Raw genomic sequence first — 57,671 nt, 5'->3', positions numbered from 1 at the left:
GACCCCGCCCACCAGGACACCCACGACCTCCGCGCCCTCCTCGCCACCCCGGCGGCCGGACACCTCTCCGTCCGCGCCGTCACCACGGCGGTCAACAGCGTCCGCAACAACGGGCCCGAACTCCTCGAAAGCGCCGCCTGACGTCGAAATCCGGATGCCGGGCCCACGTACCGCCGTGTTGGATCCGTCCATGCACACCTCGAAGCACGGCTCGAACGCGGCGCCGGTTCGCCTCCGGCCCTGGGTCGGACGCGGACCTCTGGCTGCTCCGCCGCCGCAACACCCCGGAGATGACGGCCCATCTAGGCGGCCCCGACTCGGACGACTGCCTCCTCGCCCGCCACCGCCGCTGGACCGCCCTGAGCGCGAACGCTCCGCACGAGGGCCGGGTCTTCCGCGTGGAATCCCCGATGGGGGTCATCGTCGGCTCGGTCTCCTTCACCCCCAGGGAACACCGCGGAGAGTCGATCTTCGAAGCGGGATGGGGCGTCCTGCCGGAGCACCAGCGCCAAGGGTGGGCCACCGCCTCCGTACGCGCCCTCCTCGCCCACCTGGTCACCCTGCCGCCCGCGCACCGCCGCCGGGCCGTCCACGCCTTCCCCCGGGTGCCCCACACGGCATCGAACGCGGTCTGCCGCGCGGCGGGCTTCGACCTCGTCGGCGAAACGGCGCACGAGTACCCGCCGGGCGAACACCACCCGAGCAACGACTGTCGCCACCCCCTCGTATGACGCCGGCCGGGCCGACCCTTGCCGCCCGGCGCACCGTTCGTCCTCCTGTCCACCGACCCCGGCTAACCGCCCGTGTCCGTGTCCGTGCCCGCGCCGGAGACCCGGTGCAGGCGGAGGGCGAGTTGGAGTTCCAGCGCGCGCTCCGGATCCTGCCAGGTCGGGCCCAGGAGGCGACCGATGCGGTCCAAGCGCTGCACCACGGTGTTCACGTGCAGGTGCAGCGCGTCCTTGGCGCGCGTGCGGCTCATGCCCGTCGCGAAGTACACCTCCAGGGTGTGGACGAGGTCGCTGCCGCGCTCGGCGTCGTACTCCATGAGCGGGCCCAGCGTGGCCCGGACGTACGCCGGCAGGTCGGGCCGATCGCCCAGCAGCACGCCGAGGAAGCCGAGTTCGGCCGATGTGCCGCCCTCCCCGGTCCGTCCCAGCGCACGCAGGGTGGACAGGCAGCGCAGGGCCTCGGCATGGGCCGCCACCAGGTCGTTCGGCGCGCCCGCCCCCGCCGCGCCGACGGTGACCGGCGCCCCCGCTGCCCGGCCCAGCGCCGCCGCGAGCCCCCGGGCGTCGGCGCTGGGAGAACCGGACGGGGCCAGCAGAACGGCGTGGTCGTGATGGACCCCGGCCAGCCCGCCGCGCTCGCGGGCCTGGTGCGCGGCGGCCGTGAGCAGCCGGGGCCGGGGGACGGCGTCGCCGTGCAGGACGAACAGCGCGTGCGGGCGGTCCAGGTCCACCCCGAGCCGCCGGGCCCGTACGGCCAGCCCCGCCGGATCGGCGGCGCGGCTGAGCAGGTCGCCGAGCAGCTCACCCCGGATCCGGTCCTCGGTCTCGGCCACCGAACGCCGAAGGAGCAACAGCAGGGCCGTCACGGTCGCGGCGCGCTCGAACAGGCGCCGGGCCGGGGCGTCGAGCCCGGGCCGCCCGGTCAGGGTCACGCTGCCCAGCAGTTCCGGTCCGGCGAGCACGGCGCACACCCAGGTCCGGCCGTGCGGGACGGCCCGCCCGCCGCCGCGCGAGGCGTTCACCGCCCGGTCGGGAGGGGGCAGGGGGGCGCCGGGGTGCGAACGGGCCAACTCCATGCCGTCGGCGTCGTGGACAAGCGTGCCGCCGCCCAGGAGGGTGCCGATGGCCGCCGCCACCTCGGCCACGTCACCGCCGCGCAGGACGAGCCCGGTCAGCCGGTCGTGCGCCTCCTCGGCCCGGCGCAGGGCCTCGCTGTTCTCCTGGATGGTCCGGGAGGCGGCGTTGAGTTCGGCCAGGGCCCTGCGGGTCTCCTCCAGCAGGCGGGCCCCGTCGATGGCGATGGCGGCGTGGTCGGCGAGGGAGGAGAGCAGCGCCACCTCGCGCGGGGCGAACTCGCGCGGGCTGCGGTCGGCCGCGAAGAGCACCCCGATCACCTTCGGGCCGAGGCGCAGGGGTACTCCGAGGATGGCCCGCAGCTCCTCCTCGGCGACGGCGGCGTCGATGGGCCCGGTGTGCCGGAAGCGGGGGTCGCGCTGGTAGTCGCCGGTGGCGTAGGGGCGGGCGGACTGGGCGACGAGCCCGCCCAGCCCCTCGCCCATGCCGAGCCGCAACTGCTGGAAGGCGGCCGACACCGATCCGTCCGTCACCCGCATGAAGGTGTCGCCCGCCCTCTCGTCGTTGAGGGAGAGGTAGGTGACGTCGGTGTGCAGGAGCTGCTTGGCGCGGTGGGTGATGGCCCGCAGTACGGAGTCCAGGTCGCGCAGCGCCGCGAGGTCGCCCGCCGTGTCGAACAGCGCGGTCAACTCGGCCTCGCGGGTGCGGTGATGGGCCAGGGTGCGGTGGATCTCCAGTGCGGTACGGGTCGCCTCGTCGAGGGCGGCCACCTCCCCGGCGGGCGCCCGGGCCGCGCGGGCTGCCGCCGCCGGGGCGGCGAACGCCTCGACGGGGGCGCCCTGGGCCAGCAGCGCCAGCAACTCCTGAGCGCCTGCCGGAGTCTTGTCGTCGCCGGGGTCCGTCACGGTCGCGAGCATACGGGTACGGTCCCGGCCCCGGGTGGCGCTCCGCGGCTCCGTCAGCGGGCGACGGGGGAGCGGACGGGGTCGGCCGCCTTGGGCCCGGTGAGACTGCGGCCCCGGGTCTCCCGGGCCAGCAGCACGGTGACGGTGGTGACCAGCGCCGCCGCGCACAGGTAGAGGGAGATGGGGAGGGAGGAGTCGTAGTCCTTGAGGAGTTCGACCGCGATGATCGGGGCCAGCGCGCCGCCCACGAGGGAGGCCAGCTGGGAGCCCATGGAGGCGCCGGAGTAGCGCACGCGGGTGTCGAACATCTCCGAGATGAAGGCGGCCTGGGGTCCGTACATCGCCCCGTGCAGCAGCAGGCCGGCGGTGACGGCGGCGGCGATGACGGGGAAGGAGCGGGAGTCCAACAGGGCGAAGAAGGCGAAGGCCCAACCGGCCATGCCCACCGAGCCGATGAGGGTGACCGCGCGCCGGCCGATCCGGTCCGACAGCGCGCCCCAGAGCGGGATGGTGACGAAGTGCACGGCCGAGCCGATCAGCACGGCGTTGAGGGCGTCGCTCTTGGGCAGGTGCAGGTGGACGGTCAGGTACACCAGGAGGAAGGCCGTGAGGATGTAGTAGGAGACGTTCTCCCCGAGGCGGACCCCGACGGCGGTGAGGACGCCGCGCCAACTCGTGCGGAACACCTCGATGACGGGGGCCTGTTGCCGCTCACCCGCGGCCTCGCGGGCCTCGGCCCGGGCACGGGCCTCCAGGAAGGCCGGCGACTCCGAGACCGAGACCCGGATCCACAGCCCGACCACCACCAGTACCCCGGAGAGCAGGAACGGGATTCGCCACCCCCAGGCCAGGAACGCCTCGTCGGACTGGACGGCGGCCAGCAGCGCCAACACCCCGGTCGCCAGGAGGTTCCCGCCGGGCGCGCCGGCCTGCGGCCAGGAGGCCCAGAACCCGCGACGGCGGTCGTCCCCGTGCTCCGCGACGAGCAGCACCGCTCCGCCCCACTCCCCGCCGAGCGCGAAGCCCTGGACCAGCCGCAGCACGGTGAGCAGTACGGGCGCGCCGACTCCGATGCTCGCGTGGGTCGGCAACAGCCCGATCGCGAAGGTGGCCCCGCCCATCAGCAACAGGCTGAGCACCAACAACCTCTTGCGCCCGATCCGGTCCCCGTAGTGACCGAACACCACCCCGCCCAGCGGCCGGGCGGCGAAGCCGACCGCGTAGGTGAGGAAGGCGAGGAGGGTGCCGACGAGGGGATCGCTGGAGGGGAAGAACAGCTTGTTGAAGACGAGAGCGGCGGCGGACCCGTAGAGGAAGAAGTCGTACCACTCCACGGTCGTCCCGATGAGACTTGCGGCGACGACGCGCTTGATGGAGCCGGGGGCTGGGGGCGGTGTGGCAGAGGCGGCCATGAGTACCACTTCCGGGCTGGTTGCGGGGACGTTTCCGTGTCGCCACACCGTAGGAAGGCCCAGGTCGGACAGCTATGTGGGCGACCACCACAGTTGCCCGCCGAACTGTGTGCGCACCCCGGATCCGCCCGGCAAGATCCGAACGGGACAGCCCTTAGGGACGGCTCGTCAGGTAGCCGCCCATGGCGGTGAAGTACTCGGTCGCGGGCAACTCCCGGCCGTCCTCGGTCCGTACGCGGGTGATGGCCAGACCGTGGTTGCGGCCCGTGCGGGCATCGGCTCCGGCGACGATCACCACGCCCTCGCCCTCGCGGTAGAAGACGCGCCCCGGGGTGCCGCCGTAGCGGCCCTCCGACACGACCGCGGTCAGCACCTCCAGGCGCTTGCCCTTGTGGAAGGTGAAGGCGCTCGGGTACGGGGCCGACTGGGCGCGGACCAGGCGTTCCAGGACCTCGGCCGGCCAGTCCCAGTTCATGCGGATGTCCTCTTCGGCCCGCTTGTGGAAGAAGCTGGCCGCGGAGCGGTCCTGCTTGGTGAACTCGGTCTCTCCGGCGGCGATCCGCGCCAGGGCGCCCACCGTGACCGGGGCGATCAGGTCGACCGTCTTGTGGAACAGGTCGGTGGTCGTGTCGGTGGGCCCGACCGCCACCGCGCGCTGGTCCACGATGTCGCCGGCGTCGAGGACCTCGTCCATCATGTGCGCCGTGACGCCGACTTCCGGTTCGCCGTTGATGACGGCCCAGATCAGCGGGGAGAAGCCGGCGTACTTGGGGAGCAGGGAGTCATGGATGTTGAGGGTGCCGTGGCGGGGGAGGTCGTAGATGCGCGGCGGGATCCAGGTGCGCCAGTTGTTGGCCACGATGATGTCCGGGTCGGCTTCCTTGAGGCGCGCGAACAGCTCTTCGTCGTCGGGCCGGTTGCGGATGACCACCGGGACGCCGTGCTCCTCGGCCAGATCGGCGACCGAGTCGCTCCAGATCTTCTCGTAGGCGTGCTCGCTCTTGGGGTGCGTCACGACCAGCACCACGTCGTGCTCGGAGTCCAGGAGCGCTTGGAGGGTGCGATGGCCCCAGGTCTGATAACCGAACATGACGACCCGCATGGGGTTCCTCCTCAGAAGAGCGAATGACCGGCATAAGTAAAGCAAGCCTTACCTAACGGTGCAACGTGCCCTATTTCTGACCCAGATTGACCTATCGACGAACTGTTTGACCGTTTTGCCACGTCGACAGGCTGGCTGGATCAGGTTAGCTTTACCTAAGTTCCACTTGGCTGCCGGGGTCACCGGTGCGCTTGGACTCCCCCTTTTCCCCACCCCGACAGGGCGCCTGGCAGGCGGCTGTCCCGCACGAATGGGAGTGACATGTCACAGGCTCTTCCTGGCGACGCACCACTGATCCACGATCTGATCGGTATCGGCTTCGGGCCGTCGAACGTCGCCATGGCGATCGCGCTCACCGAGCACAACGCGGGCGTCGGAAGGCAGGAGGCGGTCACCGCCCACTTCTTCGAGCAGCAGCCCAGCTTCGGCTGGCACCGCGGCATGCTCATCGACGACGCGACGATGCAGGTGTCCTTCCTGAAGGACCTGGTGACGCTCCGGAACCCGTCCAGCGAGTACAGCTTCCTGCGGTACCTGCAGAGCAAGGGCCGCCTGATCGACTTCGTCAACCACAAGAACCTGTTCCCGCTCCGGGTCGAATTCCACGACTACTTCGAGTGGGCCGCCGCCAAGGTCGACGACATGGTCTCGTACGGCCACCAGGTCATCGCCGTCGAGCCCGTGGTCCGTGACGGCGTGGTGGAGTACCTCGACGTGACGGCCCGCTCCGGCGACGAGACCGTCGTCCACCGCGCCCGCAACCTCGTCATCGGCACCGGGCTGCGCCCCGTCATGCCGGAGGGCGTCGAGCGCACCGACCACGTCTGGCACAACTCCGACCTGTTGCGGAAGGTCGACGCCTTGGAGGGCACCGAGCCCACCCGCTTCGTCGTCGTCGGGGCGGGCCAGAGCGCCGCCGAGAACGTCGCCTACCTGCACCGCCGCTTCCCCAAGGCCGAGGTCTGCGCCGTCTTCTCCCGCTACGGCTACAGCCCGGCGGACGACAGCGCCTTCGCCAACCGGATCTTCGACCCCCAGGCGGTCGACGAGTACTACACCGCGCCGGAGGACATCAAGGCCAAGTTGATGGGCTACCACGGCAACACCAACTACTCCGTGGTGGACATCGACCTCATCGACGACCTGTACCGGCAGTCGTACCAGGAGAAGGTGCTGGGCACCGAGCGCCTGCGCTTCCTGAACGTCTCGCGGCTCACCGGCGTCGAGGAGACGGCCGACGGGGTCCGCGCCACCGTCAAGTCGCTCGTCACCGGCGAGGACAGCCTGCTCGACGCCGACGTCGTCGTGTGCGCCACCGGGTACATGCAGGCCGACGGCCTGGGTCTGCTCGGCGATGTCGCCGGCCGGTGCCACCGGGACGAGCAGGGCCGCGTCCGCGTCGAGCGCGACTACCGCGTGGCGACCGACGCCGATCTGCGCTGCGGCATCTACCTCCAGGGTGGCACCGAGCACACCCACGGCATCACCTCCTCCCTGCTGTCCAACACCGCGATACGCGTGGGCGAGATCCTGGACTCGATCCTCGACCGGGACCTCAAGGCCGCGCCCGCCGAGACCGTACCCGCCGAGGCCGTACCGGTCGCCGGGGGAGCGGTCGCGGGCGCCCGCCAGACGGCCGGCTGACCGGTCCGCGGGTCCACTCGCCGTGTCTGCGGTGCGTTCGCGCACGGCAGGCACGGCGGCATGGTGCACGCGGCAGATCCACGAGAAGGACAGTCCTTGCCCCCCGGTTTCCGCCGCCGCCGACGCGGACGGTGCGCCCGCCCACCGGCGGCGACGGAAGCCGAGGGGCCCGGCGACCGCGAGGGATGACGTACGGAGACATGGTCACAACAACACTTCAACGCCCGGCGCCGTCCCGGGTCGCGTCGGCCCGGCGGCGACGCGTCCTCGGTCTGGGCGTCATCGTGGCGCTCCTCGTGGCCGCCGCGGTCCTCTCCCTCGCCGTCGGCGCGCGCGCGTTGAGTCCCACCGAGGTGTGGCACGGGCTGTTCGGCGCGCCGGACCCCGACCAGAAGCTCACGGACATCCGGCTCATCGTGCAGACCGTACGGCTGCCCCGGACGGTGCTCGCGATCGTGGCCGGCATCGCCCTGGGCGTCGGCGGTGCGCTGATCCAGGGATACACGCGCAACCCCATCGCGGACACCGGCCTGTTGGGGGTGAACACCGGCGCCTCGTTCGCCGTCGTGGCGGCGATCGCCGTGTTCGGGCTCACCGACCCGTTCCAGTACGTCTGGTTCGCCTTCCTGGGCGCCGCGATCGCCGGCGTGGTCGTGTTCGGGCTCGCGAGCATGGGCCGGGGCGCCGGCAACCCCCTGACGCTGGCTCTGGCCGGGCAGGGGGTGGCGGTGTTCCTCGCGGCGATGACGACGGCCGTCGCGCTCTCGAACAAGGCGGCGCTGAACGCCCTGCGGTTCTGGAACGTCGGCTCGGTGGCCGGCGTCCGGTTCGACGTCATCTGGCCGGTGTCCCTCTTCATCGTGGTCGGGCTGGTGCTGGCCCTGGCCACGCTGCCCTCCGTGAACCTGCTGAACCTGGGTGACGACGTGGCGCGCGGACTGGGCGTGAACATCACGCTGGTCCGGACCGTCGGCATCATCGCCATCACCCTGCTGGCGGGCGCGGCGACCGCGGCGTGCGGTCCCATCGCGTTCCTCGGACTCATGGTGGCCCACGTGGCCCGGTACCTGGCCGGGCCCGACTACCGTTGGCTGGTGCCGTACGCGGGCCTGCTCGGCGCGGTCGTCCTTCTGGTCTGCGACATCGTGGGGCGCGTGGTGGTGCGGCCGGGAGAGCTGGACGCGGGCGTCCTCGTGGCCCTCCTCGGCGCACCGTTCTTCGCGGCCATGGTGTGGCGGGGAAAGTTCAAGAGCGCATGAACGTGATGACGGAGAAGCACCCCGTGACACCCGGCCTGAGACTCGGTCGGGTGTCGTTCGTATGGCGCCCCAGGATGGTGTGCGTCACGCTGCTGCTGGCGGCGGCCTCTTTCCTGCTCTTCTGCCTGTCCATCGCCGTGGGGGATTTCCCCCTCGGCCTGTCGCGGGTGATCGCCACGGTCTTCGGCATGGGGGAGCGGGTCGACGAGTTCGTCGTCATGGACCTGCGCATGCCGCGCGCCCTGGCCGGTCTCGTCGTGGGGATCGCGCTGGGTTTGTCCGGCGCGATCACGCAGTCCATCGCACGCAATCCGCTGGCCAGTCCGGACATCCTGGGGATCACCGGAGGCGCCGGCGCCGTCGCGGTCTTCCTGGTGACGGTGTCGGGCGGGACCGCCACGGCACTCGTCACGTCCGTGGGCCTGCCCGCGGCGGCGCTCGCGGGCGGTCTCGGCACGGGGCTGCTGGTGTACTTCCTGGCATGGCGGCGCGGCGTCGACGGATTCCGGCTCATCCTCATCGGCATCGCGGTGAGCGCGGCCATGGAGGCGATCACGTCCTGGCTGCTGGTCTCCGCGGACATCAGGGACGTGGCCCGGGCCCAGGCGTGGCTGGTCGGCTCTCTGGACGGCCGGTCCTGGCACGAGGTGTCGGTGGCCCTGTGGGGCACCCTCGTCCTGATCGCCGTCGTGGCGGGCGCCGCCTTCCAGTTCAAGCCGATGCACTTCGGCGACGACGTCGCCGCGGGCCTGGGCGTGCGGTACTCGATGGTGCGGGCGGTCATGCTGCTGTGCGCGGTGCTGCTCGCCGGTCTGGCGGTCAGCGCGGCCGGCCCGGTCCCGTTCGTCGCCATGGTGGCGCCGCAGGTGGCGATGCGTCTGACGAAGTCGCCGACGCCGCCGCTGGCGGCCTCCGCCGCGGTGGGGGCGCTGCTGTTGATCGGCTCGGACCTGGTGGCCCGTACGGCACTGCCGATCACCCTGCCGGTCGGTGTGGTCACCGCCGCGATCGGCGGACCCTTCCTCATCTACCTCCTGGTGCGGGCGAACCGCCGCTAGTTCGAAAGGTCAGGCACGTGAACGAAAAACAGGGGACCTTGGTCGCTCAGCACACCACCGAGATCGAGTCCGGGGTCGGTGACGTTCCGCGGCTGGCCGCCAGGGGCGTCACCGTCGGGTACGGCGACCGGACGGTGATCGAAGCGCTGGACGTGGCGATCCCGCAGGGCGTGGTGACCACGATCATCGGCCCCAACGGCTGTGGGAAGTCCACCCTGTTGCGCACCCTGTCGCGGCTCCTGAAACCGACTTCGGGATCCGTCGTGCTGGACGGTGAGGACATCGTCAGGCTCAAGACCAGGGATGTGGCGAAGAAGCTCGGCCTGCTGCCGCAGTCGCCGGTCGCTCCGGAAGGCCTGACCGTGGCCGACCTGGTCGCCAGGGGCCGGCACCCGCACCAGAGTTGGCTGCGCCAGTGGTCCTCGGACGACGCCTCCGTGGTGGAGCGCGCGCTGGCCATGACCGGGGTGTCCGATCTGGCCGACCGCCCGGTCGACACCCTCTCCGGTGGCCAGCGTCAACGCGTGTGGATCTCGATGACCCTCGCCCAGGGCACGGATCTGTTGTTGCTCGACGAGCCCACCACGTACCTGGACCTGGCGCACGCCATCGACGTGCTCGACCTGGTCGACGACCTGCACGAGTCGGGACGCACCGTGGTCATGGTCCTGCACGACCTCAACCTGGCCGCGCGCTACAGCGACAACCTGATCGTCATGAAGGCGGGTGCGGTCCTGGCACAGGGCCATCCGCGCGACGTGGTGACGGCCGAGCTGCTGGACGAGGCGTTCGGCCTGCGCGCCGTGGTGATCGACGATCCGGTGGGCGACCGTCCGCTGATCGTGCCGATCGGCCGGACGCACGTGGGGAGTTCCGGCAGTGCGCAGGTCCGAAGTGCGGGCAGCCGAAACGCGAGCCCTTCAACTTAGGCTAGGCTTACCTCATCGCCCCAAGGTAAGGTTCGCCTGCCCTTATGTGGGCCCGCAGTGCTTGGCACGAAAGCAAGGGATTCCGAATGCTCCTCGATCGAACTACACACAAGAAGACCTGGCGTCGGCTGGCGGGGACCATGTCCGCCGCAGCCCTCGGCGTGGGCCTCCTCGCGGGGTGCGGTTCCGGTTCGGCGGACAAGGACGACAAGGCCGACAGCGCCAACGCCCCGGCCGCCGCCGGTGCGTTCCCGGTCAAGGTCGAGCACGCGTTCGGATCCACCACCGTCGACAAGGCCCCCAAGCGGGTCGTGTCCGTGGGCTACACCGACGACCAGTCCATCCTGGCCTTCGGCATCAAGCCGGTCGGCATGGTCGACCAGTACCCGAACCCGGCGGGCCAGAGCCCCGACATCAACACCCAGTGGCCTTGGGTGAAGGACAAGTGGGGCGGCACCAAGCCCGAGGTCATCATGAACAACGGTGACAGCGGCCCCAACTACGAGAAGATCGCGGCCCTGCGGCCCGACCTGATCATCGCGGTCTACTCCGAGATCGACCAGGCCGCCTACGACAAGCTCTCGAAGATCGCGCCGACGGTGGGCCGCACCAAGGCCGAGAAGGAGCCGTTCAGCGCTCCGTGGCAGGACAACGCCCTCCACATCGCCAAGGCGCTCGGCAAGGCCGACGAGGGCCAGAAGATGGTCCAGGGCATCAACGACAAGCTCGCCGCGGCCAAGAAGGCGCACCCGGAGTTCGCCAACCAGACCGCCGTCGCGCTGTCCTGGTACAAGGACTCGGTCACGCCCTTCACCACCACCGACGTGCGCGGGCAGCTCCTGACGGGCATGGGCTTCAAGGGCCAGACCGAGATCGACAAGATCGCGGCCGGAACGTTCTCCACGCAGCTCTCCCCGGAGCGCATGGACCTCGTCGACGTGGACCGCGTGTTCGTCATCAACGACAAGGCCGACACCGACGCGCTGAAGAAGTTCGACCTCTTCGCGAACCTCAAGGTCGCCAAGAACGGCAAGGTCTCATACCTCCTCGACAGTGAGGGTCCGGCGGCCGGCGCGGCCATCTCGCAGGCCACCCTGCTCTCCATGCCGTACGCGATCGACGAGCTCGTCAAGTCGGTCGGCTAGGTGTGAGCACCACGGACACGCGTGTCGCCCCGACGACCCTGCGCACGACGACCGGACGCGAGGCGGCCCGATGGGTCGCGGCCAACTGCCGCACGATGCCTTGGCTGACGTCCGCCGCCGTGTTCAGCACGGTCGCCGGGGCGGCGCTCCAAATGCTCCCGGTCCTCCTGCTCAGCCGGGTGGTCGACGGGGTGACCGGGGGCGGACCGCGTTCCGCGCTGGTCCCCATCGGGGTCCTCATGGTGGCCGCCGCGCTTCTCGGCGCGGCGGCCACCGCCGTGTCGACCTACCTGATCGGGCGGCTCGGCGCCGACCTGCTCGCGCAGCTGCGCGAAGGCGCCGTCCGGGCCGTACTGGGCATGCCCAGCGCCCGGGTCGAACAGGTGGGCCGGGGCGATGTGCTCTCGCGGGTCGGTGACGACGTCGCCGTCCTGTCCAAGGGCATCCGTTCCGCCGTTCCCACCGTGTTCTCCGCGGGGGTGCTGGTGGCCATCGCCACGATCGGCATGTTCGGACTCGACTGGCGGCTCGGTCTGGCGGGTTCCTGCGCGCTGCCCGCCTACTGGCTGGCCCTGCGCTGGTACCTCCCCCGGTCCGCCCCGCTCTACCAGAAGCAGCGGGTCGCCCAGGCCGATCGCGCGCAGGCGCTGATCAGCGGCCTGGACGGCATCGACACCGTACGGGCCTACCGCCTGGAGGGCGCCTTCCGCGAGAAGGTCTCCGACGACTCCCGGCGGGTGCGGGACCTCGGCATCGACGTGTTCCGGTTCTTCGGCCGGTTCGTCGGCCGGGAGAACCGGGCGGAGTTCATCGGCCTGGTCCTGATCCTCGTGGTGGGCTACGTCCTGCTGGAGACCGGTTCCGCCACCCTCGGCGAGGTGTCGGCGGCCCCGCTGGTCTTCCACCGCCTGTTCACCCCGCTGGGCGCCATCATGTTCACCTTCGACGAGGCGCAGAAGTCGGGCGCGAGCCTGACCCGGCTCGTCGGGGTCCTGTCGGAGTCCACGCAGGAACGTCTGGTGGGCGACTCGACCGCCGCGGCGGTCGACGGCGCGGCGTGCCCGGTGACGGTGGAAAAGCTGACGTTCGCGTACCCCGGCGCCGAGGAGCCGGTCCTGCGGGACGTCAGCCTGACGATTCCGGCGGGCGGTTCACTGGCCCTGGTGGGTGCCACGGGGGCGGGCAAATCGACCCTCGCGGCCCTCATCGCCGGCATCGGGACCCCGCAGTCCGGATCGGTGCGCATCGGGTCGACCGATCTCGCCGACCTGGACGAGGCCGCGGCGAGGGCGTCGGTGAGCATCCTGACCCAGGAGACGCACGTCTTCTCCGGTCCGCTCGCCGACGACCTGAGGCTGGCGGCGCCCGAGGCGACCGACGAGCGGCTGATGGACGCGCTGCGCACCGTGGGCGCCCATGAGTGGGTCGAGGCGCTGCCGGACGGGCTGTACACCGCCGTGGGCGAGGGCGGCGAGCGTCTTGACGGCGCCAAGGTCGCCCATGTCGCTCTGGCCCGACTGGTGTTGGGGCGGGCCCCGGTGGTGGTGCTCGACGAGTCCACCGCGGAGGCGGGCAGCGAGGGCGCGGCCGATCTGGAACGGGCCGTACTGGCCGCCTGCGCCGGCCGGACCACGTTGTTCGTAGCGCACCGGCTGACCCAGGCGGTGGCGGCCGACCGGATCGTCGTGCTGGACGCGGGCCGCGTCGCGGAACAGGGCACGCACGAGGAGCTGGTGGCCCTGGGCGGCCGTTACGCGCGACTCTGGCGGGCTTGGCGAGATGGTAATTAGGTAAACCTAACTTAAGTTAGGCTGACCTTAGTACCTTGGAAGGGTGTTGAGTCTTCAATGATGGAACCGAGCGCTCGTCTCGTGCTGATCTCTCCTTCGCGTCTGGCCGACGTGCGCCGGCGCACCGGCGACCACTCCGACCGGACCATCGCCGAGGCGTGTGCCATCGGTCTGTCGTACTGGGCGACGGGCCAAGGCCCCGAGGGCCTGGACCCGACCCCCGGCACGCTGTTCGCGGACGTCCTCGGATGGACCGCCAACGGCGGCACGACGCCCGCCGGTTGGGAGGTCGGCGACGCCGGCCCGGACGGAATGGGCATCACCGTTCCCGAAGGAGTCCTGCCGTCCGACGCGCAGCGCGCGCTCGACGACCTGGCGGACTTCCCGGACCGCCCGCTCGGCACCATCACCCCGTCCGGCCCGGCGGAGCGACTCACGGCCCTGGCCCGGTGGAACGACACCGGGGCCGACCGGGTCCGGCCGACGATCGTGCAACTGTTCCTGGAGCAGGCGCGCGTCAGGCCGGACGCGGTCGCCATCGTGGACGAACACCGGTCGCTGACCTACCGCCAGGCGGCGGAGCTGTCGGCCCAGCTGGCCCACGACCTGATCGGACGCGGACTCACGGCCGAGCAGGTCGTCGGCATCTCGCTCGGCCGCTCCGCCGACATGGTGATCGGCCTGCTCGGCGTGCTCCGCGCCGGTTGCGCGTTCGTACCGCTCGACCCGCAGTGGCCCGCCGCGCGCCGGGCCGTCGTCATCGACGACGCACGGGTCGTCGTACAGCTCAACGACTCCGGTGAGCACGACCCCGCGGAACCGGCCGCCATCGCCGTCGACATCGACGACTGGGCCCACACGGCGCGGCCCGTCGAGGACACCGGGATCCACGTCCCCGGCGACGCCCTGGCCTACGTGATCTTCACCTCCGGTTCGACCGGCCGCCCCAAGGGCGCGATGATCCGGCACGAGGCGATCAGCGAGCGCCTGCTGTGGCAGGTCAACGACATCCTCGGCTTCGGCCACGACGACGCGTCGCTGTTCAAGGCGCCGTTGTCCTTCGACATATCCATCAACGAGGTCTTCCTGCCCCTGGTGTGCGGCGGCCGGCTGGTCGTCCTGCGGCCCGGCGGCGAGCGCGACCCGCACCACCTGCTGAGCGTCATCGCCGAGCAGCGCGTCACCTTCACCTACCTCGTGTCGTCCATGCTGGACGTCCTGCTGGAGATGGCCGGCGACTCCGGACGCCTCGACAGCCTCCGCCACGTGTGGTGCGGCGGCGAGGTGCTCACCCCGGAGCTGTACGAGCGGTACCGCACCAAGCTCGACATCCCCATGTACCACGGCTACGGACCGGCCGAGACCACCATCGGCGTCTCCCACGTCATCTACCGGGGCGCGGCGGAACGCCTGTCGACCTCGATCGGCAAGGCCAACCCCAACACCCAGCTGTACGTGCTGGACGACGAGCTGCGCCCGGTCCCGGTCGGGGTCGGCGGCGAGCTGTACGTCGGCGGGTTCCTCCTGGGACGCGGATACGCGGGAGCCCCGGCACTGACCGCGTCCCGGTTCGTGGCCAACCCCTTCGCCCGCGACGGGTCCCGGCTCTACCGGACCGGCGACCTCGCGCGGTTCGCCCCGGACGGGTCCCTGGACTTCCTCGGCCGTGCCGACAACCAGGTGAAGATCCGCGGCATGCGGCTCGAACTGGAGGACGTCGAGGCCGGTCTCGCCGAACACCCCGCGGTACGACACACCTGCGTCGTCGTGAAGAAGAACAGCGCGGGCGGCAACTATCTCGTGGGTTACGTGATCCCGGCCGCCGGAAGTGAGGAGCTGCGGGCGGACGAGGTCAAGGAGTGGGCCACCGGGCACATGGTGGAGTACATGGTGCCGACCCACGTCGTCGTGATGCGCGCGTTCCCGCTCACCGCGAACGGCAAGTTGGACCGGCGTGCGCTACCCGAGCCCGAGCTCGCGACCGGCTCGTTCCTGCGCCCCTCCACCGACAACGAGCGCGCGGTGTGCGCCGCCGTCGCGTCCGTGCTGCGCCTGGAGGAGGTCGGCGTCGACCAGGACTTCTTCCAGCTCGGCGGGGACAGCATCCTCGCGATCTCGCTGCTGAGCGCGCTGCGCGACGCCGGCCTCTACGTCACCGCCGGGCAGATCTTCACCAACAGCCTCCTGGGCGCACTCGCGGCGGTGGCGAGCCGCGACGACGTGGCCCGGGTGGACCACGGCGACATCGCGACCGGCCCCGTCACGGGATCGCCCGTCGTCCAGTGGCTGGGCGAGGTCACGGACGCGATCGACGGCTTCGTGCAGTCGGTCGTGCTGAACACCCCGGCCGACCTCACCGCCGACACCCTCGACACCGTCCTCACCTCCGTCGTGGCCCGCCACGACATGCTGCGCGCCCGGCTCGTGCGCGGCGACCGCTGGAGCTTCGACATCCCGGAGTCCGACACGGCCGTGGCCGGCTGGCAGGAGAGCGACCTGTCGCTCGACGCGTGCACGGCCCTCGCCACCGAAGGCCTGGACCCGGACAACGGCGTGATGCTGCGAGCCGTCTGGCGCCGCGAGGCACGCCAACTGGTCGTCGTCGTCCACCACGTGGTGATCGACGGAGTGTCCTGGCGCGTGCTGCTGGAGGACCTCGCCACGGCATGGCGCCAGTGCTCCGCGGGCGAACCGGTCGAACTGCCCACCGTGGGAACGTCGTTCCGCCGCTGGACCCAGCAGCTGGAGAGCGCCGCCTTCGACCAGGACCGCGCCTACTTCGAACGCCCCCTGCCGGGCCCGGACGCACCGCTGGGCACGCGCCCGCTGTCCGAAGCCGACACGGTCGACCGGGAAAGGCACCTGAGCGTCACGGTCGGCCCCGAGACCACCGCCGCGCTGCTCGGCGACGTCCCGGCGAAGTTCCACGCGCGCGTCAACGACGTCCTGCTGACCGGGCTCGCCCTCGCCCTAGCCCGGTGGCGCCGCGGCCGCGGCCAGGACCAGACCTTCGCGCACATCGAGCTGGAGGGCCACGGACGCGAAGGGCGCCACGTCGCGGGCGCCTCCGGCGTCGAACCGGAGCTGTCGCGGACGGTCGGCTGGTTCACGACGCTGTTCCCCGTGACCGTCGACCCCGGCACGGCGGAGGACCTCACCGCCCCCGCGTACCTGGCCGCCGCCCTCAAGGCCGTCAAGGAAGACCTGGCCCGCCTGCCCGGCAACGGTGTCTCGTACGGAGCCCTGCGCTACCTGTCCGACGCGACCTTCACCGCCCCCGCACCCCAGGTCCTGTTCAACTACCTCGGACGTTTCGACGCGGGCGCCTCCGGCGACTGGCAGCTCTGCGGAACCACCGGACAGCTGGGCGAGAAGCGCGACCCGAGGATGCGCCTCCAGCGCGCCCTGGAGTTCAACGCGATCGCCGAGCCCGACGCCAACGGCGAGTTCGAGCTGGTCACCACCATCTCCTGGCCCGAGGGGATGTTCACCGACGCCGACATCGAAACCATCGGCGGACACTTCCGGGACGCCCTCGCCGGACTGGCCGCGCTCGACGAGGGCGGCCACACACCGAGCGACTTCCCGCTGGTGGAGCTGACCCAGGCGGACATCGACGCCCTGGACGGGCCCACGCTGCGCGCCGTCCTGCCCCTGACCCCGCTGCAAGAGGGCCTGTACTTCCACTCGGTCTTCGACGACGACTCCGCGGGCAGCTACGTCGAACAGCAGCTGCTGACGCTGGAGGGCGCGCTCGACGCCGACCGGCTCGCCGACGCGGCCACCCGGCTGCTCGCCCTGTATCCGAACCTGGCCGCACGGTTCACCGCCCTCGCCGACGGCCGTGTCGTCTCCGTGCTCGACGGCGGCGCCGAGGCGCCCTTCACCACGCTGGAGCGGCCCGGCATCACCGCCGAGGAGATCCGTGCGTACGCCGAGCGGGACCGCCGCGCCGGCTTCGACCTCGCCACCGGCCCGCTGATGCGTTTCACCCTGATCCACGACCCGGAATCCGGCCGCGACGTCCTGGTGCAGACCGTGCACCACATCATCGCCGACGGCTGGTCGGTGCCGCCCATGCTGCGCGCGCTGCTCGCCGAGTACCACGCCCCGGGGTCCGTGTACCCCCTGGGTGGCTTCCCCGACTACGTCGGCTGGCTCGCCGGACGGGACTCCGACGAGAGCGACCGGGTGTGGTCCGCCGAGTTCGCCGAGCTGTCCGGCCCCTCGCTGGTGGCCGAGGAGCACACCCCCTCCGACCGGTTCGCCGACACCTCCGCGGAACCGGACTACGACGTGGACGCGGCCGTCCGGTCGGCCGGCGTGACCCTGAGCGTGGCCGTGCACAGCGCCTGGGCGGTGACGCTCGGCGGCATCCTGCACTCCGGCGACGTGGTGTTCGGCTCCACCGTCTCCGGCCGCGACGCCGACGTGCCCGGCATCGGGGACATGGTCGGCCTGTTCATCAACACCATCCCGCTGCGCGCGCGGTGGGCCGGCGGCACGACGGCGCGCGAGCTGCTCGCCTCGGTGCGCGAACATCAGGGCGCCGTACTGCCCCACCAGCACGTCTCGCTGGCCCGGATCGGCCGCCAGGCCGGCGTCGGGCCCCTCTTCGACACCCTCGTGGTGTTCGACGTGGCGACCGACGTGGCCGCCCTGCGCCGCCCCGGCGACACCCTGTCCATCACGGGCCTCGTCAACGAGGGCGCGCCGCACTACCCGCTCACCCTGGTGGTCGAGCGGTCCCTCGACGGGCGCGTGCGCTTCAACCTGATCTACGACGGCGCACTGCTCCGGGAGAGCAGCGCCCAGGACATCCTGCGTGGGTTCACGCACACCCTGGGCGCCCTGCTCACCCGGCCGGACGCCTTGGTCGCCGGCCTGGAGCCGGAAGCGACGCGGAGCCCGGTGCCGACCGACGGGGCGACCCTCGGCAGCCTGTTCGACGCCGCCGTGGGGCGGAACCCGGGGGCCACCGCCGTCACCCAGTGCGCACTCGACGGCGCCACCCGTTCGCTGACCTACGCCGAACTGGCCGAAGCGAAGGACGGGCTGGCCGCCACCCTGCGCGCGGCCGGGGTCCGGCCCGGTCAGCGTGTGGCCGTCGCCGTCCCGCGCTCCGTCGAGCAGGTCGTCGCCCTGGTCGCGATCGTCAGCGCGGGCGGTGCCTACGTACCGCTGGACATGGCGTACCCGGACGACCGCCTGGAGTACGTCCTCGCGGACGCCGCGCCACAGGCCGTCCTCGTCTCGCCCGAACAGCGGGAGCGTTTCACGGCGCTGCTCGACCGGGCCGGCGTCGCCGCCCGCGTACTGGTGCAGGGCGACGAGCCGGCGCAGGACACCGCGGAGGCCGTGGCGGAGGAGGTGGGCGGACACGACCCCGCCTACGTGATCTACACCTCCGGGTCGACCGGCCGGCCCAAGGGCGTCGTCGTCCCGCACTCCAGCGTGGTGTCGCTGCTCGCCAACACCCGGCCCGACATGGACTTCGGCCCGGCCGACGTGTGGGTCCAGTTCCACTCCTACTCCTTCGACTTCGCGGTCTGGGAGCTGTGGGGCGCGCTGGTGCACGGCGGCGAGCTGCTGGTCCCCGACTACGGTCTGACCCGTTCCCCCGTCGACTTCCACCGGCTGGTCCGTGAGCGCGGGGTGACGGTGCTCAACCAGACGCCCTCGGCCTTCTACCAGTTCATCGAGGCCGACCGGCACGCCGGTGAACCGCTCACGGCCCTGCGCCGGGTCATCTTCGGCGGCGAGGCGCTGGACCTCGGACGGCTGCGCGGCTGGGTCGAGCGGCACGGGACCTCCTCGACCGAACTCGTCAACATGTACGGCATCACCGAAACGACCGTCCACGTGACCCACCGGGTGCTGACCGACGAGGACTTCGGCCCCGGCGACGACGTCAGCCCCATCGGCGGTCCCATCCCCGGCCTGATCACCCACCTGCTCGACGACCGGCTCAGGCCGGTGCCGCCGGGCCGGGTGGGCGCCATCTACGTGGCCGGCGACCAGGTGGCGCTGGGCTACCTGGGCCGGCCGGGCCTCACCGCCGGCCGGTTCGTGGCGAACCCGTTCGCGAACGACGGCTCCCGCATGTACCACACCGGCGACCTCGCCCGCCGTACCCTCGACGGCGAGCTGGAGTTCGCCGGCCGCGCCGACGACCAGGTGCAGCTCAAGGGCTTCCGCATCGAGCTCGGCGAGGTCGAGGCCGCGATCCGGGAACTCGACGGCGTGGTCGACGTGGCCGTCACCGTCGCGGACAGCGGGGACCACCTGGTCGCGCACCTCGTGGGCCGCGTGCAGGGCGACCTGTCCGTCCTCCTCACCACGAAGCTGCCCGTCCACATGCTGCCGGGCCGGGTCCTGTCGGTGGACGCCCTGCCGCTGACCGTCAACGGCAAGCTGGACCGCAAGGCACTGGCCGCGCGGGCCGCGCGGGACGACACCCCGGTGGCCGTCACCGGCTCCGGCTCCGACGATTCCGCGCTCGCCTCCCTGGTCGCCGTCTTCGCCGACACGCTCTCCCACCCGTCGGCCGACGCCGACACCGACTTCTTCGGCGCCGGCGGCGACAGCATCACCGCCATCACCGTGGTCAACCGGGCCAGGGCGCTCGGTCTGCCGATCGCCCCGCGCGACGTGTTCCTCATGAAGACCCCCAGGGCCCTCGCCGAGACCCTGGCCGCGCGCGCTCCCCAGACCCGGGAAACCGCTGCGACGACCGCCCCCGCGCGGCGTGCCGACGGCCCGGTGGCGCCGACGCCGATCATCCTGCGCCAGCGGGAACTGGGCGGCTCCCTCGCCCGGTTCGTCCAGGCGAGGTCGCTGGAGGTGGCCGAGGGGACCGGGCTCGCCGACATCGAGCGCGCCGCGAACGCCGTGGTGGCCGCCCACCCGGCCCTGCGCATGCGGCTGCACGCCGAGCACGGGGTGTGGAGCCTGCGCACCGAACCCGCCGACGGGGCCACCGTGGTCCGCGCGGACACGGCCGACGCCCGGACCGCCGCCAACGGGGCCGCCGCACTGCTCGACCCCGAAAACGGCGACGTCATCGCGTTCACCTGGCTCGCGGCGACCCACACCCTGGTGATCACCGTCCACCACCTCGCGGTCGACTCGGTGTCGTGGCTGATCCTGCTGGACGACATGGAGGCCGCACTGCGCGGCGAGCCCCTCGCCCCCGCGACCACCTCCTACGCCGAGTACGCCGAGACACTGACCCTGCGGGCCGCCGACGACGTCGCCGACCTCGGGCACTGGATCGACACCCTCCGGGCGCCCGCGCTGCTTCCCGCGGTCGGCGCCCTGCGCGACACCACCGTCGTGCTCGACCCCGAGGTCAGCGCCCGGGTGACGCGTACCGCGCCCGCCGCTCTCGGCGTCGCGCTCACCGAGCTGCTGTGCGGCGCGCTGCGCACCGCGCTGACTCACGTCCAGTCCTCGCCCGCGGATCTCGCGATCGAGCTGGAGCGCCACGGCCGGGTTCCGGCGGCGGAACACCACGACTACACGCGCACCGTCGGCTGGTTCACCGCCATCGCGCCCGTACGGCTCACCGCGCGGATCGACCCGGTCGCGGCGGCCCGAGAGCTCGCCGAACGACAGCCGGACGAGGCCGGGCACACCGCCTACGGCCTCCTGCGGTACCTGAACCCGCAGACGGCGCCGCTGCTGACCGCCCGCCCGCAGGTGCTGTTCAACTACCTCGGCCGGGGCAGCGAGTCCCAGGCGCTGCACATCACGGGCGGCGACCAGGGAAGCCCGTACGCCGTGGAGGTCAACGCCTGGACCGACGCGGCCACCGGCAGCCTGCACGCGACCTTCACCCTCGCCGAGGAGATCCCCGACGAGATCACCGGGCACTGGCTGGACGCCCTGGAGGCCGTCGCGGACGCCTCCGTGACGGCCGAGCGCACGGCGCCGGTCACTCCGCTCCAGCGGGGCCTGTACTTCCAGGCCCAGATGGCCGGCTCGGCCGGACACTACGTCGCGCAGAGCTACTTCGCCTTCGACCGGCGCCTGGACACCGACGCGCTGGCCGAGGCCATGGCCCGGGTAATCGCCCGACACCCGGTCGTCGGCGCGGGCTTCACCACCGACGAGGACGGCCACCCGGTGCAGGTCCTCAAGGCGGGCCGCCGCGTCGACGTCCACACCGTCGAGCTGTCGAGCGACGCGGAAGTCGAAGCCTTCCGCGTCCGGGACCGCAACACCGGATTCGATCCGGCCGAACCGCCCCTGGTCCGGCTGACCGTGGTCCGGCTGCCCGACGGCCGCGACGGCCTGCTCCTCAGCTACCACCTGCTGCTGTGGGACGGATGGTCCCGCGCGATCGTGCTCCGGGACCTGTTCGAGGCCTACCGGTCCGTGCTCGCCGGCGAGCAGCCGGCCGCGATCCCGGCCACGCCGGGCTTCGAGGACCACGCCCGGGTGATCGCGGCGAAGGACCCGGCCGAGTCGGAGCGCTTCTGGGCGCGGCACCTGGCCGGGCTCCCCGGCCCGACGCTGCTCGCCGGACCGGCGCCGACCCTGACGGAGGACCTGCCGCCCGCGCTCGTCCACGTACTGTCCGTCGAGCAGTCGGACCTGCTGCGGCAGACCGCCAAGACGCACGGGGTCACGCTGAACTCGGTCCTCACCGGCGCGTTCGGCCTGCTCCTCGGCGCCCACACGGGCCGCGGTGACGCCGTGTTCGGCGTGACCGTGTCCGGCCGCGAGGGCGAGGGGCTGTCCGAGGTCGTCGGAGTGCTGCTCAACACCGTGCCGATGTGGACGCGGGCCCGGCCGGACGACACGGTCCGGGACTACCTGACGGCCGTGCAGGCCGCCCGGGTCGAGGGCATGGAGCACGAGCACCTGGGTCTCGGCGAGATCCAGCGGGCCGGCGGACACGACGCCCTCTTCGACAACCTGTTCGTGCTCCAGAACTTCCTGGACATGGACGCCTTCGCCGAGATGAACGCCCGCCACGGCATCACCGCGGTGAAGTCGGACGACTCCACCCACTACCCGTTCACCTGGGTCGTCACCCCCGGCGACCGGCTCACGGTCAAGCTGGAGCACCGCCACGGCGACTGCGACGACGCCCGCCGGCTCCTCGACGACTACGTGGGCGTGCTGGAGGACCTGTCCCGCGCCACCGGGCCGGTGGGCGCGCTGCGGGGCCTCGGGCCCGTGCCGCGACCCGGCGTCCGTACCGACATCGGCACCGACACCGTCGTCGACCGGTTCGACCTCGCGGCGGACCGCGCCCCGGAGCGGATCGCGCTCGTCTCGCACGGCCGGAGCATGACCTTCGCGGAACTCCGCGATCGCAGCCGTGAGCTGGCCGGTGTGCTCGCCGCACGGGGCACCGGCCCCGAGCGGACCGTGGGTCTCGCGATCCCGCGCTCCCTCGACTGGATCGTGGCGCTGTTCGCGGTGCTCCGCACCGGAGCCGCCTACGTGCCGCTGGAGCTGGACCACCCGGACGAGCGGATCGCCGCGATCGTCGCGGACGCCCGCCCAGAGGTGATCCTCACCGTCAGCGGCGTGTCGTCGCGGCTGACCGGTGACCTGATCGAGCTGGACCGGCCCCTCCCGGAGGCCGAGCCGTTCGTGACGTTCGCGCCGGACGACCCGCAGCGGTTGCGGCACCCGGCGTACACGATCTACACCTCGGGTTCCACCGGCAAGCCCAAGGGCGTGGTGACCGAGTACGCGGGTCTCACCAACATGCTGATCAACCACCAGCGCCGCATCTTCGAGCCGGTGCTGGCGGAACACGGGAACCGGATCTTCAAGATCGCCCACACCGTGTCGTTCGCCTTCGACATGTCGTGGGAGGAACTGCTCTGGCTCGCCGACGGCCACGAGGTGCACATCTGCGACGAGGAACTGCGCCGCGACGCGCCCGCACTGGTCGAGTACTGCGGTGAGCACGGGATCGACGTCGTCAACGTGACCCCCACCTACGCCGGGCAACTGGCGGGCGAGGGCCTGTTGGACGATCCGGCCCGGCGCCCCGCGCTGGTCCTACTGGGCGGTGAGGCGGTCACCCCGACCCTGTGGCAGCGGCTCGCCGAGACCGAGGGGACGGTCGGCTACAACCTGTACGGACCCACCGAATACACCATCAACACCCTGGGAGTCGGCACCTTCGAGTGCCAGGACCCGGTGGTGGGCGTGGCGATCGACAACACCGACGTGTTCGTGCTCGACCCGTGGCTCCGGCCGCTGCCGGACGGGGTTCCCGGCGAGCTGTACGTCTCGGGCGTCGGCATCGCCCGCGGCTACCTGGGCATGCCGGGTCAGACCGCGCACCGGTTCGTCGCGTCCCCGTTCGGTGCGCCCGGCGAGCGCATGTACCGCACCGGCGACCTGGTGATCCGGCGTCCCGACGGGAACCTGATGTACCTCGGTCGCACCGACCAGCAGGTCAAGATCCGCGGGCACAGGGTCGAGCTGGGTGAGGTCGAGGCGGCCTTCGCGGCGCATCCGGCGGTACGGTATACCGCCGCCGTCGCCCAGCCGGATCCGCAGGTCGACGGCGCGTACCGGCTGGCCGCGTACCTCGTGCTGGACGGTTCCGACCTGGCGGCGGTCGCCGCCGAGGTGGGCGCCGCACTCCCCGACTTCCTGCGCCCGACGCACTACGCGCAGGTCGCCGGCATCCCGCTCACGGTGAACGGGAAGGCTGACATCAAGGCTCTGCCGGAGCCCAAGCCCCTGGGCGCGCTGACCACTTCGGTCGAGCGCGGCCCCGAGACCGAGACCGAGGCCTTGGTGTGCGAGTACTTCGCCGAGGCCCTGGACCTGGACGACGACGAGGTGAGTGCCGTGAGCGACTTCGTCTCCCTCGGGGGACACTCCATGCTGGCCGTACGTCTGGTCGGACTCCTGCGCCGTGAATTCGGCCCCGTCATCACGATCCGTGATCTGTTCACCCTGCGAACCCCGGAAGCGATTGCCCACCACCTCGATGACAACTCCTGACGCCCAGCGATCCCACCGCGCGGGATCCGACATCCTCCGGACCGCCATACGCCGCAACGTCGGCGCCATGGTCTGGGGCACCGTCCTCATGGGCCTGTACCAAGCGGGCGAGACAGCCTTTCCGATCGCGCTCGGACTCATCGTCGAGCACACGATGCAGGACCGGAGCCCGGGGTCACTCGCGCTGTCGGTCGCCGCACTGGCCGTGATCATCACCGTCGTATCGCTGTCGTGGCGGTTCGGCATGCGCATCCTGCAGAAGGCCAACACGACCGAGGCGCACCGCTGGAGGGTGCGGGTCGCGGCCTGCGGCCTCCAGCCGGTGGCCCGGGACGTCGACCTCAAGTCCGGCGAGGTGCTCACCATCGCCACCGAGGACGCCGACCAGACGGCCGACATCGTCGAGGTGGTGCCGATGCTGATCAGTTCCATGGTCTCGGTGCTGATCGCGGCGGTCGCGCTGAGCATGGCGAGCGTCCGGCTCGGCGTGCTGGTCATGGTCGGCACGGTCGCGATCCTGTCGATCCTCAGCGTCATGTCCAAGCGGATCGGCAGCAGCACCAAGGAGCAACAGGCCCGGGTGGCGCGGGCGGGTGCGAAGGTCGCCGACCTGATCACCGGTCTGCGCCCGCTGCACGGCTTCGGCGGCAACCAGGCGGCGTTCCTGTCGTACCGGAAGGTCAGCACGGAGGCGAGGCAGCAGTCGGTCACCGTCGCCCGGGTGAACGGCGCCTACGCGGGCACCGCGCTGGCCCTCAACTCGGTCCTCGCGGCCTCGGTGACGCTGACGGCCGGCTGGCTCGCCTACGACGGGCAGATCGGCATCGGGGAACTCGTCATGGCCGTGGGCCTGGCGCAGTTCATCATGGAGCCGCTCCGACTGTTCTCGGACATGCCGAAGTACGTGATGATGGCGCGCGCGTCGGCGGAGCGGATGGCCCTGGTGCTGTCCGCCCCGCCGGCGGCGGCCCCGGGGACGGAGCGTCCGGCCCCGGGCGGGGACCTGGAGATCGACTGCGTCCGCTACGGGTCCCTGCAGGGCGTGAAGTTCCGCGTTCCGGCGGGCGAGTTCACGGCGATCGCGGCCTACCGGCCGCGGACGGCCGCCGACCTCACCTCGGTCCTGGCCGTGAACGTCCCGCCGGACGGCTACGAGGGAGTGGTCCGGCTCGGCGGCCGGGAGCTCGCGGAGCTGTCGGTCGAGGCGGTCCGCGAACGCGTCCTGGTGAACCCGTACAACGCGGAGATCTTCGCCGGCACGCTCCGCTCCAACATCGACCCCTCGGGGTCGAGCCGGATGATCCCCGAGGCGGTGGAGGCGTCCATGTTGACCGATGTCGTCGCGCTGCACCGGCAGGGACTGGACTACGAGGTCCGTGACCGCGGTTCGAACCTGTCCGGGGGCCAGCGCCAGCGGTTGTCGCTGGCCCGAGCCCTGGCGGCCGACAGCGACGTGCTCGTCCTGCACGATCCGACGACGGCCGTCGACGCGGTGACCGAGCAACTCGTCGCGCGCAACCTCGCGGAGCTGCGGCGGGGCCGCACCACCCTCGTGATCACCAGCAGTCCGGCCTTGTTGGACGTCGCGGACCGGGTCCTCGTGCTGGACGACGGAGTCGTCGCGGCCGAAGGAACCCACCGCGCGCTGCTGGCCGGTGACGAGGCGTACCGCCTGGCCGTCACCCGGTGAACGTCTCGCGGTGACCCCTCTCGTGGTGGATCCTCACGCGGTGGATCCTCACGCGGTGCACCGGTGACCATCGGCCCGGGCGCCCGGCCATGTGCCGGGCGCCCGGGCCGGTGTCGGTCAGGCCAGTGCCCAGGCGACGTCCCTGAGCAGGGCCTCGCGCCAGCCCGCCCGGTCGTGGTCCGAAGCCGACCTGCTGACCCGTACGGTCGCGCCGGCCCGGGTGGTCAGTGCCTCGACCAGTTCGCAGTGCGGCCGCATCCTCGTCTCGTGCTCCCCGAGATCGAAGGCGATCCTCAGCCCGGCCGGGGCGGGGCGCTCCCGCAGACGTGCGGCGATGGCGCCGCCGACCGGTCCACCCAGGGGGTCGGGCAGCTCCGCGGCGCCGGGCGTCCACCAGAACGACCCCGATTGGCAGGCGACGCGGGACACCAGGTCCGGGAACTCCATCGCCGCGTACATCGCGCTCAGTCCGCCGAGGCTCTGCCCGGCGACCACCAGACGGTCCGGGTTAGCCGGCACACCGCAGTCGGCCACCAACGGCAGCAGTTCGTCCCGTATCGCCTCCCACAGCTCCGGCCGGCACCCGAATTCGGCCTGCCGGTCCTTGGCCGGTACGAAGACCAGGGTGACCGGGGGCATGTCCCCGGCGGCGACGGCCGCGTCGAACGCGGTCATGGCGGGGTGCAGGTGCAGCCAGTCGTCCCCGTCGAGCAGCAGGACCAACGGCCCGCCGCCGCCCGCCGGGTGGACCCGTACGGTCCGCCGGCCGCCGAGCCGCTCGCTCGCCCAGCGGATCCTCACGGCCGGCAGCGGCAGCACGTCGTCGGCGCCGAGGGCGGGCCAGTGCGGTTGCGGGGGAGCGTCGGGCGTGGCGGCGACGGACCGGTCCCCGCCGGCGCCGACCGGGTTGTACGGATCGGCGTGCGAGGCCTCGTCCGTGACGAACCGGTAGGTCACGCGGAGCCGCGCGGGCATGCGCACTTCGGCGTACCAGCAGTCCGTCTCGCGCCAGCGGGTGAGCGGCACCGGATCCGACCAGCTCTCGAACTCGACGAGGACCGGGGCGCCGCGCCACAGGAACAGAGCGACCCAACCGCCGTCGCCGGAAGGCGCGTACGCCGGCCCCGCCGCCGCCCAGAACTCCTCGGTGCCGGGCGCACCGGGCAGGCCGAAGGCGGCGAAGGGGCTCTCGGAGCCGGCCGGGGAGCCGGAGGGGGACCCGGTCACGACCGGACCCGTTCGAGTACACGCATCTGCGCTCCTTGTGAGGGGGAAGGGGAAACGTTAATATTTATGATTAGGCGAGCCTAACCTAAGTGTGAGACCCTCTCGTTCCACGCTTCATCCACGATCGATCTGCCGTGCGGGCCCGGCGCCCGCTCGCGGACCGCGGGTCCGTCCGTCCGACGCAACCCGCCGGTCCCGTCCGGCTCCAGGAGGAACCCCAGCATGAGCACCAACCCGTTCGACGACGCAGACGGCCGTTTCCTGGTCCTGGTGAACGAAGAGGGCCAGCACTCCCTGTGGCCGTCCTTCGCCGAGGTGCCCGGGGGATGGACGGTCGTCCTGGAGGCGACCGGCCGCGACGCGTGCCTGGAGTACATCGAGTCCCACTGGACCGATCTGCGCCCCCGCTCCCTCGCCGCGGCCACCGGCGCCTGACGCGTCCGGCTCCTCGCCGGCCGGCCGAGCGGACCGGCCGGACCTCGACCACAGGACCCGGCGCCGAACGGACTGCCCATGCTGTGCACCAGGCTGACGAACGCGAACATCCTCACCATGGACCCGGACCACCCGGTCGCCCACGACCTGGGCATCTGGCGGGGCCGGATCGTGGGGCTGGACGAGGCCGTCACCTCCCTCCCGGCCCGCGAGGTGGTCGACCTGGGGGGCGCCACCGTCCTGCCCGGTTTCATCGACAGCCACGTCCACCTGGCGTGGACCGGCTTCAAGCAGCGGGTCCCGAGCGTCGCCCCGTGCGAGCGGGTCGAGGACGTGTTGGCGGTCGTCGCCGAGGCCACCTCCCGTACGGGCGCGCCCGGCGACTGGGTGGACGTGATGGGCTACGACCAACGGGCCCTGGGCCGCCACCTGACCGCCGCCGAACTGGACACGGTCTGCCACGGGCGCAAGGTGCTCCTGATGCACGACTCGGGCCACGGATGCGTCGTCAACAGCGCGGTCCTGGCCCTGCTGCCCGCCGACGTCCCGCACCTGGAAGGCTTCCTGGCCGAGAGCGCCATGGCCGCGGCGCGGCGGCTCCGGCTGCCCTACGCCCAGTCCGAGATCGCCGACGCCGTCGAGCGGGCCGCCCGTACCTGCCTCGCCGAAGGCGTGACCGCGGTCGCCGAGGCGGGCATCGGAGGTGGCCTGCTCGGCAACAGCCCGGTGGAACTGGGCGCCTACCAATTGCTGCGGGACCAGTCGAGACTGCCCCTGCGCGTCCAGCTCATGGCGGCCGGTGACACGCTGGGTCCGCGCGCCGCGCACCGGGAGGACGGCTTCACCCGGGCCCTGGACCTGGGCGTGCGCACGGGGTTCGGTGACGACTGGCTGTCGCTGGGCGCGCTCAAGATCTACACCGACGGCGGCATGATGGCCCGTACGGCCGCGCTCACCGCCCCGTACGAGGGGACGGACGACGCCGGTCAGTTGCAGGACGATCCCAAGCGCCTCACCCGGCTCATCGTGGACGGCCACCTCGCGGGCTGGCAGCTCGCCTTCCACGCCATCGGCGACCGCGCCGCCGATCTCGCGCTCGACGCGTTGGAGCGGGCGCAGCGCCTGCGGCCCCGGCCGGACGCGCGGCACAGGATCGAGCACGCCGGGCTGATCCGCCCCGACCAACTGCCGCGCTTCGCAGGGCTGGGCGTCAGCGCGGTCGTCCAGCCGACCTTCCTGTACTCCTTCGGGGACGACTACGCGCGGGTGATGGGCGAGGAGCGGGCGTCCTGGATGTACCGGGGTCGGGGATTCCTGGACCACGGAGTGACGCTCGTCGGAAGTTCGGACCGGCCCGTCACGGACGGGGCGCCGCTGCGGGGCGTCCAGTTCATGGTCGAGCGGGCATCCGCCTCCGGACGGCCGGTCGGACCGCGAGAGGCGATCACCGTCGAAGAGGCGCTGCACGCCTACACGGTGGCGGGCGCGTACGCCTGCCGGTGGGAGGACAGCGCCGGCAGCCTCACCCCCGGAAAGCGCGCCGACCTGGTCGTCCTGGGGGACGATCCGCGGCGGGTCGATCGCTCCCGGATCGGCGGCATCGAGGTCGTGGCGACGTACGTGGACGGACACGAGGCAACGGAAGCGGGAAAGCTGTGATTGGTGTGAGTCATGTGACTGCTGTGAGTGGTGCGACTGCTGCGAGTGATGCGACTGTCGTGAACGGTGTGCCTGTGATGAGTGGTGTGCCCGGTGTGCGTGGCCGGATGAACATCCTGGAAGGGCTCTCCCCGCTGTGGGAGGCGCCGGCCACCCCGCCGCGTTGGGTGATCTGGCACGCGGGCCCGGACGATCCGCTCGTCTTCGACCGGGAGTTCAACATCCCGTGCGACGTGGACGACGCGGTCCTGCCGGAGGTCCTGCACCGGATGCGCGAGGCGGGCGCCCCGGAGGGCGACAGCTACCCCGGCCGCGCCTGCGGATAGCGAACGCGCCGGACTCACCGGTGGGACGCGCCGCGCCCGGCGCCCACCGCCGGCCGGGACGGACCCACCCCGCGGGCGTACGCGTGCGGGGCCGTCGCCCTACGCGGCGTTGAGGACCGCCGGCAGCGCCGCGACCAAGGCGTCGACCTGCCCTTGCGGCACCGTGAGGGCGGGGGCCGGCCGTACGACGTCCGGACCCCCCGCGTTCACCAGGAACCCGGCGTCCTGCGCCGCCCGTTGGACCCGCGCGGCCACCGGCTCGCCCAGGACGACGCCCACGAGCAGCCCCGCGCCCCGGACCTCGCGCACCAGGGGGTGTCCGAGTGCCGCGATGTCGCGCCGCAGCCGCGCGCCCACCCGGGTGACGTGGTCGAGCAGCCCCTCCTTCTCGATGGTCTCCAGGACGGCGAGCCCGGCCGCGCACGCGACCGGATTGCCGCCGAAGGTGGAACCGTGCTGACCGGGCGTCAGCAGCTTCGCCGCGTCCCCGAAGGCGATCGTGGCGCCGATCGGCAGACCACCGCCCAGGCCCTTGGCCAGGGTGATCACATCGGGCTCCACGCCCTGCTCCGCCTGGTGCGCGAACCAGTGGCCGGTGCGACCGATCCCGGTCTGCACCTCGTCCAGGACCAGCAGACTGCCCGTGGCCAGGGTGATCTCGCGGGCGGCGCGCAGGTAGCCTTCGGGCGCCGGGATGACACCCGCCTCGCCTTGGACCGGCTCCAGGAAGACCGCCGCGGTGCGCTCGGTCACGGCCGCGCGCAACGCCGCCGCGTCGCCGTAGGGGACGTGCGTCACCTCCGTCGGCAGCGGCAGGAAGGGGGCGAGCTTGGCCGGCTGTCCGGTGAGGGCCGGCGCCCCCATGGTGCGCCCGTGGAACCCGCCTTCGGTCGCCACGAGGTGCGGGCGTCCGGTCCGGTGGGCGATCTTGAAGGCCGCCTCGACCGCCTCGGCGCCGGAGTTCGAGATGAACACCCGCCCCGGCCGGCCCAGCAGGGCAGGCAGCAGTTCCGCGGGCGCCACGGGCGGCTCCGAGACGAACAGGTTCGACACGTGGCCGAGCCGGGCGACCTGGTCCCGTACCGCCGAGACCAGGGCCGGGTGGGCGTGCCCGAGGGTGTTGACGGCGATCCCGCTGGTGAAGTCCGCGTACGCGCGGCCGTCCTCGTCCCACACCGTGCTGCCCTCGCCCCTGACGAGGGCCGGCGGGGGAGTGCCGTACGTGTCCATCATCACCGCGCGCCAACGGTCGGCCGGCGGGGTCGTACCTTCCGCGAGCCGGGTCGTACCGTCGTCGATCACGCCTCGTCCTCCTTGCCGCCGGGCCCCTCCGGGCCGGGCGTCGCGTCCGGCACCACCGTGGTGCCGGGTCCCTCCTCGGCGAACACTCCGCTCAGCAGCGCGTGCGGCACCCGGCCGTCGATGACCCGGGCCCGGCCGACGCCGGCCCGGACGGCCCGCAGGCAGCCCTCCATCTTGGGGAGCATGCCGCTCGCGAGCCCGGGCAGCAGCGCGTCCAACTCGCCGACGGTCAGCCGCTCGATGACCTCGGTGCTGTGCGGCCAGTCCGCGTACAGACCCTCGACATCGGTCATGACCACCAGCCGGTCCGCCCCGAGGGCCACGGCCAGTGCCGACGCCGCGAGATCGGCGTTGACGTTGTACACCTGACCGTCCTCGCCCCGCGCGACGGGCGAGACGACGGGGATGTGGCCCTGTTCCAGCAGCGTGCGGATGGTGGCGGTCTCCACGGCCACGATGTCGCCGACCAGACCGATGTCCACCGGGCGGCCGTCCACCCAGGCCGGGCGCCGTACGGCGGTCATGGTGTGCGCGTCCTCGCCCGACAGCCCCACGGCGAGGGGCCCGTGGGCGTTGATGGCCCCCACCAGCTCGCGCTGGACCTGACCGGTGAGCACCATGCGCACGACGTCCATCGTCTCCGGCGTGGTCACCCGCAGGCCGGCCTCGAAGCGGACCTCCAGGCCGAGCCGGTCGAGCAGCGCGCTGATCTGGGGCCCGCCGCCGTGCACGACGACGGGCCGCAGGCCCGCCTGCCAGAGCTCCACCACGTCCTGGGCGAAGGTCCGGTGCAGCGACGGGTCCACCATGGCGTTGCCGCCGAACTTGACGACGACTGTGCGGCCTTGGAGCTCCGCCGGCCAGGGCAGGTCCCGGGCGTTCGGCGCGGTGGTCACACTCACGGGGTCAGTCCATTCGTGGGCAGGCCCGACCGTTCCGGCAGGCCGAGGGCGATGTTCATGCTCTGCACCGCGCCACCCGCGGTGCCCTTGGTCAGGTTGTCGATGGCGCTCACGCAGACGAGCCTGCGGGCGTCCGGGTCCACGGCGATCTGCACCTGCGCGGTGTTCGATCCGAGGACGGCCGCGGTGGCGGGCCACCGGCCGGGGGGCAGCAGCCGGACGAACGGCTCGTCGGCGTACGCGGCCTCGTACACGGCGCGCGCCTCGCGCTCCGCCGCCGTCAACGAGGCCCCCGGGCGCAGCCGGGCGGAACAGGTCGCGAGGATGCCCCGGGGCATGGGCGCCAGGGTCGGCGTGAAGGAGACCGTGACGTGCTCGCCGGCGGCCCGGGACAGGTTCTGGACCAGCTCCGGGGTGTGCCGGTGGCCGCCTCCCACCCCGTACGGGCTCATGGAGCCCATCACTTCGGCGCCCAGGAGGTGCGGTTTGGGCGACCGCCCGGCGCCGGAGGTCCCGGAGGCGGCGACGACCACCGCCTCGGGTTCGACGAGGCCGGCCGCGAAGGCGGGGAACAGCGCCAGGGTGACGGCGGTGGGGTAGCACCCGGGGACGGCGATCCGGGTGGCGCCCTTCAACGCCGTCCGGGCCCCGGGCAGTTCCGGCAGGCCGTACGGCCAGGTCCCGGCGTGGGCGGAGCCGTAGTAGCGCTCCCATGCTGCCGGGTCCCGCAGTCGGAAGTCGGCGCCGCAGTCCACGACCAGCGTGTCCGTCTCGAACTCCTGCGCCAGCGCTGCAGATTGCCCGTGGGGAAGGGCGAGGAACACCACGTCGTGGCCGCGCAGGGCGTCGGCGGAGGTGTCCAGGAGGATCCGGTCGGCCAGCTCCGGAAGCTGAGGTTGCACGGATCCCAGCCGGCGGCCCGCGCTGGTGTGTCCGGTCACCGCGCCGATCTCCACGCCGGGATGTGAGGTCAGCAGGCGGAGCAGTTCCCCGCCGGCGTAGCCGCTGGCACCGGCCACCGCGACCCGTGTAGTCATGTTCTTCCGTTCTCTCTGTCCGTAGGGCGCCGAGGGCGTCGGCACAGACTGGCGCCGCGGTATGGCCGGCAGCGGGCCGCGCTCACCCCTGCCGCGCGAACACCGCGTGACACCCTGCCGTCCGACAGGTCGCGCGGCGGGGGAGCGGCGATCGCCGCGGCGGACCCGTGTCGTGGAAGGGCGCCGCGCCGCGGCAGGGGCCGAGGACCAGAGGAGCGCGCGGGCGGGGCGGGGCGGAGAAGCCGGGGACGGGGCGGGAACCGATGGCCGGCAGGCCCATGGGTGTCCATCCTCCCTGCCGTCACGCGAACCCGCGCCCCTCCGCACAGCCCGTCTGTGTTTAGCTTAGCCTAACCTAATTTAACGCGATCTCGGCCGAATCTGCCGGACCGTCAGCAGGGCGGGTCCCGGTCGGCGGAAGGCTGTCGTCGGGGGCCGCGCCGTGTTGGGGCGTCGAGGTTCCCGCGTGCGTGCCGACGCGCTGACGAGCCGAAGAGCGGCCCGGACCATGTGGAGGGCCCCGGAAGGGGCGCTGCTAGCCTGCTTCGCATGATCGGGAAGGGGGGCGGGCGGCGGATGCCCGGCTTGTCGGCGGCAGACCGTCCGCAGCGGGCCCTCATCCTCGCGAGCTTCGTCAGTCGGGTGGGCAACGGGCTGTTCAACACCGCTGCGGTGCTCTACTTCACGCTGGTCGTGCACCTGCCCGCCGCCCAGGTCGGGGTCGGCCTCACGATCGCCGGGCTGACCGGGTTGTCGGCCGGGATCCCGGCGGGGAACCTGGCCGACCGGTACGGGCCGCGCACGGTCTGGTTGACGTCCCTGGTGATGCAAGCCGTGACGATGGCCGCCTTCGTCCTCATCCACAGCTGGCTCACGTTCACGCTCATCGCCACCCTGGACCGGCTGGCGGCGACGGCGAGCGGGGCGGCGGGCGGTGCGCTCATCGCCCGAGCCGGCGGCGAACGTCCGGCCGCGTTCAGGGCGAGACTGCGTACGTTCGTCAACCTCGGCGTGGTCCTGGGCACCCTCGGCGCCGGCTTCGCCGTATCGGTCGACACCCGACCCGCCTACACGGCGCTCATCCTCGCCAACGCCGCGAGCTTCGCCTGCGCCGCCTTGGTCGGCCTGATCGGCGTCCCGAACTACTGGCCCCTGCCCCGGCCCCAGGAGCACCGCGGCTGGGCGGTCCTCGCCGACCGGCCGTTCGTGTCCTTCGTCGCGCTCTACGGAGCCATGGGACTGCAGTACCAGACCGTCTCCCTGCTGCTGCCGATCTGGCTCTCCGCGCACACCGACGCGCCCCGTTGGACGGTGGCGGCGGTCTACGCGGTCAACAGCGGGGTGTGCGTGCTCCTCCAGAGCAGGATCGGCTCCCGGGTGGAAACACCGCGCCAGGGCGGCCGGGCGTTCCGCCTCGCCGGGTTGTTCTTCCTGGTCAGCTGCCCCCTGATGGCCCTGACCGCAGACGTGCCGGCCTGGATCGCACCAGGCCTCGCCGTCCTCGCCGTCTGCGTGCACAGCCTCGGGGAGGTGTGGGAGTCCTCGGGCGGCTTCGCACTCGGTTTCGGTCTCGCCCCCGACCACGCCCAAGGGCAGTACCAGGGCCTCTTCGGCATCGGCTTCGACGCCGGACAGGCCTTGGCCCCGGTGATCCTCACCGCGGCCGTCCTCGGACTCGGACACACGGGCTGGCTGCTGCTCGGCGTGTTCTTCGCGGCTCTGGGGGCGGCAGGCCCTCCGGTGGCCGCGTGGGCGGAACGGACGCGTCCCGCGAACCGGGACACGCTCCGCGCCCCGCACGGCCGACCGAGCGAAGCCCACCTGCCCGCCGCCGACTAGGACCGGGGCGCGATGTCGATGCCTTTGACGGGTCTGCTCCTCCTCGTGAGCGGGGCGGCCGCGCCGGCGTGCATCCTGGTGCTCGTTCTCATGCTGCGGAACCCGCCCCGTTCACGGCCCAGGATCTGCGCGGTTCTCGCCCTGATCTCCGCATTCTCGGCTACCGCCGTGTACTGCTACGGATGGTTCACGGTCGCTCTGGGAGGACCGTTCCCGGCGCTGTGCGAGGACCGGAACGCGTCCGGCGCACAGTTGGCGAGGCTGAACCAGGACCACTGGCCCCTTCGCAACGCCTGCGTCTACTCCGACGGCTCGACGGTGGAGCACGTGCCCATGTCGATCAACGTGCTCGTCCAGGTGCCGGCCGGTCTTGCCGTCGTCCTCACCTGTGTCGCCGCCTTCCTGTACCGGCGGGCCCGCGCCCTCTGAAGCGGTGGGGCTGCCGCTACGCGCGGGCCGCGCCCGTCAGGTGGGGTTGGTCGCCGCGCCAGGTGGGCCAACCGAGCAGGCGGGGGCGTTCGGTGACCCATGCGCGGTCGTCCAACGGCATGCGCCGGCCGCCGCCCGTCTCCCACGGAGCGGCCTTTCGCTCCCTCCCCTCCCCGATGGGCTACGGGAGCCCGTCAGAGGTTGTGGACCGCGCCCGAGACGGTGAGGGTGAGGGTCTGTTCGGCGGTGGTGCGCGCACCACCGACCGGGGAGCCGGTGGTGTCGGTCCAGGCGCGCACGGGCGTGGTCTCGGCGCGCCGGCCCTGGGCGGCGGACAGGCCGAGGGCGAGGCCGCTGTAGCGGTTCACCAGCCGGTGGGTGCCGGTGGGCTTGCCGTCGGCCGTGGTGTTGGGGATGACGAACCACTGCTGACCGACCGTCGGCCCGTTGGTGGGTGCGTCGGTCGCGGTGGGTTTGGCCGCCCACGCCCGTCCGGCGTCGTTCTTCGCGTTGACGCCCAGCAACTGGTGGGTGGAGGCGTTGGCGATGCGGTAGGAGCCGTCGCCGTTGGGCGTGAAGACCCACGTGGCCAGGGAGGAGCCGCCCGAGGTCTGGGACGTGGTGGTCGTGCTCCCGGAGACCTGGGCCAAGACGCGGCCCGCGCCACTGGCGATCGAGTAGGACCGGCCGGCGGTGACCGGGGCGGCCGGGGTGCCGGTCCCGATGACGGTGTCGTAGTACTCGCCGTCGGCGCCGCCCGAGCAGAAGAACGAGCAGTAGCTGCGGAACGTCTTGCCGACGATGGTGGAACCGGTCTTGTTCACCGGGTCGAGCATCCATCGGTACCAGGAGCCCGTCCGGTAGTCGCCCGAGTCGCCGACCAGCTTCCACTTCTGGGTGGCGAGGTCGTCGGTGACGTAGAAGCGCTGTGGTTCGCTGCCGTCCTGGACCACGGCCTCGGGCTCTCCGACGTACTGGCCCAGGTAGGCGCTGTAGGCGATGTTCATCGTCAACAGAGGCGACTTAGCAGGCAGTTCACCCGCCGCCTGCTGCTGTGCGACGCTGCCCGTGTTGGCCGGGTCGTAGTCGTGGTCGACGGGGGTGTAGCCCGTGGTGTTGCCGGCGCCCACCGGTTCCATGTTGCTCTCCAGGCCGCCCGTTCCGGGCTGGGACCAGGAGCCGTCGTACCACTTCTTCCACGAACCGGGCGCCATCTTGGCGGACATGGGGGCGCGGGCGACGTGCGCACGGCTGCCGTCCGTCCAGCCTCCCGGGACCCCGCCCTTCGGGATCACCCGCGAGTTGTAGTAGACGTAGAAGTAGCCGGAGGCGGTGTCCACGAACAGGCGCGCGTCGCCGTTGCCGTAGTGGTAGGTCTGGTTCGGGAAGGCCGAGGCGTCGCCGCGTTCGGTGCTGTACGGGGAGGTGAGGACGTGGTCCTTGATGTCCCAGGTCCGACCCCGGTCCTTCGAGACGGCGTAGTCGATCGCGTCGTAGTGCAGGCCGTCACCGAAGGGGCTCGGCGTGAACTCGTTGTGGACCAGCCCGTACCAGTCGCCGGTGTCGGGGTCCACCCACACGCCCATCAGGTCGCAGTAGTTCTTCTGCGCGTAGGACGAGGTGCCCGGGGCGTACGTGGCCTCCCGCCCCGTGGGGCTGTTGTTGCACCGCCAGGTCGTGTCGTTGTTGCGGTCGGCGGAGTTCGCGGGGTTCACCGCGTCGCTGATCGGGCCGGAGCGCTTCGCCGAGTCGAAGTCCCTCCCCGTGGAGAACGTCCACTTGCGGGGGTCGCTCGCGCCGTACAGGGCGTGGGCGGACTGGTAGTAGAACGTCCCGTCCTTGTCGATGTACGTGCCGGCCGGGGTGTCGTCGGGGTGGGTCCACGGACCCTTCGCGCCGATGGAGACGGTGTACGCGGAAGGGCCGGGGGAGGGGCCGGCCGAGGCCGGAGCGGCGGCCGGCCCGCCGAGCAGCAGGGTGGCGACGGCCGCGAGGGCGGCGCCGACGGTGGTCGTCCGGGAAAGGGCGGGCACGGGTGCTCCTCTCGTGCCCGGACCGCGTGTCGGTACTGACGGGGTCGGCCCGGGGGGTGAGACGTCCGGAGCCCCGGCGGTGTCTCGCCGAGGGTCCCGGTCGATGGGGGGATGGAGGGTTCACGGCAGCGCGCAATTAGTTCAGCTAGAATCCGAACTAATCCGAGGGCTGTCAAGACACCAGGACGCACGCCGTGTCAAACGCCCCTCGTTTCGGGACACTTGGCCGACCGGCAGCCCCGTGGCCCCCTCCGACTCCCGCAGAGACGAGGACCCGATGACCGACCTCGGTACGGCGACCGCACCGCCCGCCGCCCGCACCGGCACCTCCGCCGGCCCCTCCTCCCCCCGGGACCGAGGGTCCATCCGGCGCACCAACCTCGCTGTGGTGCTGCGGATCCTGGGGGAAGCGGGGCCACGCTCACGGGCCCGGATCGCCACCGAGACCGGCCTGCCCAAGCCGACCGTCACCAGCCTCGTGGCCGAACTCGTCGCCCTGGGCCTGGTCCGCGAAGGACCCGCGCAACGGGAGGGCGCCGTGGGCCGCCCCGGGACCCTGGTCCACCTCGACGGCGGCGACATCTGCGGCATCGGGGTGGAGATCAGCACCAGCTACGTCCACGTCCTCGCCCTCACCCTGAGCGGGGACCGCGCCTACGAACACCGTGGAGCCGTCGCGGTTGCCGGAGCCGGCTCCGAAGCGGTCCTGGACGTCACCGCCGCGGCGATCCGGACCTGCCTCGCCGCGCTCGACCACGACGGGGTCCGCCCCGTCGGCCTCACCCTCGCTGTACCCGGCGTCATCGACGCGGCCGCCGGCACCGTCGACTACGCACCCGCCCTCGGCTGGCGCGGCGTACCCGTCCGCGAAGGACTCCTGGCCCGCCTGACCGGGACGCCGCCGGGGCTCGTCGTGGAGAACGACGCCAAGCTGGCCGCCCTCGCCGAACACGCCCTGGTCCAGGGGGAGGACGTGTCCGACATGGTGTGCATCACCGGCGAACGCGGCATCGGCGCCGGCATCATCAGCGAAGGCCGGCTGCTGCGCGGGGCCACCGGCTTCGCGGGCGAGGTCGGCCACATGCCCCTCGACCCGCAGCGCCGACCCTGCGTCTGCGGGCGGCTCGGGTGCTGGGAGGTCATGGTCGGCCTGGACGCGATCCTGCGCCTGGCCGCCGACGAGGACGACCCGGTCCACGACCCGACCGTCGCCCTCGAAACCCGCCTGGGGGAGCTGCGCCGGCGCGCGCGGGACGGCGATCCGCGCACCCGCGAGGCGTTGGCCCGCGTGGCCGAGGACCTCGGCCTGGGCCTGGGCCTCCTGGCCGACGTCCTCAACCCCCACACGGTCGTCCTGGGCGGGTACTTCACGCACATCGGGGACCTGATGCTGGAGCGGGTCCGCGAAGTGGTCCGGGCACGTGTGATGGCACCCGCCGCCGGAGCGTGCGAAGTGCGGCTCTCCACCCTGGGGTTCGGCGCCGCGGCCCGAGGCGGAGCCCATCTCGCGCTCGACGCGGTCTACCAGGACCCGGGCGCGGTCTGACGCCGGGCACCCGCGCACGGGCCCGCCCCCGCCTCGCGCGCGGGCCCGCCCTGCCCCCGCGCACGGCCCGGGTCGTCAGCCCGGCAGCGCGTCACCCTGTACCGCCTGGATGTTCAGCTCCACCCGCAGTTGTGTGCCGATGGCCGCGATGCCCGCCTGGACCACCTGGTTGTAGTTCATGGCGAAGTCCTCGCGGCGCAGCTCGGCGGTGGCGCGGAAGGCGGCGCGGGTGCCGCCCCAGGGATCGGCGCCGGTTCCGAGGTAGGCGAGGTCGAGGTCGACGGGCCGGGCGACCCCGTGCAGGGTGAGTTCGCCGTGCACGCTCCAGCGGTCGGACCCGGCGGGGGTCAGACCCGTCGAGCGGTAGGTGATCTCCGGGTACGTCTCCACGTCCAGGAAGTCGGCCGACCTCAGGTGGCCGTCGCGCATCGCGTTGCCGGTGTCCATGGAGGCGGCGTTGATCACCGCCTCGACCCGGGACGCGGACACCTCCTGCGGATCGATGTCGATCCGTCCGCCGAACTCCGTGAACCGCCCGTGCACGCTGGAGATGCCCAGGTGCTGCGCGACGGCGCCCACGGAGGAGTGCGCCGGGTCGATCGTCCACGGGCCCGGCGGGGGGAGTTCGGTGCCGCCCTGGCGGGCGAGGACCACGTTGCCCACCTCGGCGCGCCCGCTCGCCGTCACCAGCGCACTGGACGCGGAGGGCGCGTAGCCCACCGCCGTGACGATCACGGTGTACGCGCCCGGCGCGAGCGCCACCGCGTCGCGCACGGCGCCCTCGCCGTCGGCTTCGGCGCGCACCACCTGCGCGCCCTTCGTGTCGGTCACCGTGACGACCGCGTGCGATACGGCCCATCCGTCACGCGTGCGGATCCGTGCGGTCAGTGCCATGCCGTTGTCTCCCTGCGAGGTCTTTCGATGGTCGTGCCGAGCGGCTCGGAGCCGGAGCCGGAGTCGGAACCGGCTCCGGAGCCGCGCGGCCCGTGGGGCGCCCTCGCCGGGGCGCCCCACGGGCCGGAGGGCGGCTACTCCCCGGGGTGGGCGAGTTCGATGTCGTGCCCGTCGACGCCCGGACCGCCCACGGTCAGGGCCGTGGCCACCGGCGGGTAACCCGTCGCGATGACCGTGTAGTCGCCGCCGCCGAGGTCGGTGAAGGCGTACGCGCCGTCCGCGCCGGTCCGGGCCGTGCCCACGACGTTGCCGGCGGCGTCGACCAGGGTGACCCGCGCGTCGCCGAGCGGTCCGGCCGGAGCCCGTACGACGCCCTGGAGGCGTGCGCCCGCGCTCAGTTCGACCTCGACACGGGTGACGCCGACGCCGGCGACCTCGACGGGCAGCGCCGCCGGGCGGTGGGAGGGGGCGCTCACCGCGACGGTCACGGAGCCCGGGACCAGGTCGGTGAAGGTGAACTCGCCCTGCCGGTCCGTGGTACCGGTGGCCAGGACGTCACCGCGCACGTCGGTCACGATGACCATGGCCTGCTCGACGGGTGCGCCGCTGCCGGCGGCCCGTACGAGCACGCCCAGGCCGCTGGTGCCGCTGAGCAGGATGTCGTAGGCGAGGGGCTCGCCGTTCACGACGATCGTCGAGGCCTGCGGCTGGAAGCCGTCGGCGGAGGCGATCAGGACGTACGAGCCGTCGCCGGGAGCCTCCACGGAGTACGAGCCGTCGGCCTGCGCGACCGACCGGCCGAGCTGCCGTCCCGCGAGCGAGATCAGCGTCACCGCCGCCCGCGGCACTGGCGCGTGCTCCGCGCCGCGCACGTGGCCGTGTACCGGAGTACCACCGTTCACAGGTCCGGACCCTTCGTTCGTCATCGTGGCCACGGAGCCCGCGGCGGCCTGCTGCGCTTCGGCCCCTTCACGTTCGGACCGCACGGCCCGGCCGCCGTCGGCCGCGCTCCCGGCCGCCGACTCCGTCCTGGCCTGCGGCACGAGGGCCTGGGCGGCCGGTGCGGTGGCGGGGGTCGCGGCGGTGTCCTCGGACTGCGCGGCCTGGGCCAGACCGCCCGAGGTGCGCAGGGGGACCTCCTTGATGAAGATCGCGACGATGAAGGCGATCAGGGCCAGCGGCGCGGCGATCAGGAAGACGTCCGCGATGCCGTGACCGTAGGCGCTCTCCATCACGGTGCGCAGCGGAGCGGGCAGGCTGTCCATGTCGGGGATGGCGCCGGAGCTCTGCGCCGCGGCGGCCTGGTACTTCGGGTCCAGGGTGGAGAGGCCGTCCTGGGCGTAGTGGCCGATCCGGTTGGCCATGACCGCGCCGAGCGCGGAGACGCCGATCGCGCCGCCGAGGGAACGGAAGAACGTCACCGTGGAGCTGGCCGAGCCGAGGTCGGAGGGGGCCACCTGGTTCTGCGTGCACAGCACGAGGTTCTGCATCATCATGCCGATGCCGAGGCCCAGGAGCGCCATGAAGATCGCGATGTGCCAGTAGGTGGTGTCGTAGCGGATCGTGCCCAGCAGCCCCAGGCCGGCGGTCACGAGCGCGCCGCCGCTGAGCAGCCACGCCTTCCAGCGGCCGGTCTTGGTGATGACCTGGCCGGAGACGGTGGACGAGACGAACAGGCCACCGATCATCGGGATGGTCATGACGCCCGACATGGTCGGGGAGTTGTCGCGGGCCAGCTGGAAGTACTGGCTGAAGAAGACGGTGCCGGTGAACATCGCGACGCCGACGAAGAGCGAGGCGATCGAGGAGAGCGCGATGGTGCGGTTGCGGAACAGGCGCAGCGGGATGATCGGTTCGGAGGCCTTGCTCTCGACGAGCAGGAACAGCAGGCCGAGCGCGATGGATCCGCCGACCATGGCGCCGGTCTGCCAGGACATCCAGTCGTACTTGTCGCCCGCGAAGGTGACCCAGATCAGCAGCAGGGAGACGGCGGCGGAGATGAAGAAGGCGCCGCCCCAGTCGACCTTGACCTCACGCTTGACGACGGGCAGGTGGAGGGTCTTCTGGAGGACGATCAGCGCGATGATCGCGAAGGGCACGCCGACGTAGAAGCACCAGCGCCAGCCGAGCCACGAGGTGTCGGTGATGACGCCGCCGAGCAGCGGGCCGCCGACGGTGGCGACGGCGAAGACGGCGCCGAGGTAGCCGCTGTAACGGCCGCGCTCGCGCGGGGAGATCATCGCGGCCATCACGATCTGCGCGAGGGCGGAGAGGCCGCCGACGCCGATGCCCTGCACCACGCGGCAGGCGATGAGCATGCCGGCGTTGTGCGAGAGACCGGCGGCGGCCGAACCCAGCACGTAGATGACGAGGGCGATCTGTACGAGCGCCTTCTTGCTGTAAAGGTCCGACAGCTTGCCCCAGAGGGGTGTGGTCGCGGTCATGGAGAGCAGCGCCGCGGTGACGACCCAGGTGTAGGCGGACTGTCCGCCGCCCAGGTCGCCGATGATCTCGGGCAGGGCGTTGGAGACGATCGTCGACGACAGGATCGCGACGAACATGCCGAGCAGCAGCCCGGAGAGGGCCTCCATGATCTGGCGGTGGGACATCGGCGCGGCGGCGTCGCCGGCTCCGTGCTTGGCGTGCGAGCCCCGCACACCGATCGGTGTGTTCGTTGCCATGGGCTTCCTAACGTTCTTCATGCGGGTGTTCGGGTGATCGGTTCTGCCGTGTTCGCGGGCCGCTGTGGGGAGCGGCCGTCGCCGAAGCTCGTGCGCAGCCGGCCCATCAGCTGGATGAGCAGGCGCACCTCTTCGTCGGTCCAGTCGTCGAGCCGGTCGGCGAGGAGCCGTGAGGTGCGACGGGAGAGTTCGTCGAGCCGGTCCTGCCCGGTGCTGGTGAGGTGGAGGATCCGGGAGCGCCTGTCGGCGGGGTCGGGGCGGCGTTCGATCCAGCCCCGGTCCGCGACGTGCGCGACGTGGCGGCTGGTGACCGACATGTCCACGGAGAGCAGCTCGGCCAGCCTGCTCATGCGCATGGCGCCGTGCCGTCCGAGGAGGGCCAGGACGGCGGCCGAGGCCGCCGGGCAGTCGTGCGGCAGGATCCGCCCCATGTCCCTCTTCACGGATCCGATGGCACTGAGCTCGCGAGCCAGTTCCTCGTACTGCGCCTGCCGGGCCATCACACCTCCGATGTGGTTGCTTTGGGCAACCGTAAAAAAGGTGGTTGCTCCAGGCAAATCGAGAGGCCGATTTGGGGCTAAAAAGTTGACAAAGGCAAGTATTGCTTCCGTAAACGCGCAGGTCGGACGGGGGAGTGGGCGACGGAAACGGGCGCGTGGATGCGGAGAGAGGCGTGCGGGGCGCGCGGGGCGCCGAGGGCACGCAAGCGCATGTCATCTCTGCAAGTAATTTGCGTAAGTGGGGCTCATTTTTGCGTACCCAACTGGTACGGTGCGCACGTGAGCATCCAGAGGCTAGCCCAGGTGGCCGAGATGGCCGGCGTCAGCACGACTACGGTGAGTCGCGTCCTGAACGGCAATCGGGACGTGTCACCCACCACCCGAGAGGCCGTCCTGACCGCCGTGGACGTGTGCGGTTTCGAGCGGCCGGTGCGGTTCCGGCGGGAGCGCGCCCAGTTGATCGGACTGGTCGTGCCCGACCTGCAGAACCCCGTTTTCTCGGCGACGTCGGAAGTCCTCGCGGGCCTGCTCAACGGTCACGGCCTGGTCCCGGTGCTGTGCACGAGGACGGCGGACGGGGTCAGCGAATCCCACTACGTGGACATGTTGCTGGAGCAGAACGTCGGCGGAATCGTCTTCGTGGGAGCCAGCTACGCGGATGTCGGCGAGGCCCAGGGCCGCGCCCTGCGACAGCGCGGGATCCCCGTCGTCCTGGTGAACCCGGCCGACGAGAACGCCGGCGTCGCCCAGGTTTCGGTGGACGACGCGGGAGCCGCCGAGCAGGCCTTGACGCACCTGGCGGCCCTCGGCCACGAGCGGATCGGAATGATCGTCGGCCCGTCCGGACACGTGCCGTCCGTCCGTAAAATCGCAGGTTACGCGGCCTTCAACGCGCGGCGCGGGGTGCCCGCGAAGGACTGGAGGGCGCTCGTCGCGCACGCCCTCTTCTCCATGGAGGGCGGCGCGACGGCCCTGGCCCAGCTGCTGCCGCGCGGGGTCACGGCCGTGGTCTGCGCCAGCGACGCGTTGGCCCTCGGCGCGATCCGCGGCGCCCGCAGGCGGGGGCTTGACGTCCCCGCGGAGCTGTCCGTCGTGGGGTTCGACGACTCCCTGTTCATGGTGGCGACGGACCCGCCGCTCACGACGGCCCGGCAGCCCGTCGCGGCGATGGCCTCGGCGGCGGTGCAGTTCCTGACCGAGCAGATCCGCACGGGTGTAGCGGGGAGCACGGAGGTCCTCTTCGACACCGAACTGATCGTGCGGGGCTCGACCGCGAGGCCCCCCGCACGGGGGTGACGGCGGGGTCGGCAGGGGGCCGGGCGGGGGGTCGGAGAGGGCCCCGTGGAGGTGTTCAAGAGGGTCCGGCCACGGCCGGGCCCTCTTCGCGCGTGCCGGGAGGTCCGCGCGAACCCGCCCCCGGTGCACGTCACTGTGTGTGATGCCCTTCCGTGACGGGCTCCAATCTCTTGCGTAACATTATTGACTTCTTGCGTTCACGACTTCTACTGTCGCGCCATCGAAGCCCGCTCAGCGTCGCAGTCGCCCTCGGGGCCGCGACCTGACGCGGACACCGTTCCCCGTTCCCCCGGGGCGCCGTCGTGTCCGCAGTCGAAGCCAGGAGGCACCGTTCCATGGATGGCATCACCAGACGTCGCGCCCTGTTCGCGTCCACCGCCGTCGTCGCCGCGCTCGCCCTCTCGGCGTGTGGATCGGGCGGCTCACCCGACGCCGCGGGCGGCGCCGACGGGGTCGTGACGATCACCGTCAACGGAATGCCCGCCAAGACCCAGGCCGACGACCGCAAGGACTTCGAAGACCTGGTCAAGCAGTTCGAGGCCGCGCATCCGAAGATCAAGATAGATGCGCGCGAAGGCCAGATGGACCCCAAGACCTTCGCTGCGAAGCTGGCCGGCGGCCGGCTGGAGGACGTCTACTACGTCTACTTCACCGACCCCGCCGGACTCATCCAGCGCCGCCAGGCCGCGGACATCACCCCCTACCTGGCGGACGTCCCGTACCTGTCCGACGTACGCCCCGAACTCCAGGCGGTGTTCAAGGACGCCGGCGGCAAGACCTACGGGCTGCCCACCGGCAACTACTCCATGGGCCTCGTCTACAACCGCGAGCTGTTCCGCAAGGCGGGCCTCGACCCCGACAAGCCGCCGACGACCTGGGAAGAGGTCCGCGCCGCCGCGAAGAAGATCAGCGAGCTGGGGGACGGCACGGTGGGCTACGCCGACTACAGCAAGAACAACCAGGGCGGCTGGCACCTCACGTCCTGGCTCTACTCGATGGGCGGCGACGTCGCGACCCGACAGAACGGCACGTGGAAGGCCGCCTTCGACAGCGACGCCGGCCACAAGGCGCTCCAGACCCTCCACGACATGCGCTGGACCGACCGGAGCATGGGCAGTCGCCAACTGCTGGAGATAGCCGATGTCCAGAAGATGATGGGCTCCGGCAAGCTGGGGATGTACATGGCCGGACCCGACAACATCCCCACCATCGTCAAGCAGTTCGAGCGCAAGTACGAGGAGTTCGGCCTTGCCGCGCTCCCCGGCAGCGCGACCCTCGGTGGCGGCGACGGCTTCATGTTCAACCCCAAGGCCTCACCCGAGAAGATCAAGGCCGGACTCCAGTGGGTCCAGTGGAAGTACCTCAACCCCGACCGGGAAGAGGAGAACGTCACGAAGTTCTCCGGACTCGGTGTCCCGATCGGCCTGCCGCAGCCCAATCTCTTCGGCGGCGCGGCCCAGCAGAAGGTCGACGCCATCCACGCCGCGCACGCGAACGTGCCGCAGCAGAACTACAAGCCGTTCGTGGACCGCAGCCCCCAGGTCGAGGTCAAGGTCGAGCCGCCGAACGCACAGCAGATCTACACCGTCCTGGACGGGGTGATGCAGTCCGTCCTGACCAAGGAGGACGCGAACATCCCCCAGCTGCTCAAGGACGCCGCGGCCCGGGCCGACGGCATCCTCGCCACGGTGAAGTGACGTGACCGCACTCCCGACCGGCGCGGTCCACGCCCCGGCCAAGCGCGCGGGAGCGGCCCCGGACCGGGTGCGCCGGGTGCGCCGGCTGCGCGAGAACCTCGTCGCCTACCTCTTCCTGTCCGCCGCGCTGATCTGCTTCGCGCTCTTCGCCTGGTACCCGATCGTCCGCGGCGTCCTCCTCGGCTTCCAGCAGGTGACCTTCGCCCAACCCGCCGAGTGGGTCGGCCTCGACAACTTCCGCCGCCTGTTCGCGGACCCGCTCTTCGCCACAGCCTGGCGCAACACCGGCTACTTCACCCTGCTCGCGCTCGTCTTCGGCTTCGCGGCCCCCTTCGTGACCGCGGTCGTCCTGAACGAACTGCGCCGCGGCCAGTCCTACCTGCGCCTGACCGTCTACCTCCCGGTGATGCTCCCGCCGATCGTGACCATGCTGCTCTGGCGCTGGATCTACGATCCCGGCCCGGGCCTGTTCAACAAGGTCCTCGACGTCCTCCACCTGCCCGCCCAACAGTGGCTGGAGTCGGAGAACCTCGCGATGGTCTCGCTCGTCCTCGTCTCCACCTGGGCCAACATGGGCACAACGACGCTGGTCTACCTGGCGGCCCTCGGCGGCATCCCCGGCGAACTCTACGAAGCTGCCGAACTCGACGGGGCGTCCATCCGCCGCCGGCTGTGGCACGTGACCATCCCGCAGGTCAGGTTCATCCTCCTGATCACCCTGCTGCTCCAGGTCATCGGCACCATGCAGGTGTTCGTCGAACCCTTCGTCCTCACCGGCGGAGGCCCGAACGACGCCACCGTCACGATCCTCCTCCTGCTCTACCGCTACGCCTTCGTCTACAACGACTTCGGACTGGCCAGCGCCATGAGCACGCTGCTCTTCGTCGTCCTGGGCCTCTTCGCGGGCGTGTACCTGCGCCTGACCCGAAACAAGGGCTGAAAGGACCGACATGGCCACCCCCGAATCCCGCGCCCGCTCCCTGATCGCACCCGCCGAACTGACCAGGCCCGTCGGCCGCTTCCTGCACGGCTTCGTCCTCGTCGCGACCCTGATCGGCTTCACCCTGGCCTTCGTCTTCCCGCTCTACTGGATGGTGACCGGCGCACTGAAGTCCTCGGCGGAACTGGCCGACCCGCACCCCTCGCTCCTGCCGAGCACCTGGCACCCCGAGAGCTACGGCCAGGCGTGGACCAACGTCGGCCTCGCCGGATACTTCCTCAACACCGTGACGCTCGCCGTCGGGGCCTGGCTGTTCCAGCTGGTGATCGACGTCTGCGCCGCGTACGCCCTCTCCAAGCTCCGGCCGGTGCTGGGCAACGTCGTCCTCGGCATGATGCTGGCGACCCTCATGCTGCCGGTCTCCGCGCTCCTCGTGCCGACCTACCTCACGGTCGTGGACGTACCGCTCGTCCACGTGAACCTGATCAACACCCCGTTCGCGATCTGGTTGCCCGCAGCGGCCAACGCCTTCAACGTCTTCATCCTCAAACGGTTCTTCGACCAGGTCCCCACCGAGTTGATCGACGCCGCCCGCATCGACGGCGCCGGAACCGTACGCATCCTGGCCTCGGTGATCCTGCCGCTGTCGCGCCCCGTGCTCGCGGTCGTCTCCATCTTCGCCGTCGTGGGGGTCTGGAAGGACTTCCTCTGGCCGATGCTCGTCCTGCCGGACGAGGCCGAACAGCCCATCACCGTCGCCCTGAACCGCCTGGCCGAATTCATGCCGGCCAACCAACTGCTCGCGGGGATGGTCATGGCGAGCATCCCGCTGCTCGTGCTCTTCCTGCTCTTCCAGCGGCACATCATCTCCGGCCTCACCGCAGGCAGCCTCAAGGGCTGACCCGGCCCCGGCCCCTCCCCGCTTCCCCTCTCCACACCGCCGCGGTGACGGACCACCGCGGCGATCCCCGCCGCGCCCTCCCGTCCCCCGGGAAGCGCACCGACAGACAAGGACACGACGCCGTGCCTTCTGTACGAGGAACCCGCACCCGCACCGCCCGCCTGTTGTCCCCCCTCCTCCTCACCGCCCTCGCGACGGCAGGCCTCGGCCTCCCGCTCGCCGCCGCCGGCGCCGCCCACGCCGCCACCGTCACCCTGGAGGCCGAGTCGGCCGTGTTGTCGGGTGGGGTGCGGGCGGAGTCCGAGCATCCCGGTTTCACCGGCAGTGGTTATGTGGGTGGCTTCACGGACGGGAACAAGGGCAGTGCTTCGGTGGCGTTCGCGGTGCCGTCGGCGTCGGCGGGTACGGGGTCGGTGGCGATCCGGTACGCGAACGGTACGGGCGGCGCGCAGACGTTGAGCCTGTACGCGAACGGCTCGAAGGTGCGGCAGATCTCGCTGCCCGCGACCGCGAACTGGGACACCTGGGGCACGCTCCAGGAGTCGTTGCCCCTGGCCAAGGGCGCCAACACGGTCACCCTGAGCTTCACCACCACCGACTCCGGCAACGTCAACATCGACCGTCTCACCCCCACCACCCCGACCACGGAACCCACCGATCCGCCCGTGACCCTCACCCACCAGGCCGAGACCGCCTTCGCCTCCGGCGGCCCCACCGTCGCCGGTTCCGCCGGATCGGGCGGCACCGGCTACCTCACCGGATTCACCACCCCCGGAGCCCGCGCCGCCTTCTCCGTGTCCGCCCCCGCCGCCGGCACCCGCCAGGTCGCCGTCCGCTACCGCACCCCCGGCGCGAACGCGGCCACCGTCACCCTCCACGCCAACGGCAGCCCCGTGCGCCGCCTCACCCTCCCCGCCACCTCGGGCGCCTGGGCCACCCTCACCACCGACGCGCCCCTGCGCGCCCCACTCAACACGCTCACCCTGCGCACCGAGGCCGGTGACAACGGGGACTTCCAGCTCGACGGCGTGGACGTCACCGGATCCACCCCGAACGCCGCCCGCGGCGCCACCCTCCCGTACACGACCTACGAGGCGGAGGCCGGCGTCACCAACGCCTCCGTCACGGCCGCGGACCGTACCTACAAGACGCTCGCCTCCGAGGCCTCGGGCCGCCGGGCCGTCGTGCTCGACCAGACGGGGGAGTACGTCCAGTTCACCCTCACCAAGGCCACCAACGCCGTCACCGTGCGGTACTCGATGCCCGACAACGCGGCCGGCACCGGAACCAACGCCACCCTCAGCCTCTACGCCGACGGAACCCACACCAAGGACCTCGCCCTCACCTCCAAGTACAGCTGGGTCTACGGCGCCTACCCCTACGGCAACGACCCCTCACAGGGCGAGGCCCACCGCTTCTTCGACGAGACCCGCACCCTCACCGGCACCTTCCCGGCCGGCACGGTGTTGAAGTTCCAGAAGGACGCCGGCGACACCGCCGCCTCCTACGCGATCGACCTCGTGGAAACCGAGACGGCCCCCGATCCGGCCGCCATGCCCGGCACCGGATTCGTCTCCGCGACCACCCTCGGCGTCACCCCGAACGACGGGAGCGACGACACCGCCGCCCTGAACAGCGCCCTCGTCACCGCCAAGGGCCAGGGCAAGGGGCTCTGGCTCCCCGCCGGCACCTACGACATCTCCGGCCACGTCGACCTCGCCGGAAACGTGCTGCGGGGCGCCGGGGAATGGCACACCACCCTGCGCGGCAAGAACGGCAAGGGAGGCCTCTTCGGACGGGGCGGCACCAACACCGTCCAGGACCTGACCCTCAACGGCGGGGCCGACCACCGCGACGACGCCAACAGCGACGCCGCCGTCGAGGGCGACTTCGGCAACGGCTCCACGCTCCAGAACGTGTGGATCCAACACAGCAAGGTCGGCCTGTGGATCGACGCCCCCACCCGGGGCCTGCTCGCCACCGGACTGCGCATCCGCGACACCTACGCCGACGGGGTCAACCTCCACAAGGGCACCTCCGGCAGCGAGGTCTCCCAGAGCAGCGTGCGCAACACCGGTGACGACGCGCTCGCCATGTGGTCCGAGGCCTCGGCCGTCACGGACTGCGTGCTCCGCCTCAACACCGTCCAACTGCCCCTCCTGGCCAACGGAGCCGCGATCTACGGCGGCAGCGGCAACCGCATCGAGGACAACCTGATCGCCGACACCGTCACCGGCGCCTCCGGAATCGCCGTCAGCACCCGCTTCGGCATCCCCTTCAGCGGACCGGCGACCGTCCAGCGCAACACCCTCTCCCGGACCGGTGGTTACGAGCCGAACTGGCAGAGCAAGCTCGGCGCGCTGTGGGTGTACGCGGACGCCTCCGAAATCACCACACCGGTCCTCCTCCAGGACAACGACATCCTGGACAGCACCTACAGCGGCCTGCTCGTCTCCTGGCAGAAGAACGTCTCCGACCTCACGGTGAAGAACAACCGGATCGCCAAGACCGGCACCTACGGCATCGAGATCAACGCGGCCGGGTCCGGCACCTTCAGCGGTGTCACGGTCACCGAGGCCGCGAGCGGCGGCCTGAGCCTCGCGGGCGGCTTCACCGTCAACCGGGGCGCCGGCAACTCCGGCTGGTAGCCACTCCCCGGCGGCAGGGGCGCGGGACCCCACCCGGCCCGCGCCCCTGCCGCCGCGCACCACCTCCACAGCCTTCGCCTTCCGCAGCAGCCGCGCGCCACCCCGCGGCACCCCGAACCCCACCAGGAGACGCCGTGCCCGACACCGCCGCCCCCCGCCCCGAGGCAGCGCCCTGGTGGCGCCACGCATCGATCTACCAGATCTACATCCGCAGCTTCGCCGACGGCAACGGCGACGGCGTGGGCGACATCGCCGGCGTCCGCTCCCGCCTGCCCTACCTGCGCGAACTCGGCGTCGACGCACTCTGGTTCAACCCCTGGTACGTGTCGCCCATGGCCGACGCCGGCTACGACGTGGCCGACTACCGTGACATCGACCCGCTCTTCGGCACCCTCGCCGAGGCGGAGGAGCTGATCGCCAAGGCGCACGAACACGGACTGCGCGTCATCGTCGACCTCGTCCCCAACCACTGCTCCGACCGGCACCCCTGGTTCCCGCGGGCACTCGCCGCCGGACCCGGGTCACCCGAACGCGACCGGTTCTGGTTCCTCCCCGGCCGCGGCGCACACGGCGAACTACCGCCCAACGACTGGCAGTCGTACTTCGGCGGCCCCGCCTGGACCCGCGTCACCGAGGCAGATGGCGCCCCCGGCCCCTGGTACCTGCACATGTTCGCCCCCGAACAGCCGGACCTGAACTGGGAACACCCGGAAGTGCGGACGGAGTTCGAGGACATCCTGCGCTTCTGGCTCGACCGCGACGTCGACGGCTTCCGCATCGACGTCGCGCACGGCCTCGCCAAGAAGCCCGGCCTCCCCGACGTCGGCCCGAGCCCCGACCCGAGCGACCTGCCCTACCAGGACGTGGACGCCGTGCACGACGTGTACCGCGGCTGGCGCAGGATCCTCGACTCCTACCCGGGCGAGCGGGCCTTCATCGGCGAGGTGTGGCTGCCCGAGGCCCAACAGTTCGCCCGCTACCTGCGCCCCGACGAACTGCACTCCGCCTTCAACTTCGACTTCCTCTGCTGCCCGTGGGACGCCGAGGCGCTGCGCAAGGTCGTCGACTCCACCGTGGAGGTCCACCGGACCGTCGACGCGCCGCCGACCTGGGTCCTGTCCAACCACGACACCATCCGCCACGTCACCCGCTACGGGCGCGAGGACACCTCCTTCGACATGGGCGACAAACGGCTCCTGGACCCCAGCGACCCGGCCCTCGGCCGACGGCGGGCCCGGGCCGCCGCCCTGATCACCCTCGCCCTGCCCGGAGGCGTCTACGTCTACCAGGGCGACGAACTCGGCCTCCCGGAGGTCCAGGACCTGCCCGATGCGGTCCTCCAAGACCCGACGTTCGTCCGCTCCGGGGGCCTCGACCGGGGCCGCGACGGCTGCCGGGTCCCCCTGCCCTGGGCGGGGCACACCCCGTCCCTCGGGTTCTCCCCGGGGCCGCGGGCCGCCGACCCGTGGTTGCCACAGCCCCCCGCATGGGCCGCCCTCTGCGTCACCGCGCAGGACGGCGACCCGGACTCCTTCCTCACCCTCTACCGCGAGGCCCTCGCCCTGCGCCGCGCCGGCCTGGCCGCCCTGCCACAGACCCTGACCTGGACGGACACGGGGCCGGACACCCTGGGCTTCGACCGCCCCGGCGCCGATTTCCGCTGCCTTACCAACTTCGCCGGGCTCCAGCCGCTGCCGGCGGACGCCGAGGTCCTGCTCAGCAGCGGCCCGCTCCGGCCCGGCCCGAACGGCGCCACACTCCTGCCGGCGGACACCACCGTATGGCTCCGCACGCGCCCGGCGGGCTGGGGCTCGGAGTGCTGACCAGGGCCTACTTGGGGGCGGCCTGGCAGGCGGCGGCAGCCGTCGCGTCGGACACCCTGCTCTCGGTCAGGCCGCTCACGCACTTCTCGTGGTCGCCGGTCAGGCCCACGTAGCAGGCCATGCGGACGGAGTCCGGTGCCTCGCCGCCCTGCAGCTCGCGCTCCACTTGATTGATGCACTGGGTGACGTCCGCCTGGGCGGCCGGGGCCATGAGGGCCGCGCCACCGCCGAATGCGAGGGTCAGGCCGGTGAGGACTCCTGCGATACGGGTCGACGTGCGCATGGGACGCACCTGCTCTCCGAGGTCGTCGCCGCCCGGGACCTGGATGTTCCGGAGCGCGCGAAAATTCCGGCGTCGAGCCGGGACGGGTGGGGGTGCGGATCCCGGGGGTGCCGCACCGGACCGGGCTGCTCGACGTGCCCCCACCTTCGACGCTAGCGGGGTTCGTGGGCCGCTGCCCGGCAGGCGCCGTTCGCGGCGCCGCCCGCGACCCCGGCCCCGGTAAGCCCGGCCACACAGCCTTGGAGGTCACCGCTCACACCTCGGTGGCAGGCCGACAGCACCGCGTCGTTGAGGTCCGCCCCCGCCTGGGTGGCCGTACGTGTGCAGGCGGGGATGTCCGCGTGGGCGGCGGGGGCCACGAGGGCCGCGCCGCCCATCGTGAGGGCCAAGCCGCTGAGGACACCGGCGATTCGAGTCACTGTGCGCATGGGAACGCACCTGCCTTCCAGGATGGTCTCGGCTCGGCCTCCCCGTGATGCCCGAGGGGGCTAACGTGCGCTGACGGCGAAGACCTCCACGGCGAACTGCCCGCTCGTCCCGATCCCCGTCTCCTTGAACGCGCAGTTCAGGATCGCCGCGCGGTGGCCCCGTTCGCTGGCCATCCAACCGTCGACGTGGGCCTTCGAGGAGTCGAAGCCCGGTCCGGAGACGTTCTCCGAGGACTGCCCCGCCGGCGAGTACCCGGCCTTCTCCATGCGGGACAGCGCGCTGGACCCGTCCGAGCCGTCATGCCCGGTGAGCCCGTTGGCCGCCATGTCGTCGGCGTGCGCCTGGGCCGCCTGCATGAGCCGCGGGTCTGCCTTCAGAGGCTCGCAACCGGCCTTCGCCCGCTCGGCGTTGACCAGGCTGAGGATCTCGCCCGGAGACGAGGCCCGCACGGTGAGGGGGGTGACGGACGCCGACACCGAGGCGGCGGCCGACACGGGCACGGCACTCGCGGCGGCCGCACCGCCCATGACCAGCAGCGGCGCCGTGCACGCGGCGGCGCAGACACAACGGATCCAACGGTTCCTCGTACGCATGGGAGTTCCCTTCGCGCAGAAGCGGGCGAGGTGGCCGGAGCGGCGCGAGCGATCGGTCGCGGGGGCGCGCCTCCTGCTGCTTCCACCGTATGACCGGGTGCGCCGCACCACGAGCCGAGCCGAGCCGCGCCGTCGGCGAAGGGCTACGGCTGCCGACAGGTGTGGAAGCGGCTGGAGTGGACGTGGCCGAAGGACGACGGAAGCCGCGGAATCCCCTTGCCCGGGGCAACGGTCAGTGCGCGTCCCTTGTAGTCGGGGCGGTTGTACACGGTGACGCACCGCACCCGCGGTTCGCCGCCGACGCGTTGCGAGCCGGCTGCGTTCCACACCGAGGCCGCGTCGTTGAAGCCGACGTAGGCGGTCGTCTCGGGGTAGCGCGGCATGTCCTGCGCCACGAGGCTCACGACACCCGTGTAGGACGGGCCGGTCCAGCCGCAGACCCACCCCGGGGTGCAGCGCTCCGCGGGCGCCGCGGAACCGCCCGAGCCGGCGTGGGCCGCGGGGGCGACGGCGAGGGTGAGAAGGAGGGCGAGGGCGCCGTACAAGGTGACGCTCCGGCGGCGCGAGCCGGTCCGTCGGGTCGGGTCCTCGGTGCGTGGGGTCACGCCGATCACCGCCGTTCCGCGGCCGGGAGATGGGGGTGGCGCCGGAGCGGCCGTGGCCCCGGGACTCCATCGCACCCCTCGTCCGCCTTGATCGCACTCCGGTGGCGCCCCGGGCGTCGGACCCCCACCGAAACCGCAGGTGAGCCACTGCGCGGTGGCAGACGCGGTGCGCCGACGCCGGGCCGAGGGGATACTGGGACGAGCTGGACCCACCGGCGGCGGCCGGACGGCCGCCGACCCGAGCACGCACCAGCACGCATCGCCGATGGTCGTGTCCCGCCATCGCCCCGAACCGGCCGTGCGACCCGCTTCCGCTGTGCGACCCGCTTCCACTGTGCGACCCGTTCGCGCGATCGCCGTGACGTGAGCCGGTTCCTCCCGCATGCCCTCCGCGCGACCTGGAGGTCGCAGTGAACCTCACACGAATCCCCCGCCGCGCCGCGGCCGCCGCCTCGACGGCCCTGTTGGCCGGAGGCCTCCTGTTGGCCGGAGGCGCCGGTGCGACCGTCGCGTCCTCGGCCGGCTTCCCCGAGGCGATCAGTCCGGGAGAGCAGCAGGCCATGCTCGCCGAGACCAACGGCATACGCCAGGAAAACGGCCAACCGCCCCTCACGTGGGACGCGGGACTCGCCACCCAGGCCCAGGGATGGGCCGACGACCCGAAGTCCGCCGCGGGCAATCGGCTGAACCACAGCACGGCGAACGTCGCCGAGAACATCTCCAGCGTCGGACCGCCCGGAGCCGTCGGACAATGGGCCGCCGAGAAGGGCGCCTACGACGCGGCAGGCCCCAACTACGACACCGACAGCGCCTCGTACGCGGACTGGGGCCACTACTACAACATGGTCCAGCCCACCTACACGAAGATGGGCTGCGGCGCGAAGAGCGGCGTGAGCGTCCCCGGTGGCTGGGTCACCGTGTGCCAGTACTCCTGAGGCGCCCGACCGCGCGCATTCCCGTTCCGTCGGGTCCGGCGCCGACCCACGGCCCCGCCCTATTAGGGGACGCGCGCGGTCCATTCCTCGGTGGCGAACTTCGTCGCCGCCAACTCCTTCGCCCCGGCCATCTCTTCGGCGCTCACCGGGTCGTCCGTCAGCCCGTACCGGCCCCGGAACGCGGCGACCATCCGGTCGATGACCTCCTGCCGGGACAGCCCCGTCTGCCGACGCAGCGGATCCACCCGCTTCTTGGCACTCCGGGTGCCCTTGTCCGAGAGCTTCTCCCGGCCGATGCGCAGGACGTCGGTCATCTTGTCGGCGTCGATGTCGTAGGCCATGGTCACGTGGTGCAACACGGCCCCCTTGCCGGACACGATGCGCTTCTGCGCGGCGCCCGCGATCTTCCCCGCCTCCGTGGCGATGTCGTTCAGCGGTTGGTACCAGGCGCTGACGCCCATCTCGCCCAGGGCTCCCAGCACCCAGTCGTCGAGGTAGGCGTAGGAGTCGGCGAACGACAGCCCCGAGACCAGCGACTCCGGCACCGACAGCGAGTACGTGATGGTGTTGCCCGGCTCGATGAACATGGCCCCGCCACCCGAGATCCGGCGCACCACGGTCATACCGTGCCGTCGCGCGGCCTCCGGGTCGACCTCATTGCGCAGCGACTGGAAGCTGCCGATGACCACGGCGGGCGCGGCCCACTCCCACACCCGCAGCGTCGGTGGCCTGCGCCCCGCGGCCACCTCGTGGGTCAGCACCTCGTCCAGCGCCATGTGCAGGGCCGGCTCCTGCGGCGGCATCCGGACCAGCCGCCAGTCGTGCGCGGCCCATTCGGTGGCCCGGGCCAGGGCGCGGCGCACCGCGACGGCGACGCCCTCGGCGCTCACCCCGTACATGTGCGTGCCGGGCGGCAGGGCGGCCGTGATCCGAGCGGCCAGCGCGGCGGCGTCGGCATCGGCCGGAGCACCTTCGAGGGCCCCGTTGACGGCGTCGAGGGCCTCGTCCGGTTCGAGGAAGAAGTCGCCGGAGACCCGTACGTCGCGCAGGTGGCCCCCCTCGCGCTCCAGATCGACGACGACGAGCTTGCCGCCCGGAACCTTGTACTCACCGTGCACCGGTAGACGCCTCTCGAAGCCATGACCGGCTTGACCGGTATTGCGTGGACACCCCACGGTATCCGACGCCGTGCCCGGTGGCGGAGCGTCACCCGTGCGAGGGAACATCGCGTCCACCGCCAAGCCGGATGGCAGGCCATGACGAAGTGCAGGTGCGGGCCCGGACGGGGCCGTACGGCGGCCCGCCCGGGGCGGCCGGTCACACCCTCCTGAAGGAGACATCCCCATGTCACGTGTCCTGAAGAGCGCCTGCCTCGCCCTCGCCGCCGGCGCCGTCGTGATCGGTGGGGCGTCCATCGCCTCCGCCGACGCCGGCGCCCAGGGTGCGGCCATCGGCTCGCCGGGCGTCCTGTCCGGCAACCTCATCCAGGTGCCCATCCACATCCCGATCAACGCCTGCGGCAACTCCGTCAGCGTCATCGGCCTGCTGAACCCGGCGTTCGGCAACACCTGCGTCAACGCCTGACCGACCGGGCGGCGCCGCGCGCACGGGCGGAGTTATCCCCCGTGCCCGCGGCGCCCGCCCGGTGCGGCCTTCGTACCGGCCCGAAGCGCTGCTGCCCGTCAGGGCGTGACGCCGACCGTGGCGTTCACGGTGACCTGGTCGATGTCGGTGGTGCGGATCGTGAGGGCCAGGTCCCACGGGCCGGCCGTCGGCAGCCTCAGGTCGTAGGCGGCCCAGTAGCCCTTCCGGTCCTTGAGCTTCGCGTCGAGCGGCCCGATCCCCAGGTCGCGTCGGGTCAGGGCGAGCCGCAGTTCGGGGACGGTGGAGATGCCGCCGTCCGCCGTGAACACCACCGCTTCCACGGTGTTCTCGCCGACGCGCCCCGGTCCCAGAGTGATCTGTACCGTGCCGTGGTGGTTCGCCGTCCCCATGTCGAACGGGATCGTGACCACCTTCACCGCCGGTTCCCGCCCCGCGGACGTCGCGGCGGCGGCGGCCGTGGCGGCGGCTCGGCTCGGCTGGGTCCCCGTCAGCACGGTCGAGATCACCAGGACGACGACAGCGACCGCCGCCTCGACACCCACGGTGCGGCGCAGCCGACGCCGGTGGAGCGCCGCGTCGACGTCAGGCGCCTCGCCGCCGTCGCCCGAACCGCTGCGAAGGGCCGGGGCCCTGTCGCCATCCGGCCCCGGCGACGCACCGGGCGCGCCGACCGTCTGCGGGACACGTATGCGCACGGGCCGGGCGAGCGCCTGCTCCGTCGCCCCGTCCACCAGGCGGGCGGTCCACCGTCGGGAGAGGCCCGCCACGCACAGCACCACGACCACCGCGGCGACCTTGAGGACGAGGATCCTGCCGTACGAGGTGGTGGACAGGGCCTCCCAGGAACCCACCTGACGCCACGACTGGTAGAGCCCGGTGCCGACCAGGACGACCACGGCGGCGAAGGCCAGCGCCGAGTAACGCGTGATCGCGGAAGCCGGGACTTCACGACCGTCGGGCCCTCGGTGGCGCAGGGCGCCGAGCAGGGTGACCAGACCGCCCGACCACACCGCCATGGCCAGCAGGTGCAGCACGGCGACGGGGACGGCGAGGGGCACCTGGATGCCGGCGGAGGCGTGTTCGGCGGCGGCCCAGGTGAGCGCCAGACCCAGGGCGAGGGCCGCTCCGGCGCCGAACCGCGCACGGACACCGTCTCGTACGGGCGTCCGCCGCCACCACACGACGGCGAGCGCCAGCAGGAGGAGCCGCACGCCCAGGGCGATTCCCGGCCTCCCCGCGAGCGTTCGGCCCCACAGGGACGGGTCGAAGGCCGACGACAGGGGGCCGCCCCTCTCGTACGGGCCGCGCAGCGACAACAGGGCCACCGTCGAGGTCGCCAGCGCCACCCAGCCGCCCGCCAACAGGCGGCGCGGCCCGCGGATCC

At 72.0% G+C, this 57,671-nt stretch carries 41 protein-coding genes (2 of these 41 running past the window's edge); 24 read left to right on the top strand and 17 right to left on the bottom strand.

Annotation, left to right across the window (positions count from 1 at the left end; translation table 11 throughout):
- Both ACIOD1_RS10775 and ACIOD1_RS10770 read left to right on the top strand, forming a co-directional pair.
- On the top strand, nucleotides 1–141 hold the 3' portion of the coding sequence (locus ACIOD1_RS10775) for an SOS response-associated peptidase (protein ID WP_365612449.1). 591 nt of this gene lie to the left of the window's left edge; the window shows 141 of its 732 coding nt (coding positions 592–732); its start codon lies off the left edge, out of view; its stop codon occupies nucleotides 139–141.
- Between the two features lie 149 nt (nucleotides 142–290).
- The gene (locus ACIOD1_RS10770) at nucleotides 291–731 is read left to right on the top strand and encodes a GNAT family N-acetyltransferase (protein ID WP_401901538.1); all 441 of its coding nucleotides are present in this window, start codon (nucleotides 291–293) and stop codon (nucleotides 729–731) included.
- A 62-nt stretch (nucleotides 732–793) separates the two neighbouring features.
- Here the strand turns inward: ACIOD1_RS10770 and ACIOD1_RS10765 are convergent, their stop codons facing one another.
- From ACIOD1_RS10765 to ACIOD1_RS10755, 3 genes are all read right to left on the bottom strand, one after another.
- Complete coding sequence (locus ACIOD1_RS10765) at nucleotides 794–2,719, bottom strand: helix-turn-helix domain-containing protein (RefSeq protein WP_401901536.1); 1,926 nt, start codon at nucleotides 2,717–2,719, stop codon at nucleotides 794–796.
- A gap of 41 nt (nucleotides 2,720–2,760) precedes the next feature.
- The gene (locus tag ACIOD1_RS10760) at nucleotides 2,761–4,119 is read right to left on the bottom strand and encodes an MFS transporter (RefSeq protein ID WP_365612458.1); all 1,359 of its coding nucleotides are present in this window, start codon (nucleotides 4,117–4,119) and stop codon (nucleotides 2,761–2,763) included.
- 154 nt (nucleotides 4,120–4,273) lie between these two features.
- The gene (locus ACIOD1_RS10755; protein ID WP_365612461.1) at nucleotides 4,274–5,221 is read right to left on the bottom strand and encodes a methionyl-tRNA formyltransferase; all 948 of its coding nucleotides are present in this window, start codon (nucleotides 5,219–5,221) and stop codon (nucleotides 4,274–4,276) included.
- Nucleotides 5,222–5,482: 261 nt separating this feature from the next.
- On the opposite strand from ACIOD1_RS10755, the gene ACIOD1_RS10750 reads away from it, so the two are divergent.
- The 8 genes from ACIOD1_RS10750 (at nucleotide 5,483) to ACIOD1_RS10715 (ending at nucleotide 25,722) form a co-directional block, all read left to right on the top strand.
- Nucleotides 5,483–6,865 (top strand): lysine N(6)-hydroxylase/L-ornithine N(5)-oxygenase family protein, encoded by a 1,383-nt coding sequence (locus ACIOD1_RS10750; protein ID WP_401901533.1) that lies wholly within the window; start codon nucleotides 5,483–5,485, stop codon nucleotides 6,863–6,865.
- Nucleotides 6,866–7,065: 200 nt separating this feature from the next.
- Complete coding sequence (locus ACIOD1_RS10745; RefSeq protein WP_401901532.1) at nucleotides 7,066–8,124, top strand: FecCD family ABC transporter permease; 1,059 nt, start codon at nucleotides 7,066–7,068, stop codon at nucleotides 8,122–8,124.
- Nucleotides 8,121–9,182: a FecCD family ABC transporter permease gene (locus ACIOD1_RS10740; RefSeq protein WP_401901530.1), complete on the top strand. Its 1,062-nt coding sequence runs from the start codon at nucleotides 8,121–8,123 to the stop codon at nucleotides 9,180–9,182. Before ACIOD1_RS10745 ends, ACIOD1_RS10740 begins: the two co-directional genes overlap by 4 nt.
- A 38-nt stretch (nucleotides 9,183–9,220) precedes the next feature.
- A complete protein-coding gene (locus ACIOD1_RS10735) occupies nucleotides 9,221–10,111 on the top strand; it encodes an ABC transporter ATP-binding protein (protein WP_365613382.1) in 891 nt (296 codons plus the stop codon).
- An 86-nt stretch (nucleotides 10,112–10,197) separates the two neighbouring features.
- Nucleotides 10,198–11,256 (top strand): iron-siderophore ABC transporter substrate-binding protein, encoded by a 1,059-nt coding sequence (locus tag ACIOD1_RS10730; RefSeq protein WP_401901528.1) that lies wholly within the window; start codon nucleotides 10,198–10,200, stop codon nucleotides 11,254–11,256.
- A 2-nt stretch (nucleotides 11,257–11,258) separates the two neighbouring features.
- Nucleotides 11,259–13,046 (top strand): ABC transporter ATP-binding protein, encoded by a 1,788-nt coding sequence (locus ACIOD1_RS10725; protein ID WP_401901526.1) that lies wholly within the window; start codon nucleotides 11,259–11,261, stop codon nucleotides 13,044–13,046.
- A 57-nt stretch (nucleotides 13,047–13,103) separates the two neighbouring features.
- Nucleotides 13,104–24,032 carry an amino acid adenylation domain-containing protein gene (locus tag ACIOD1_RS10720; protein WP_401901524.1) on the top strand — a complete coding sequence of 3,643 codons (10,929 nt, stop codon included), beginning with the start codon at nucleotides 13,104–13,106 and terminating at the stop codon, nucleotides 24,030–24,032.
- Nucleotides 24,019–25,722: an ABC transporter ATP-binding protein gene (locus ACIOD1_RS10715; protein ID WP_365612481.1), complete on the top strand. Its 1,704-nt coding sequence runs from the start codon at nucleotides 24,019–24,021 to the stop codon at nucleotides 25,720–25,722. The genes ACIOD1_RS10720 and ACIOD1_RS10715 overlap by 14 nt, the downstream gene beginning before the upstream one ends.
- A gap of 117 nt (nucleotides 25,723–25,839) precedes the next feature.
- Here the strand turns inward: ACIOD1_RS10715 and ACIOD1_RS10710 are convergent, their stop codons facing one another.
- Complete coding sequence (locus tag ACIOD1_RS10710; protein WP_401901522.1) at nucleotides 25,840–26,949, bottom strand: alpha/beta fold hydrolase; 1,110 nt, start codon at nucleotides 26,947–26,949, stop codon at nucleotides 25,840–25,842.
- A gap of 222 nt (nucleotides 26,950–27,171) precedes the next feature.
- Here ACIOD1_RS10710 and ACIOD1_RS10705 point away from each other — a divergent pair, with 222 nt between their 5' ends.
- The 3 genes from ACIOD1_RS10705 to ACIOD1_RS10695 all read left to right on the top strand — a co-directional run bounded on the left by ACIOD1_RS10705 (nucleotide 27,172) and on the right by ACIOD1_RS10695 (nucleotide 29,369).
- Complete coding sequence (locus ACIOD1_RS10705) at nucleotides 27,172–27,384, top strand: MbtH family protein (protein ID WP_365612487.1); 213 nt, start codon at nucleotides 27,172–27,174, stop codon at nucleotides 27,382–27,384.
- 78 nt (nucleotides 27,385–27,462) lie between these two features.
- Complete coding sequence (locus tag ACIOD1_RS10700) at nucleotides 27,463–29,043, top strand: amidohydrolase (protein WP_401901520.1); 1,581 nt, start codon at nucleotides 27,463–27,465, stop codon at nucleotides 29,041–29,043.
- A 107-nt stretch (nucleotides 29,044–29,150) separates the two neighbouring features.
- Nucleotides 29,151–29,369, top strand: coding sequence for a hypothetical protein (locus tag ACIOD1_RS10695; RefSeq protein ID WP_401901517.1), 219 nt, complete (start codon nucleotides 29,151–29,153; stop codon nucleotides 29,367–29,369).
- Between the two features lie 99 nt (nucleotides 29,370–29,468).
- Here ACIOD1_RS10695 and ACIOD1_RS10690 read toward each other — a convergent pair whose 3' ends face one another.
- The 3 genes from ACIOD1_RS10690 to argC form a co-directional block, all read right to left on the bottom strand.
- On the bottom strand, nucleotides 29,469–30,602 hold the full coding sequence (locus ACIOD1_RS10690) for an acetylornithine transaminase (RefSeq protein WP_401902324.1): 1,134 nt from the start codon (nucleotides 30,600–30,602) through the stop codon (nucleotides 29,469–29,471).
- A gap of 65 nt (nucleotides 30,603–30,667) precedes the next feature.
- Entirely contained in the window at nucleotides 30,668–31,567 is a 900-nt protein-coding gene (argB, locus tag ACIOD1_RS10685; protein ID WP_401902322.1) for an acetylglutamate kinase, read from the bottom strand.
- A gap of 2 nt (nucleotides 31,568–31,569) precedes the next feature.
- Nucleotides 31,570–32,610 (bottom strand): N-acetyl-gamma-glutamyl-phosphate reductase, encoded by a 1,041-nt coding sequence (gene argC / locus ACIOD1_RS10680; protein WP_401901516.1) that lies wholly within the window; start codon nucleotides 32,608–32,610, stop codon nucleotides 31,570–31,572.
- A gap of 549 nt (nucleotides 32,611–33,159) precedes the next feature.
- On the opposite strand from argC, the gene ACIOD1_RS10675 reads away from it, so the two are divergent.
- On the top strand, nucleotides 33,160–34,449 hold the full coding sequence (locus ACIOD1_RS10675) for an MFS transporter (protein ID WP_401901514.1): 1,290 nt from the start codon (nucleotides 33,160–33,162) through the stop codon (nucleotides 34,447–34,449).
- A 12-nt stretch (nucleotides 34,450–34,461) separates the two neighbouring features.
- Nucleotides 34,462–34,878: a hypothetical protein gene (locus tag ACIOD1_RS10670; RefSeq protein ID WP_365612502.1), complete on the top strand. Its 417-nt coding sequence runs from the start codon at nucleotides 34,462–34,464 to the stop codon at nucleotides 34,876–34,878.
- 194 nt (nucleotides 34,879–35,072) lie between these two features.
- Here the strand turns inward: ACIOD1_RS10670 and ACIOD1_RS10665 are convergent, their stop codons facing one another.
- Entirely contained in the window at nucleotides 35,073–36,911 is a 1,839-nt protein-coding gene (locus ACIOD1_RS10665; RefSeq protein ID WP_401901512.1) for an RICIN domain-containing protein, read from the bottom strand.
- A gap of 277 nt (nucleotides 36,912–37,188) precedes the next feature.
- Here ACIOD1_RS10665 and ACIOD1_RS10660 point away from each other — a divergent pair, with 277 nt between their 5' ends.
- The gene (locus ACIOD1_RS10660; protein ID WP_365612508.1) at nucleotides 37,189–38,457 is read left to right on the top strand and encodes an ROK family transcriptional regulator; all 1,269 of its coding nucleotides are present in this window, start codon (nucleotides 37,189–37,191) and stop codon (nucleotides 38,455–38,457) included.
- A 75-nt stretch (nucleotides 38,458–38,532) separates the two neighbouring features.
- On the opposite strand, the gene ACIOD1_RS10655 is transcribed toward ACIOD1_RS10660, so the two are convergent.
- From ACIOD1_RS10655 to ACIOD1_RS10645, 3 genes are all read right to left on the bottom strand, one after another.
- Nucleotides 38,533–39,351, bottom strand: coding sequence for a YceI family protein (locus tag ACIOD1_RS10655; RefSeq protein WP_401901510.1), 819 nt, complete (start codon nucleotides 39,349–39,351; stop codon nucleotides 38,533–38,535).
- A gap of 134 nt (nucleotides 39,352–39,485) precedes the next feature.
- A complete protein-coding gene (locus ACIOD1_RS10650; RefSeq protein ID WP_365612514.1) occupies nucleotides 39,486–42,032 on the bottom strand; it encodes an MFS transporter in 2,547 nt (848 codons plus the stop codon).
- Nucleotides 42,033–42,049: 17 nt separating this feature from the next.
- Complete coding sequence (locus ACIOD1_RS10645) at nucleotides 42,050–42,532, bottom strand: MarR family transcriptional regulator (protein ID WP_365612517.1); 483 nt, start codon at nucleotides 42,530–42,532, stop codon at nucleotides 42,050–42,052.
- A gap of 312 nt (nucleotides 42,533–42,844) precedes the next feature.
- Between ACIOD1_RS10645 and ACIOD1_RS10640 the strand changes: the two genes are divergently transcribed.
- The 6 genes from ACIOD1_RS10640 (at nucleotide 42,845) to ACIOD1_RS10615 (ending at nucleotide 51,837) form a co-directional block, all read left to right on the top strand.
- Nucleotides 42,845–43,828 carry a LacI family DNA-binding transcriptional regulator gene (locus ACIOD1_RS10640; RefSeq protein ID WP_401902320.1) on the top strand — a complete coding sequence of 328 codons (984 nt, stop codon included), beginning with the start codon at nucleotides 42,845–42,847 and terminating at the stop codon, nucleotides 43,826–43,828.
- 335 nt (nucleotides 43,829–44,163) lie between these two features.
- Nucleotides 44,164–45,525 (top strand): extracellular solute-binding protein, encoded by a 1,362-nt coding sequence (locus ACIOD1_RS10635; RefSeq protein ID WP_365612523.1) that lies wholly within the window; start codon nucleotides 44,164–44,166, stop codon nucleotides 45,523–45,525.
- A 1-nt stretch (nucleotide 45,526) separates the two neighbouring features.
- Entirely contained in the window at nucleotides 45,527–46,465 is a 939-nt protein-coding gene (locus tag ACIOD1_RS10630) for a carbohydrate ABC transporter permease (RefSeq protein WP_401901507.1), read from the top strand.
- A 10-nt stretch (nucleotides 46,466–46,475) separates the two neighbouring features.
- On the top strand, nucleotides 46,476–47,366 hold the full coding sequence (locus ACIOD1_RS10625) for a carbohydrate ABC transporter permease (RefSeq protein ID WP_365612525.1): 891 nt from the start codon (nucleotides 46,476–46,478) through the stop codon (nucleotides 47,364–47,366).
- Nucleotides 47,367–47,488: 122 nt separating this feature from the next.
- The gene (locus ACIOD1_RS10620) at nucleotides 47,489–50,014 is read left to right on the top strand and encodes a carbohydrate-binding protein (RefSeq protein ID WP_401901504.1); all 2,526 of its coding nucleotides are present in this window, start codon (nucleotides 47,489–47,491) and stop codon (nucleotides 50,012–50,014) included.
- 134 nt (nucleotides 50,015–50,148) lie between these two features.
- Nucleotides 50,149–51,837: an alpha-amylase family glycosyl hydrolase gene (locus tag ACIOD1_RS10615; RefSeq protein ID WP_401901502.1), complete on the top strand. Its 1,689-nt coding sequence runs from the start codon at nucleotides 50,149–50,151 to the stop codon at nucleotides 51,835–51,837.
- Nucleotides 51,838–51,844: 7 nt separating this feature from the next.
- Here the strand turns inward: ACIOD1_RS10615 and ACIOD1_RS10610 are convergent, their stop codons facing one another.
- The 4 genes from ACIOD1_RS10610 to ACIOD1_RS10595 all read right to left on the bottom strand — a co-directional run bounded on the left by ACIOD1_RS10610 (nucleotide 51,845) and on the right by ACIOD1_RS10595 (nucleotide 53,747).
- Nucleotides 51,845–52,120, bottom strand: coding sequence for a hypothetical protein (locus ACIOD1_RS10610; RefSeq protein ID WP_365612534.1), 276 nt, complete (start codon nucleotides 52,118–52,120; stop codon nucleotides 51,845–51,847).
- Nucleotides 52,121–52,272: 152 nt separating this feature from the next.
- Nucleotides 52,273–52,548, bottom strand: coding sequence for a hypothetical protein (locus ACIOD1_RS10605; RefSeq protein ID WP_365612537.1), 276 nt, complete (start codon nucleotides 52,546–52,548; stop codon nucleotides 52,273–52,275).
- Nucleotides 52,549–52,608: 60 nt separating this feature from the next.
- On the bottom strand, nucleotides 52,609–53,142 hold the full coding sequence (locus ACIOD1_RS10600) for a CAP domain-containing protein (protein ID WP_401901496.1): 534 nt from the start codon (nucleotides 53,140–53,142) through the stop codon (nucleotides 52,609–52,611).
- Nucleotides 53,143–53,285: 143 nt separating this feature from the next.
- The gene (locus tag ACIOD1_RS10595; RefSeq protein WP_365612542.1) at nucleotides 53,286–53,747 is read right to left on the bottom strand and encodes a peptidase inhibitor family I36 protein; all 462 of its coding nucleotides are present in this window, start codon (nucleotides 53,745–53,747) and stop codon (nucleotides 53,286–53,288) included.
- 410 nt (nucleotides 53,748–54,157) lie between these two features.
- Here ACIOD1_RS10595 and ACIOD1_RS10590 point away from each other — a divergent pair, with 410 nt between their 5' ends.
- Nucleotides 54,158–54,682, top strand: a complete 525-nt coding sequence (locus tag ACIOD1_RS10590) for a CAP domain-containing protein (RefSeq protein WP_365612545.1) — start codon at nucleotides 54,158–54,160, stop codon at nucleotides 54,680–54,682.
- A gap of 62 nt (nucleotides 54,683–54,744) precedes the next feature.
- Here the strand turns inward: ACIOD1_RS10590 and ACIOD1_RS10585 are convergent, their stop codons facing one another.
- Nucleotides 54,745–55,800 carry a biotin/lipoate A/B protein ligase family protein gene (locus ACIOD1_RS10585; RefSeq protein ID WP_365612548.1) on the bottom strand — a complete coding sequence of 352 codons (1,056 nt, stop codon included), beginning with the start codon at nucleotides 55,798–55,800 and terminating at the stop codon, nucleotides 54,745–54,747.
- A 226-nt stretch (nucleotides 55,801–56,026) separates the two neighbouring features.
- Here ACIOD1_RS10585 and ACIOD1_RS10580 point away from each other — a divergent pair, with 226 nt between their 5' ends.
- Entirely contained in the window at nucleotides 56,027–56,266 is a 240-nt protein-coding gene (locus ACIOD1_RS10580) for a chaplin (RefSeq protein WP_365612551.1), read from the top strand.
- A 98-nt stretch (nucleotides 56,267–56,364) separates the two neighbouring features.
- Here ACIOD1_RS10580 and ACIOD1_RS10575 read toward each other — a convergent pair whose 3' ends face one another.
- Nucleotides 56,365–57,671, bottom strand: partial view of a copper resistance CopC/CopD family protein gene (locus ACIOD1_RS10575; RefSeq protein WP_401901493.1) — the 3' portion only. Its footprint extends 553 nt past the window's final position; 1,307 of the gene's 1,860 nt are visible here — the last part of the coding sequence; its start codon lies beyond the right edge, outside the window; the stop codon is at nucleotides 56,365–56,367.

The sequence above is a fragment of the Streptomyces sp. NPDC088097 genome, from assembly GCF_044741845.1.
GTDB lineage: Bacteria > Actinomycetota > Actinomycetes > Streptomycetales > Streptomycetaceae > Streptomyces.
Note: the sequence above shows the minus strand (reverse complement) of the source record. Positions and strands in the feature narration are given on the sequence as shown.

Bases quoted from the DNA above. Each gene is read 5' to 3' on its own strand.
- ACIOD1_RS10770 (WP_401901538.1), top strand. From the start codon at position 291: ATGACGGCCCATCTAGGCGGCCCCGACTCGGACGACTGCCTCCTCGCC.
- ACIOD1_RS10765 (WP_401901536.1), bottom strand. From the start codon at position 2,719: ATGCTCGCGACCGTGACGGACCCCGGCGACGACAAGACTCCGGCAGGC.
- ACIOD1_RS10760 (WP_365612458.1), bottom strand. From the start codon at position 4,119: ATGGCCGCCTCTGCCACACCGCCCCCAGCCCCCGGCTCCATCAAGCGC.
- ACIOD1_RS10755 (WP_365612461.1), bottom strand. From the start codon at position 5,221: ATGCGGGTCGTCATGTTCGGTTATCAGACCTGGGGCCATCGCACCCTC.
- ACIOD1_RS10750 (WP_401901533.1), top strand. From the start codon at position 5,483: ATGTCACAGGCTCTTCCTGGCGACGCACCACTGATCCACGATCTGATC.
- ACIOD1_RS10745 (WP_401901532.1), top strand. From the start codon at position 7,066: ATGGTCACAACAACACTTCAACGCCCGGCGCCGTCCCGGGTCGCGTCG.
- ACIOD1_RS10740 (WP_401901530.1), top strand. From the start codon at position 8,121: ATGAACGTGATGACGGAGAAGCACCCCGTGACACCCGGCCTGAGACTC.
- ACIOD1_RS10730 (WP_401901528.1), top strand. From the start codon at position 10,198: ATGCTCCTCGATCGAACTACACACAAGAAGACCTGGCGTCGGCTGGCG.
- ACIOD1_RS10720 (WP_401901524.1), top strand. From the start codon at position 13,104: ATGATGGAACCGAGCGCTCGTCTCGTGCTGATCTCTCCTTCGCGTCTG.
- ACIOD1_RS10715 (WP_365612481.1), top strand. From the start codon at position 24,019: ATGACAACTCCTGACGCCCAGCGATCCCACCGCGCGGGATCCGACATC.
- ACIOD1_RS10705 (WP_365612487.1), top strand. From the start codon at position 27,172: ATGAGCACCAACCCGTTCGACGACGCAGACGGCCGTTTCCTGGTCCTG.
- ACIOD1_RS10700 (WP_401901520.1), top strand. From the start codon at position 27,463: ATGCTGTGCACCAGGCTGACGAACGCGAACATCCTCACCATGGACCCG.
- ACIOD1_RS10695 (WP_401901517.1), top strand. From the start codon at position 29,151: ATGAACATCCTGGAAGGGCTCTCCCCGCTGTGGGAGGCGCCGGCCACC.
- ACIOD1_RS10690 (WP_401902324.1), bottom strand. From the start codon at position 30,602: ATGATGGACACGTACGGCACTCCCCCGCCGGCCCTCGTCAGGGGCGAG.
- argC (WP_401901516.1), bottom strand. From the start codon at position 32,610: ATGACTACACGGGTCGCGGTGGCCGGTGCCAGCGGCTACGCCGGCGGG.
- ACIOD1_RS10675 (WP_401901514.1), top strand. From the start codon at position 33,160: ATGATCGGGAAGGGGGGCGGGCGGCGGATGCCCGGCTTGTCGGCGGCA.
- ACIOD1_RS10670 (WP_365612502.1), top strand. From the start codon at position 34,462: ATGTCGATGCCTTTGACGGGTCTGCTCCTCCTCGTGAGCGGGGCGGCC.
- ACIOD1_RS10660 (WP_365612508.1), top strand. From the start codon at position 37,189: ATGACCGACCTCGGTACGGCGACCGCACCGCCCGCCGCCCGCACCGGC.
- ACIOD1_RS10655 (WP_401901510.1), bottom strand. From the start codon at position 39,351: ATGGCACTGACCGCACGGATCCGCACGCGTGACGGATGGGCCGTATCG.
- ACIOD1_RS10650 (WP_365612514.1), bottom strand. From the start codon at position 42,032: ATGGCAACGAACACACCGATCGGTGTGCGGGGCTCGCACGCCAAGCAC.
- ACIOD1_RS10645 (WP_365612517.1), bottom strand. From the start codon at position 42,532: ATGGCCCGGCAGGCGCAGTACGAGGAACTGGCTCGCGAGCTCAGTGCC.
- ACIOD1_RS10640 (WP_401902320.1), top strand. From the start codon at position 42,845: ATGGCCGGCGTCAGCACGACTACGGTGAGTCGCGTCCTGAACGGCAAT.
- ACIOD1_RS10635 (WP_365612523.1), top strand. From the start codon at position 44,164: ATGGATGGCATCACCAGACGTCGCGCCCTGTTCGCGTCCACCGCCGTC.
- ACIOD1_RS10625 (WP_365612525.1), top strand. From the start codon at position 46,476: ATGGCCACCCCCGAATCCCGCGCCCGCTCCCTGATCGCACCCGCCGAA.
- ACIOD1_RS10610 (WP_365612534.1), bottom strand. From the start codon at position 52,120: ATGCGCACGTCGACCCGTATCGCAGGAGTCCTCACCGGCCTGACCCTC.
- ACIOD1_RS10605 (WP_365612537.1), bottom strand. From the start codon at position 52,548: ATGCGCACAGTGACTCGAATCGCCGGTGTCCTCAGCGGCTTGGCCCTC.
- ACIOD1_RS10600 (WP_401901496.1), bottom strand. From the start codon at position 53,142: ATGCGTACGAGGAACCGTTGGATCCGTTGTGTCTGCGCCGCCGCGTGC.
- ACIOD1_RS10580 (WP_365612551.1), top strand. From the start codon at position 56,027: ATGTCACGTGTCCTGAAGAGCGCCTGCCTCGCCCTCGCCGCCGGCGCC.